We start from the raw sequence: 57,671 nt of genomic DNA, 5'->3' as shown, positions 1-57,671 counted from the left end.
CGGCTGCGGGTGAAGGCGTCCAGCCAGCCCAGCCGGATCTTCGCTTCGGCTTCGGCGTCCGGACCCCACAGACTGGAGTCCTTGCCGACCAGCGAGGCCGGTACGCCGTCGGCGACCAGCGCGCCCCGGGTGGACGAGGCGGCCGAGGCGTCGACCGCTCCGGCGCCGTAGACGCTCAGCCCGGCGGCGGCCTCCACGCCGCCGTCGAAGAAGTCGCTCATGCGTTGCCTCCGGCCTGCCTCGCGGCGGCGGCGTTGTCCTTCGCCGCCGCGTTGGGCTCTCCGGCCCCGGCCGCCGCCGCGTCCAGCGACGAGCGCACTCCGTCGAGCAGTTCCTGCCAGCTCGCCTCGAACTTCTGCACGCCCTCGGACTCCAGGGTCTTGACCACGTCGTCGAGGTCGATGCCGACCTCGACCAGGTCGGCGAGGACCTGCCGGGCGGCCGGGTAGGCGCCGGTGACCGTGTCGCCGCGGGTCTCGCCGTGGTCGGCGTAGGCGTGCACCACCGATTCCGGCATCGTGTTGACCGTGCCGGGGGCGATCAGCTCCTCGACGTAGAGAACGTCCCGGTAGGCCGGGTTCTTCGTCGAGGTGGAGGCCCACAACGGGCGCTGCGGGTGGGCGCCGGCGTCGGCCAGGGCCTGCCAGCGGGCCGAGGAGAAGATCTCGGCGTACCGCTCGTACGCCAGCTGGGCGTTGGCCACGGCGGCCCTGCCCTTGAGTGCCTTGGCCTGCTCGCTGCCGATCTTGTCGAGCCGCTTGTCGACCTCGGAGTCCACCCGGGAAATGAAGAACGACGCGACCGACCCGATGCTGGTCAGGTCGTGCCCGTTGGCCCTGGCCTGCTCCAGCCCGTCGAGGAACGCCTCCATCACCGCGACGTAGCGGTCCAGCGAGAAGATCAGCGTGACGTTGACGCTGATCCCCTCGGCCAGGGTGGCGGTGATCGCCGGCAGCCCGGCCTCGGTCGCCGGGATCTTGATGTACAGGTTGGGGCGGTCGACCAGCCACCACAGGGCCTTGGCCTCGGCGACGGTCTCCGCGGTGCGGTACGCCAGCCGGGGGTCGACCTCGATCGACACCCGGCCGTCGATGCCGGCGCTGGTCTCGTACGCCGGGCGCATCACGTCGCAGCCCCACCGCACGTCGTACGTGGTGAGCATGCGGACCGCCTCGTCGACGCTGACGCCCCGGGCGGCCAGGTCACGTAGCTGCCAGTTGTACTCGTCGGCGTCGGCCAGCGCGGCGGCGAAGATGGTCGGGTTGGTGGTGACGCCGGCGACGTGCTTCTCACGACGCAGCTGGTCCAGGTTGCCGGTGCTCAGCCGTTGCCGGGACAGGTCGTCGAGCCAGACCGCCACGCCAGCGGCGGTGAGCTCACCCAATCGGTCCGTCATCTGGAGCCTCCTCAGTTTCCGGTGGTGGTGCCGGTGATGGCGCCGACCCGGGTCAGCGACGCGTGTGCGGCCGCCACCACGGCGTCGGCGGTGAAGCCGAACTGCTCGAACAGCACCTGGTACGGAGCACTGGCCCCGTAGTGTTCAATGCTGACCGATTCGCCACAGTCGCCGACCAGCCCGCGCCAGGACATGCCGATTCCGGCCTCGACGCTGACCCGCGCCTTGACCCCGCGCGGCAGCACCGACTCGCGGTACGCCTCGTCCTGCTCGGTGAACCACTCCTGACAGGGCATCGACACGACCCGGGTGGGGGTCCCCTCGGCTTCGAGTCGTTCCCGGGCGGTGAGCAGCAGCTGCACCTCCGAACCGCTGCCCATCAGGATCACCGCCGGTTGGGCGTTGCCGGCCTCGGCCAGCACGTAGCCGCCCTTGCGGACCCCTTCGGCGGACGCGTACGTGTCGCGGTCGATCACCGGCACCGCCTGGCGGGTCAGCGCGAGCGCGGTCGGCCGGTCGGTGTGCTCCAGGGCGACCCGCCACGCCCAGGCGGTCTCGTTGGCGTCGGCCGGGCGGACGACGTCCAGCCCGGGGATGGCGCGTAGCGCGGACAGGTGCTCGATCGGCTGGTGGGTGGGGCCGTCCTCGCCGAGACCGATCGAGTCGTGGGTCCAGACGTAGACGACCGGCAGCTTCATCAACGCGGCCAGCCGCACCGCCGGGCGCATGTAGTCGCTGAACACCAGGAAGGTGCCGCCGTACGGACGGGTGCCGCCGTGCAGCGCGATGCCGTTGAGGATCGCCCCCATGGCGTGCTCGCGGATGCCGAAGTGCAGGGTGCGGCCGAACTCTTGCCCGGGGAACGCCTCGGTGGCGTACTCGGCCGGGACGAACGACGGCTCGCCCTTCATCGTGGTGTTGTTGCTCTCGGCCAGGTCGGCCGAGCCGCCCCACAGCTCCGGCAGTTCGGCGGCGAGCGCGTTGAGGACGTTGCCGGAGGCGGCCCGGGTGGCGACCCCCTTCGGGTCCGCCGGCCAGCTCGGCAACGCCTCGGTCCAGCCGTCCGGCAGGGTACGGGTGGCGAGCCGGTCGTGCAGGGCCTTGCGCTCGGGGTTGGCCTGCGCCCAGGCGTCGTACTTCTCGGCCCACGCCGTGTGTGCCTGCCGGCCCCGGTCCAGTACCTCCCGGATGTGGGTGAGCACCTTGTCGTCGACGGCGAAGTGCTGGCCGGGGTCGAAGCCGAGGATCTCCTTGGTGGCGGCGACCTCGTCGGCACCGAGCGCCGAACCGTGGATCTTGCCGGTGTTCTGCTTCTTCGGTGCCGGCCAGCCGATGATGGTGCGCAGCGCGATGAACGACGGGCGGTCGGTCTCGGCCCGGGCGGCGGTCAGCGCCGCGTACAGCGCCTCGACGTCCTCGTGGTACTCGCCGTCACCGGCGGCGCCGGCCCGCCAGTCGACGGTCTGCACGTGCCAGCCGTACGCGGCGTACCGGGCGGCGACATCCTCGCTGAGCGCGATCCGGGTGTCGTCCTCGATGGAGATCTGGTTGTCGTCGTAGACGACGGTCAGGTTGCCGAGCTTCTGGTGACCGGCCAGCGCGCTCGCCTCGTGGGTGATGCCCTCCTCGATGTCGCCGTCGGAGGCGATCACCCACACGTTGTGATCGAAGATCGACTCACCGGCGGGGGCGTCCGGGTCGAGCAGACCGCGTTCGCGGCGGGCGGCCATCGCCATGCCGACGCCGTTGGCCAGTCCCTGGCCGAGTGGGCCGGTGGTGGTCTCGACGCCACGGGTGTGGCCGTGCTCCGGGTGTCCGGGGGTCAGTGAACCCCACTGCCGCAACGACTTGAGGTCCTCCAGGCCCAGCCCGTATCCGGAGAAGTAGAGCTGGACGTACAGCGTCAGGCTGGAGTGACCGGCGGAGAGCACGAAACGGTCCCGGCCGGCCCAGTCCGGGTCGCTCGGGTCGTGCCGCATGACCCGGTTGAACAGCAGGTACGCCGCAGGGGCGAGGCTCATCGCGGTGCCGGGGTGGCCGTTGCCGGATTTTTCCACGGCGTCGGCGGCCAGCACACGTGCGGTGTCGACCGCGCGGCGGTCGAGGTCGGACCAGTTCAGGGGGGCATCGGTTGGTGTCGCAGCCACGGTGGGTGTTCTCCTCGTCCAAGCGGGCAGGTAGCGGAACCCTCGTCACGACCCTATCGAGCAGGGTTGAACATCCGCCCGCCGATCTCGACAACCGGATGGTCACCGTCGGTCGTCGGTCGCCGTCGTCGTCGGCCACCGACTGTCGGGGGATACGTATAGTGCCCGGTGGAACGGCTGCCCGATGTGATGACCGGCACCGGGTCAAGGGGTGGCCGGGCAGGCGAAATACCTGCGCGTACGCTGTCGGAGGCGCGCCGGCCGGTTGGTCGCCGTCAGTTGGAAAGCCACCCCCGCCGACGCCGGAAGGTGCAATCCGTGAGCATGGTCACCGAGCGCCCCAGCTACGACCGGGCGCGGGTCACGTCCACCACCGCCGAGCCGGACGCGACGTCCGGGCAGCCGGTGGCCGGAACGGCCGCGGTGACCGCACCCGACCTGCTGGCGGTGGTCCGGGCGTACGTGTCGCTGACCAAGCCGCGCATCGTCGAGTTGCTGCTGATCACGACCGTGCCGACGATGATGATCGCCGCCGGTGGTCTGCCGCCGCTCGGGCTGGTCGCGGTGGTGCTGATCGGCGGGTCCCTGGCCGCTGGCGCGGCGAACGCGTTGAACTGCTACATCGACCGCGACATCGACCAGTTGATGCGTCGCACGAAGCGTCGTCCGTTGCCGGCGCACGTGGTGACTCCCCGGCACGCGCTGGTCTTCGGCCTGGTGCTCGCCGTGGCCTCGGTGACGTTGATGGCGGTCTTCACCAACTGGCTCGCGGCGGGTCTGACGTTGGCGGCCATCGTCTACTACGACCTGGTGTACACGTTGTGGCTCAAGCGCACGACTCCGCAGAACACCTTCTGGGGTGGCGCGTGCGGGGCGGCGCCGGTGCTGATCGGCTGGGCCGCGGTCACCGGGGGGCTGTCACCGGTGGCCTGGGGCCTGTTCGCGGTGGTGTTCTTCTGGCAGCTGCCGCACTTCTACGCGCTGGCCATCAAGTACAAGCAGGACTACGCGCGGGCCGGCATCCCGATGTTGCCGGTGGTCGCCTCGGCCCGCCGGGTCAACGTCGAGATCGTTCTGTTCACCTGGTTGACGGTGGCGTCGTCGGTGGTGGTCTGGCCGCTGGGCATGTCGTTGATCTACGCGGTGCCCGTGCTGGTCGTCGGTGCGGTCTTCCTACTGGAGGCGCATCGCCTGCAGCGGCGCTCCGCCCGTGGCGAGGCGGTACGGCCGATGCGGCTGTTCCACTGGTCCAACACCTACCTCACGGTCGTGTTCGTCGCCGTGGCGCTGGACGCGCTGGTCTGAGCCTGGTTCACCTGGTGGGGAACCAGGTCGGCGCCCGTATTGAACTTTGGATGGCCGTTTGTCGCTTTTAGTAGCGATTGCCGGAGCAACTTTGTCCATCTTTGATGGCTCAAATCACCATCAAGGGTCGGTGGGCGTTCTTAAACCTGCGGGTAATTGGAGTCACAAAAAGCCGACATCCGATCGGCGAAAGGTCTTCGCTCTGCTTACGCTTCGGCCATGGCAGATGGTTCCGATACGACGCTGGCGACCGAATCCGTTCCCACGGAGGCACCCTCCGGGCTGGTCGCTGGCATCCGGTCCTTCGCCGCTGACCACGGCGGCGCGAAGGCGGTCATCGAGTACGTCGGCAAGCGTGGCGCGCGGATCGTCCTGTTGGGTGAGGACGGGGAGTGGGGCGACCAGTTCGCCGACGGCACCGATGTGGCGCGTAGCGCCTGCGACAAGGCGGGAGTCGAGGTAGAGAACGAATGGGAGCGGGAGTTGATGGATCAGATGCGGCCCAGCAACGACCTGTGGCGGTCGATGTCGCGCCGTAGCCTCTCCCGCTGACCCGTCGCGGCCGGCAGGGGCCGTGCACCCGTACAACGAACGACGATCAGTTGCGTGACTGGAGCACAGGTCCGGGACTGGAGAAACCGAGCTGCGCGACCCGGGCGATGATCGCCCGGGTCGCGCTCGTGAGCCCGGTGGCCGGCTCGCGGCGTCCCGGTCGCGGGTCGAGATGCCGTCGACCGGTTCAGACCCGGCTGGGTTGCCGGGCGGTCGGTGGCGTGGGTGGTGCTACCGCGGTGGCGCTGTCCGCTCCCCAGCCGATCGTCTGGAAGGACTGCGGTCGGTTGGTCCGTAGCCACAGCGCCCAACCGACCCCGGCCAAGGCCGCCAGCGCGTACCCGGACGGGAACCACCAGTGCAGTTCGGAGTTGTCCGGCAGCCCCAGCAGGTCCCCGAAGCTGGTCACCGTACCGACCAGGATCATGCAGAGCGCCCAGGCGGCCGTGCCGGGGGCGACCCAGCGACGCCAGGCGGACTCCCCGTGCGACAGCTGGATGAAGTAGCCGATCACCGCCAATGAGGTCGCGGTCATCAGGATCAGCACGCCGAGCCCGCCGGTGACGGTCAGCCAGAAGAACAGGTGGGTGATCGGATCGAGGCCGGCCAACGAGTAGGCCACGATGACCGTCAGGGCCAGGGCACTCTGGGTGAGCGAGCCCAGTTTGGGTGCGCCCGTGCGCCGGTTCGTCCGCCCGAGCGCGGCCGGCAGCACCCGTTCACGTCCGAGCGCGAAGAGGTAGCGCGCCACGGTGTTGTGAAACGCGAGGAGCGCGGCGAACAGGCTGGTCAGGAAGAGTAGCCGGCCAGCGTCGACGAACGTCTGCCCGATGTGTGGACTGACCAGCACGAACATCAATTCGGTCCCGTGTCGCTGGGCCTGGGCCACCACCGAGTCGGCGCCGGCGGCCACCGACATGGCCCAGGCGGAGCCCGCGTAGCAGGCACCGGTGATCGCCACCGCCAGGTACGTCGCACGGGCCACCGTGCGCCGCGGGTCGCGGGTCTCCTCGGCGAACACGGTGCCGGCCTCGATCCCGACGAACCCGGCGATCCCGCCGACCAGCATCGCGGTGACGCCGGGAGTGAGTAGTTGCCGGGGGTCCAGCGTCTCGGTGGCGACCGTGCCGCCGGCCGGATGGGTGACCATCACCAGGTCGTACCCGATGATGACGGCGAGTTCGGCCAGCAGTAGCCCGGCGAGCACCCGGCCGTTGAGATCGACCCGGGCCAGCCCGAGCGCGGCCACCAGCGCCCATCCGGCCAGGGCGCAGACCCACCACGGCACGGGGGTGCCGGCGACGGCGAGGACCTCGGCGGCGACGACGCCGAAGGCGCCGTACAGACCGATCTGCATCGCGTTGTAGGCCACCAGCGCGACGAACGCCGCCGCGATCCCCGGGATCGGGCCAAGGCCGTGCGCGACGTAGCTGTACATCGCACCGGCGTTGACGACGTGACGGCTCATCGCCACGTAGCCGACCGCGAAGATCGCCATGACGGCGGCGATCAGCAGATACGCCATCGGCACGGCGGTGGTGCCGGTGACCGCGAAGCCGGTGCTGGCGCCGCCGGCGACCACGGTGAGCGGCGCGGCGGCGGCGAGAACGAAGAAGAGCACCTGTGGTACGCCGAGTCGGGAGCGGGCCAGGGTCGCCGCGACGGCGCCCGATCGCTGAGAACGGAAGTTGGACACGCGGAAACTCCGGAAGTGGTTCGGTGTCGGGGAGGGAGAGTGCACGGCCACGGAGGGTCGTCCAGCAGGCCGGGGGCGCGGCAGCCATGGCACGGGGGGACCGCGGCTGCCGCGCCCGGATCGTCGTGCCACCGGTTGTGCCCTGGCACAGCCGTAGCCTCACCGGTACGTTGCGTGATGGCGAGAGGTAGGCGGTATTCAGCCGTCTTCAACGGGTCTGACGGTGTCTAGACAGCTGCGGTGAGCGCCTGAGCCTTCTCGCTGTCGTCCCGGTCCATGGCCGCCGCCGAGGTCGGGGCGGGACCGTGGCCCCGGGTGGACCACAGCGCGGCGAGGGTGGCCAACCAGACCAGGCAGGCCCCGAACATGTGCGCGCCGACCAGCGCCACCGGCAGGTCGGTGAGGTACTGGACCACGCCGATCAGGCCCTGGGCCAGTTCCACCGCGATCAGCACCGCCGCCGCCCGGACCGCCTGCCGTGGGGCATCGACCGCGCGCAGGGCGAACCACCAGGCGACCGAGAGCCCGATCAGCAGCGCCACTGAGTCGGCGTGCAGCTGGGACATGGTCTGCGGGTCCAGGCCGGTGCGGCCGGCGTCCGGGTCGCCGGCGTGTGGGCCGCTGCCGGTGACAGCGGTGCCGAGCACCAGCACCGCGAAGCTGACCGCAACGATCACGAACACGAGCTGTCGCAGCGCCCCGGGTACCGTGTCGTGGCTGGTGAGCCCGCCGGTGCGGGTGCGTCGCCACAGCGCGTACGCCACCGCGATGGCCACCATCGACAGCATGAAGTGCAGCGCGACCACCCAGGGATCCAGCTGCACCCGGACGCTGATTCCGCCGATGATTCCCTGCAGGATCACCAGGCCCAGGACGCCCAGCGTCAGGCCGCGCAGGTCCGGCCGCCGTGGCTGGGCCCGTAGCACCGCCAACAGGGTGGCCAGGGCTACCAGGCCGACCAGAATGCCGAGCACCCGGTTGCCGAATTCGATCACCCCGAGGATGCCCATCTCCGGCGTGGTGACGTAGGAGTCCTCGGTGCAGCGGGGCCAGGTGGGGCAGCCGAGACCGGAGCCGGTGAGTCGGACGCCGCCGCCGGTCACCACGATCGCGACGTTGGCGATCAGTGAGGCGAGGGTGAGCCGCCGCAGCAGTGCGGGTGTGGCGGACAGTCGGCCGGAACTGGTCACGGCGGCAATCGTACGAGACGGCGCGATGTCCCAGCTGCCGCGGTTCGCCCGGGTGCGGCGTGTCTCACCGGGGCCGCATCGGCCGATCAGTCGGATCCGGGGTCGGTGCGGTGGATCACGTGGGGTGCGTTTGCGGCCGACCGCTGAATTACGTAACGTTGGCGTAGTGAAAAACAGGGCAGGCCTTCCGCTGAGCGGGCCGGCGACCGGTGCGGTCGCCGCCGGCTCCGACGGGCGTACCCGTGACCGGCTGGTCGCCCTGTTGCTGGAGCGGGGCGCGGCGACCGCCGCGCAGCTCGGCGCCGAGCTCGGGCTCAGCCCGGCAGCCATCCGCCGGCACCTGGACGCGATGTCCGCCGACGGCGACGTGCTTGCCCGGGACGCGCCGCCCCGGGACAACCGCCGGCGGGGCCGGCCCGCCAAGGTCTTCCGGCTCACCGACACCGCCCGTTCCCGGCACGGACGCTACCGCTACGACGGCATGGCCGCCGCCGCGTTGCGCTGGATCGCCGGCAACGGCGGCGAGGCCGCCGTGGAGGCGTTCGCCGCCGCGCAGGTCGAAGGGCTGGAGGCCCGGTGCCGCGCGGCGATCGAGGGCGCCGGCGACGAACCGATCGCGCGCGCGGAGGCTCTTGCCTCGGCGCTCAGCGCCGAGGGCTACGCTGCCAACGCGTCCACGATCGCGTCCGGGGGGCAGTTGTGTCAGCACCACTGTCCCGTGGCGCATGTGGCAGCCGAGTTTCCGCAGCTGTGCGAGGCTGAGACTGCGGTGATCTCGCGCCTGATCGGCACCCACGTACAGCGTCTCGCCACCATCGCGCACGGCGACGGGGTGTGCACCACGCACATTCCGGACCCGCGGCGGGTGGAGCCAGCCCCGTCCGGTGCCGCCGCGACCAGCAGCGCAGCAGACCTGTCAACCGACCACGTCACCAGCACTGTGAGGACAGATAAATGACCGAGCAGACCGTCGCGCCCATCTCCCAGGAGGAGCACCTCGCGGCCCTCGGCCGGTACGAGTACGGCTGGGCCGACCGCGACGTGGCCGGTGCCGCCGCCCAGCGGGGAGTCAACGAGGCTGTGGTGCGGGACATCTCCGCCAAGAAGAACGAGCCCCAGTGGATGCTCGACCTGCGGCTCAAGGGCCTGCGGCTGTTCGGCCGCAAGCCGATGCCCGCCTGGGGCGCCGACCTGACCGGGATCGACTTCGACAACATCAAGTACTTCGTGCGCTCCACCGAGAAGCAGGCGACCAGCTGGGAAGACCTGCCGGAGGAGATCAAGGACACCTACGACCGGCTGGGTATCCCGGAGGCCGAGAAGCAGCGGCTGGTCGCCGGGGTCGCCGCCCAGTACGAGTCCGAGGTGGTCTACCACAAGATCCGTGAGGACCTCGAGGAGCAGGGTGTGCTGTTCCTCGACACCGACACCGCCCTGCGGGAGCACGAGGACATCTTCAAGGAGTACTTCGGCACCGTCATCCCGGTCGGCGACAACAAGTTCGCGGCGCTGAACACCTCGGTCTGGTCCGGCGGTTCGTTCATCTACGTGCCCAAGGGCGTGAACGTGGAGATCCCGCTGCAGGCCTACTTCCGGATCAACACCGAGAACATGGGCCAGTTCGAGCGGACGCTGATCATCGTCGACGAGGGTGCCTACGTGCACTACGTCGAGGGCTGCACCGCGCCGATCTACTCCTCCGACTCGCTGCACTCCGCGGTGGTCGAGATCGTGGTGAAGAAGAACGCCCGGTGCCGCTACACCACCATCCAGAACTGGTCGAACAACGTCTACAACCTGGTCACCAAGCGGGCGGTCTGCCACGCCGGCGCCACCATGGAGTGGGTCGACGGCAACATCGGCTCCAAGGTCACCATGAAGTACCCGGCCGTGTTCATGACCGGTGAGCACGCCAAGGGTGAGGTGCTCTCGGTGGCGATGGCCGGCGAGGGCCAGCACCAGGACGCCGGCGCGAAGATGGTGCACGCGGCACCGCACACCTCCTCGACGATCGTCTCCAAGTCGATCGCCCGGGGCGGCGGCCGCACCTCCTACCGGGGCCTGGTCCAGGTGCTGGAGGGCTCGCACCACAGCCGTTCCACGGTCAAGTGTGACGCGCTGCTGGTCGACGCGATCTCCCGGTCGGACACCTACCCGTACGTCGACATCCGCGAGGACGACGTGTCGATGGGCCACGAGGCGACCGTCTCCAAGGTCAGCGAGGACCAGCTCTTCTACCTGATGAGCCGCGGTCTCAGCGAGGACGAGGCGATGGCCATGATCGTGCGTGGCTTCATCGAGCCGATCGCCAAGGAACTCCCGATGGAGTACGCCCTGGAGCTGAACCGCCTCATCGAGCTGCAGATGGAGGGCGCGGTCGGCTGACCGCCGGACGCCGCACCCACCGCCGGAACCACATCGGCCCGCCGAGAACAGGAAGAGATGACTATTCAGGCCTCCGCGCCGCCGAAGACCAAGTCGCAGGCGTTGCGCTCGTACGATGTTGCCGACTTCCCGGCCCTGACCGGGCTGGAGGAAGAGTGGCGCTTCACCCCGCTCAAGCGGCTGCGCGGACTCGCCACCGGTGTCCCGGTGGCCACCGCGTCGGTCAGCTACCAGCACCCCGACCTGCCGGCCGGGGTGACCGCGCGGCGCATCGACCGCGGTGATCCGCGGGTCGGTAGTGTGCTGACCCCGTTCGACCGGATCAGCGCGCTGGCCTACGGTCAGGCGTCCGACGTCCTGCTGGTCGAGGTCGCCCCGGAGGCCACCCCGGCCGACGCGGCGGTGATCCGGGTGGTCGGCGGTGGCGCCGACGGGGTCGCATACGGTCACACCCTGGTCGAGGTGGGTCGGTTCGCCGAGGCGACGCTGGTGTTCGAACAGGTCGGTTCGACGACCCTCGCCGACAACGTCGAGGTGATCGTCGCCGACGGTGCCTCGCTGACCCTGGTGACCGTGGCGGACTGGGCCGTCGACGCGGTGCAGGCCGAGCACCTGAAGTTCCGGCTCGGCCGCGACGCCCGGGTGACGCACGTCCAGGTGACCCTCGGCGGTGACCTGGTCCGGCAGTTCACCAGCGTCGACTACGCCGGCCGGGGTGGCGACGCCGAGCTGTACGGCCTGTACTTCGCCGACACCGGCCAGCACCTGGAGCACCGGCAACTGGTGGACCACACCGTGCCGGACTGCCGCAGCAATGTCGGCTACCGGGGCGCGCTGCAGGGCGACGGGGCGCACACCGTCTGGGTCGGCGACGTGCTGATCCGCGCCGAGGCCACCGGCACCGACACGTACGAGATCAACCGCAACCTGGTGCTGACCGACGGCGCCCGCGCCGACTCGGTGCCCAACCTGGAGATCGAGACCGGTGAGGTCGCCGGTGCCGGACACGCCAGCACCACCGGCCGGTTCGACGACGAACAGCTGTTCTACCTGATGGCCCGGGGAATCCCGGAGGCCGAGGCGCGCAAGCTGGTGGTTCGGGGCTTCTTCGCCGAAATGATCAACAAGATCCCGGTGGCGGCCCTGCGGGAGCGGCTCGGCGACGCGATCGAGCAGCGGCTGCGCCGCACCGAGGAGCAGACCGCCGTCGTGGCGTCGCCCACCGTCCCCGGCCAGGTTGGCTCGGTCCCGCAGGGGGCCCGCTGACCATGTCCGACCTGATCCGGGTCTGCGCCACCACCGAGCTCCCGAAAGGGACGGTGGTCAGCGCCGACATCGACGGTGTGCAGGTCGCCGTGGTGCACACCGACGAAGGCTCGTTCCACGCGGTGCACGACGAGTGCTCGCACGCCGCAGTCGCCCTCTCCGAGGGTGAGGTCGACGGCTGCACCCTGGAGTGCTGGCTGCACGGCTCCCGGTTCGACCTGCGGACCGGGCAGCCGACCGGGCTGCCCGCCACCGAGCCAGTCCCTGTCTTTCCCGTCGAGATCCGCGACGGCGACATCTACGTCAGTCTGACGCCGAGCAATGGAGTAGTGGCACCATGAGCGTTCTGGATATCCGCGACCTGCAGGTGTCGGTCAAGCTGCCGGAAGGTGAGCTCAAGCCGATCCTGGCCGGGGTGACCCTGACCGTCCGGTCGGGTCAGACGCACGCCATCATGGGCCCGAACGGCTCCGGCAAGTCGACCCTGGCGTACTCGATCGCCGGTCACCCCAAGTACGAGATCACCGGCGGCCAGGTGCTGCTCGACGGCGAAGACGTGCTGGCCATGTCGGTCGACGAGCGGGCCCGAGCCGGGGTGTTCCTCGCCATGCAGTACCCGGTCGAGGTGCCCGGGGTGTCGGTGGCGAACTTCCTGCGTACCGCCAAGACGGCGGTCGACGGCACCGCGCCGAAGCTGCGTACCTGGGCAGGTGAGCTGCGTGGCGCCATGGAGCGCCTGCAGATGGACCCGGCGTTCGCCCAGCGCAACGTCAACGAGGGCTTCTCCGGTGGTGAGAAGAAGCGGCACGAGATCGTGCAGCTGGAGCTGCTCAAGCCGAAGGTCGCCATTCTCGACGAGACCGACTCCGGTCTCGACATCGACGCCCTGCGGGTGGTCAGCGAGGGCGTCAACCGGGTCCGCGCCACCGGGGAGACCGGTCTGCTGCTGATCACCCACTACACCCGGATCCTGCGGTACATCAAGCCGGACTTCGTGCACGTCTTCGTCGGTGGGCGCATCGTCGAGGAAGGCGGCCCGGAGCTGGCCGACAAGCTGGAAGCCGAGGGCTACGAGCGGTACGCGGCGGGCGCGGGCGCGGCCTGAACGCCACCATCACCCTGCGTGCAGAAGGGCGGCGTCAAGCCGATGAGCATCACTGCCATCCCCCGGGACACGTCGGCCCAGGGCGGTCCACCTGCCCTGGACGTCGACGCCGTCCGGGCGGACTTCCCGATTCTCAGCCGGGAGATCAACGGGCATCCGCTGGTCTACCTGGACAGCGCCAACACCTCGCACAAGCCGCGTCAGGTGCTCGACGCGTTGACCGAGTACTACCAGCGGCACAACGCCAACGTCGCCCGCTCGGTGCACACCCTGGGCACCGAGTCCACCGAGGCGTACGAGGGTGCCCGGGCCAAGCTGGCCGCGTTCGTCAACGCGGCCAGCCCTGACGAGGTGGTGTTCACCAAGAACTCCACCGAGGCGATCAACCTGGTCGCGTACGCCTTTTCGAACGCTTCGCTCGGCGTCGGCCTCGGGGCCGACCCCCGGTTGCGGCTCGGTCCCGGCGACGAAGTGGTGATCTCCGAGATGGAGCACCACTCCAACATCGTGCCGTGGCAGCTGCTCTGTGAACGCACCGGCGCGACGTTGCGCTGGTTCGGGCTGACCGAGGAGGGCCGGCTCGACGAGTCGGATCTGGACGGGCTGATCACCGAGCGGACCAAGCTGGTCTCGCTGGTGCACATGTCGAACATCCTCGGCACGGTCAACGACCTGACCGCGATCACCCGGCGGGTCCGGGCGGTCGGCGCGCTGCTGCTGCTGGACTGCTCGCAGTCGGTGCCGCACCGACCGGTCGACGTGGCCGTGCTGGACGCCGACTTCATCGCCTTCACCGGGCACAAGATGTGCGGCCCGACCGGGATCGGCGTGCTGTGGGGGCGGTCCGAACTGCTGGCCGTGATGCCGCCGGTGCTCGGCGGTGGCTCGATGATCGAGACCGTGACGATGACCGGATCGACCTTCGCCGCGCCGCCGGCCCGGTTCGAGGCCGGCACACCGCCGATCGCGCAGGCTGTCGGTCTCGGCGCCGCGGTCGACTACCTGACCGGGCTGGGCATGCCGGCGGTCGCCGCGCACGAGCAGCGGATCACCGAGTACGCCCTGGAAGCCCTCGCGACCGTGCCGGGCCTGCGGATCGTCGGCCCGCCGGGGCCGCACGGCCGGGGCGGTACGGTGTCGTTCGCGCTCGACGGAATCCATCCGCACGACGTTGGACAGATCCTCGACGCGCAGGGAGTGCAGGTCCGGGTGGGTCACCACTGCGCCCGGCCCGTCTGCGTCCGCTATGGCGTCCCGTCCACCACCCGCGCCTCGTTCTACCTCTACACCACGACCGGCGAGGTGGACGCGCTGGTACGCGGTCTCGACCAGGTACGGAAGGTCTTCGGCTGATGGAGCTCGACCAGCTGTACCAGGAGATCATCCTGGATCACTACAAGCACCCGCAGGGTCGTGGCCTGCGGGAGCCGTACGCCGGCGAGGCACACCACGTCAACCCGACCTGTGGTGACGAGATCACCGTCCGGGTGGCGCTGGGCGACGAGGCCCGGATCGGGGTGTCCCACGACGGCCAGGGCTGTTCGATCAGTCAGGCGTCGGCGAGCGTGCTGTACGAACTGGTCGACGGCCGTCCGGCGGACGAGGCGTTCACGGTGCACGGCGCCTTCGTCGAGTTGGTTTCTGGTCGTGGTCGGGTCGAGCCGGATGAGGACGTGCTGGGTGACGGGGTGGCGTTCGCCGGTGTGGCGCGCTACCCGGCCCGGGTCAAGTGTGCGTTGCTGCCGTGGATGGCGTTCAAGGACGCCGCGGCGCGCGCCGGTGTGGGCGCGAGCCCGGAGGTGAAGCAGTGAGTGCCGAAGAGACGATGACCGAGGCGACACCGCAGGCCGAACCCGCCGCTGGCGGGGGAGCCGGCAAGCCGGCCCTGGCTGACATCGAAGAGGCGATGAGGGACGTCGTCGACCCGGAGCTTGGCATCAACGTGGTCGACCTCGGCCTGGTGTACGGCGTACACGTCGACGACGACAACGTCGCCACCCTGGACATGACGTTGACCAGCGCGGCCTGCCCGTTGACCGACGTGATCGAGGAGCAGGCCCGCACGGCGCTGACCACCGGCCCCGGTGGCGGTCTGGTCTCCGACATGCGGATCAACTGGGTGTGGTTGCCGCCGTGGGGGCCGGACAAGATCACCGACGAGGGTCGGGACCAACTGCGGGCGCTGGGCTTCAACGTCTGACAGGTCGAGCAACGTCTGATACGTCCCTGCACGACGAAGGGGGTGTCCGCCGGTACCGGCGGACACCCCCTTCGTCGGTCCTCGGATATTCGGGACAGGCCGGTGCCAAGCCACGGCGGCACCGAAGTGGACTGAGCTACCCGCCAGCGCCCTGACCAGTCACTGGACGAGGCTGACGAGGGCCCGCTTCAGGTAACCGTCATGCCGGTTGTCGACCCAGCCGACCGCGCTGATCGGTCGGCCCTGGCGGCGGGCCTCGTCGCAGTAGTCCAGCACGTCGTTCGCGGGTTGATAGTCGGTCACCGCGAGCGCCGCGTTCGCCCGCAGCCGGTACGCGGCGTTCTCCGCGTCGCGGACCGCCACCCGCCCGTCGTCGTCGCGTCTGGCGGCCACGGTGATCTGCCAGCCGAACAGTTGGACCAGCACGATCCCGGGTGGAGCGTCGGCGGGGATGCTCACGTCGGCGTTGGCCCGGGCGAGCGCCTCGGCCACCTCCCGTTGATAGGTGCCGGCCCAGGCCGCCTGGGCCTGCTGCGGGCGCATCACCGACAGCATCTCCGTCTGAATCTCGGCGGGCAGCGAGGTGAGCAGCGCGGCGAGGGTGGGTTGCGGCAACCGGTCGGCGACCGCCCGAACCTGATCGAGCGGCAGACTGCTGAGCATGCTCACCGCCTCGGCGGTGGGCAGGGCTCGGACTAGGTCGGCGAGCTGCTCGGTGCTCAGCAAGCCCATCAGCCGAGCCCGTAGATCGTTGCCGGCGGCGGGCAGCAGCCGGATCAGGTCGGCGGTCGTCAGCTCGGCGACCACCACCGGTATGCGGTCGGCAGGCATCGCGGCCAGCAATCCCACGGCCTGCCGCGGCTGGGTGCTGCGAACCATGGCGATCAGCTGGGTTATGGGCATCATCCCACCGGGCAGCATGAGTTCATTCTCCAGGAGTCAAGTGATCGTTACGCGCGCCTGATGTGCCTAACATCTCAGGTCGCGATGGTGCATCGACCCGTTGGCGGAGTCGTACGGCGTTCGGTCAGGTTCGTTGATCATGCCGCAGGCAACCTAAGCACCGCTCGGTTACCCTCACGGCCATGACCCCCCGTCTGTCGCCCCTGAGCGGCCAACCCACGCGGCACCTGGCCATGACCAGCGGGGTGCTCGCCCTGTCCGGGTGCACCATGGCGACGGTGGCCTGGTTGTTCCTGGGCGCCGTCCAGCCGCCGGAGGCCGCCGCCAGCACGGCGGTGGCCACCTTCGCCAGTCGGTTGGCTGACGGTACTCCGGATTCGGCGTACGACCTGCTCTGCGCCGCCACCCGGACGGAGCTGGACCGGTCGGACTTCGCCGGCTGGGCGCGGCGGCAGGCCCTCGCGGACCACTGGGTCGGTGCGGCGGTGGTTGGCGCCGACCGCACTTCGGTGACGGTCGGCGCGCGGCTGACTGGGGCGGACGGAACCGCACAGGCGGTGTCGTTCGAGGTGATCGCCGAACAGGGCACCTGGCGGGTCTGTACCGGCCCGTGGCCGCGCTGAGGCCGGTAACCGACTGGGTGCTGGTTGCCGACGGCGGTAGTATGGGCCACGTGCTGCTCTGCGAAGGCTGAAACGCCCCGCGCCAGCGGAGGACCATCCGCTGGCGCTTCGTCGTGTCCGCGAGCCATGTCCGCGAGTCAGCCTTCGACATCAGGAGCGAGCTACCAATGATCACCGCCACCGGCCTGGAACTGCGCGCGGGTTCGCGAATCCTGCTCTCCGACACCACGCTGCGGGTGCAGCCCGGCGACCGGATCGGCCTGGTCGGCCGCAACGGCGCGGGCAAGACCACCACCCTCAAGGTGCTGGCCGGCGAAGGACAGCCGTACGCCGGGCAGATCGACCAACGCAGCGCGGTCGGCTACCTGCCGCAGGATCCCCGCACCGGCGACCTGTTCGTGACCGCCCGCGACCGGGTCCTGTCGGCCCGGGGCCTGGACGCGCTGATGTCGCAGATGAGCGAGATCGAGGGCAAGCTCGCCGAGGGCGGAACGGACGAGCGACTGGTCCGCCGCTACGGCACGCTGGAGGATCAGTTCGCCTCGCTCGGCGGGTACGCGGCGGAAGCCGAGGCGGCCCGCATCTGTGCCAATCTCGGCCTGCCGGACCGGGTCCTGGCGCAGACGATCGGCACGCTCTCCGGTGGCCAGCGGCGCCGGATCGAGTTGGCCCGGATCCTGTTCCGCGACGCGGCCGAGAACGGCGGCGGCACCTTGCTGCTCGACGAGCCGACCAACCACCTCGACGCGGACTCGATCACCTGGCTGCGGGGCTTCCTCGCGGGCCACAAGGGTGGGCTGGTCGTGATCAGCCACGACGTGGACCTGCTGGCCGCCGTCGTGAACAAGGTGTGGTTCCTCGACGCCACCCGATCGGTGATCGACATCTACAACGTGGGCTGGGCGGCGTACCAGCAGCAGCGGGAGACCGACGAGCGCCGCCGCCGCCGGGAGCGGGCGAACGCGGAGAAGAAGGCTGGCGCGCTGCTCGCCCAGGCGGACAAGATGCGGGCCAAGGCGACCAAGACGGTTGCCGCGCAGAACATGGCCCGGCGGGCGGAGAAACTGCTCTCTGGTCTGGAGGACCAGCGGGTCGCCGACAAGGTGGCCAAGGTGCGGTTCCCGAGCCCGGCCCCGTGTGGCAAGACCCCGTTGACCGCCGCCGGACTGACGAAGTCCTACGGGTCGTTGGAAATCTTCTCCGGCGTGGACGTCGCGGTGGATCGGGGCTCGCGAGTGGCGATTCTCGGGCTGAACGGAGCCGGCAAGACGACGCTGCTGCGCATCCTCGGCGGCCTGCTGGAACCGGATTCAGGTGAGGTCCGCCCCGGGCATGGGCTGCGAATCGGCTACTACGCGCAGGAACACGAGACACTCGACGTCGAACGCTCGGTGCTGGACCACATGCGCAGCGCCGCCGTCGACCAGGCCGATACCGACCTGCGAAAAATTCTCGGTGCCTTCCTGTTCAGCGGGGAGGACGTCAACAAGCCAGCCGGCGTGCTGTCGGGTGGCGAGAAGACCAGGCTCGCGTTGGCGACCCTGGTCTGTTCCGGTGCGAACGTATTGCTGCTCGACGAGCCGACCAACAACCTGGATCCGGTCAGCCGTGAACAGGTTCTCGATGCCATCGCCCGGTATCCCGGAGCGATCGTGTTGGTCACCCACGACTCGGGTGCGGTGCTGGCGCTCAAACCGGACCGGGCGATTCTCCTGCCCGATGGCGACGAGGATGCCTGGAGCGACGACCTGCTCGAACTCGTGGAACTTGCATGAACGTACCCTGGGTTCACATCGGTGAACGTCATTATCAGTTAACGTGAATTGCATGAACGTCGGTGACCTGGTGGAACATGGGCGAACGTGCTGGAGACTTCGGTGGGATTTCACCGGCGGGGCCGTATCGGGTAACTGACACGGGTGTGCGTGTCGGTTGGCGAACAGTTGATATCTGGCGCATGATCGTTGGAGGCGGTCTAATAGGTGGGACCGCATCGAACCACCCAGTCTGGGACGTGAGGAATCAACATGGCAGCCACCGGCACAGCCGCCACCACCGAGAAGGGTCGCCGGATCGTCGGAGCCGAGCGTCAGACCCTGGCCAAAGACCTCGTCAAGCGCTACTCCTCCGGGGAGAGCATCCGCGCCCTGGCGGCCTCCACCGGCCGTTCCTACGGCTTCGTCCACCGGGTGCTCACCGAGTCGGGCGTGCAATTGCGTCAGCGTGGTGGCGCTCGGCGCCGCAAGAAGGGATGACCATCCTGCCTTCTCGTATCGTGCTTCGTCAGTGCGGTCAGGGCCCCCGTTGACCGCGGCTGGCGGCGTACGACTCGACTACGACGGGCCGGTCGCGACGGTGACGTTGGACCGGCCCGACGTGCTCAACTCACAGACGCCACAGATGTGGCAGGCGCTGCGCGACATCGGCCGGACGTTGCGCGGCGACGTACGCGTCGTCGTGGTGCGCGGCGCCGGTCGTGCGTTCTCCGCAGGCCTTGACCGTGGGTTCGCCAGCTCGCTGCTCGATTCGACGGCGTCCCCGCTGGCCGACCTCTCGTCCGACGAGTGCGCTGCCCTGATCGCCCAGTTCCAGGAGGCCTTCACCTGGCTGGCGCGTCCGGATCTGATCAGTGTCGCGGCGGTGCACGGTCCAGCGGTGGGCGCGGGCTTCCAACTCGCGCTCGCCTGCGACGTACGCGTCCTGGCCGACGACGCCCGGCTGCGGATGGCCGAGGTCACCTTGGGACTGGTGCCCGACCTCGGCGGCACCCGGCGCCTGGTGGAACTGGTCGGATACAGCCGCGCCCTGGAGATCTGCGTCACCGGCCGCTGGATCGACGCAGCCGAATCCGAACGGATCGGGCTGGCCAACCTGGTGGTGCCCGCAGCCGAGCTGGGTCCCGCCGTCACCGACCTGGCCGCCGCGGTGCTGGCCGGACCGCGCGACGCGGTGATCGAGATCAAAGCCCTGCTCACCGGGGCCATCGACCGCAGCCCGGCCGCGCAACTACGTGCCGAACGGGAGGCCCAGACCCGCCGAATCCGTGACCTGGCGGGCCTCGACGAGTGAGGCCGCAGGCTCGGCCCGCCCGGTCGCGATCCCGGTTGGTGGGTGCCACAGGAAGATGCCAGTTACCTGAATTGTTGTCGTAGGCGTCCGGGAGACTGTTCCCCGCGACAGGAGACAGCGCGACACGAGACAGGAGGTGGCGGGTGCCGGGTTCGATGGCTGGCGGTGGCGGGATGGGCGGCATGGGCGCCAGCTGGAGCATGCTCCGCTCGATGCGCGACGACGATCAGGTGCGAGCCCACCGGGTCAACCGCGGCACGACGCGGCGGATCGTGGCCTTCGCCGGACCCTACCGTCGCGACATCGTCGTCTTCCTGATCACCGTCGTCCTCGCGGCCGGGATCGGCGTCGCCACTCCGGTCCTCGCCGGCGACGTGATCAACGCGATCACCGGCGGTGGCACCGACGCCGGCGCGACCGTGGTGCGACTGGCGTTGTTCATCGCTGGTCTGGCCGTCGTCGACGCCCTGCTGTCCCTCGCTCAACGCTGGTACGCCGCCCGCATCGGCGAGGGCATCATTCTCGACCTGCGGACCCGGGTCTACGACCACGTGCAGCGCATGCCGCTGCAGTTCTTCACCCGCACCCAGACCGGGGCGCTGGTGAGCCGGCTGAACAACGACGTGCTCGGTGCCCAGCGGGCGTTCACCTCCACCTTGTCGGGCGTGGTGAGCAACGTCATTCAGCTGGTGCTCACCGCCGCGGTGATGTTCACCCTGTCCTGGCAGATCACCGCGCTGTCCCTGGCGCTGCTGCCGATCTTCATCGTGCCGGCCCGCCGGGTCGGTCGTCGACTCGCGGAGATCACCCGCGAGTCCTACGACCTCGACGCCAAGATGAACGCCACGATGACCGAGCGGTTCGGTGTCTCAGGTGCCCTGCTGGTCAAGCTGTTCGGCCAGCCGGAGGAGGAGTCCCGTCGGTTCACCGAGCGGGCGGACCGGGTCCGGGAGATCGGGATCCAGTCGGCGATGTATTCGCGGACCTTCTTCGTCGCGATGCTGCTCGTCGCCTCACTGGCCCAGGCGCTGACCTACGGCCTCGGCGGCTGGCTGGCGGTCACCGGCGCGGTCAGCGCCGGCACCGTGGTCACCCTCGCGCTGCTGCTGACCCGCCTGTACGGTCCGCTGACCGCACTGTCCAACGTGCGGGTCGACGTGATGAGCGCGTTGGTCTCCTTCGACCGGGTGTTCGAGGTGCTCGACCTCAAGCCGTCGATCGCGCAACGGCCGGACGCCGTGCCCGTACCGCCCGGCACCGGCCGGTTGGAGTTCCGGGATGTCCGCTTCCGCTATCCCAGCGCGGCCGAGATCTCGCTGGCCTCCCTGGAGGACGTCGCTACCCTGGACCGGACGGTCTCCGAGCCGGTGCTGCGCGGGGTGTCGTTCACCGCCGAGCCGGGACAGCTGGTCGCCCTGGTGGGCCCGTCCGGGGCGGGCAAGAGCACGACCGCCATGCTGGTCTCCCGGGTGTACGACGTCACCGACGGCGAGATCCTCATCGGCGGTGTGGACGTGCGCGACGCGACGCTCGATTCGCTGCGCGACACCATCGGGGTGGTCACCCAGGATTCGCACCTGTTCCACGAGACGATCGCGGAGAACCTGCGCTACGCCAAGCCCGGCGCGACCGACGACGAACTGTGGGCGGCGCTGCGTGGCGCGCAGGTCGCCGAGCTGGTCCGGGCGTTGCCGGCCGGGCTGGACACCGTGGTAGGGGAGCGGGGGTACCGCTTCTCCGGCGGGGAGAAGCAGCGCATCGCGATCGCCCGACTGCTGCTCAAGGCCCCGTCGATCGTCATCCTGGACGAAGCCACCGCCCACCTGGACTCGGAGTCCGAAGCTGCGGTGCAGCGCGCGTTGTCGGTCGCGTTGACCGGGCGTACAGCGTTGGTGATCGCACACCGGCTGTCGACGGTCCGCGACGCGGACCAGATCCTGGTGCTCGACGGCGGCCGGATCGTGGAACGTGGCCGGCACGCGGATCTGATCGGCGCCAGCGGCCTCTACGCCGAGCTGTACCGCACCCAGTTCGCGGTCGCCGATTCGCCGGCGCGGTTCCCGGACGACAGTGGCCCGGATCCGGTCGCGGTCGGCGGCACCCGGCAGTTCCCGATCGATCCCGAGCCGGGTGTCTGACTACGCTGTCCGGATGAATCAGGAGGCTCTCGCGGCGGCACTGCGTGACTTCGCCGATCGGATCGCACTGTTCGACCCGGCTCCGCCGACCGCCCCGCCGCCGGCAACCGGCCAGCCGGTAACCGGCCGGTCAGCGGAGTCGATTGAGATCCGCGTCGGCGGCGCTGATCTCGTCGAGTTGACCCCAACGGCGGCCGAGGCGTTCTGCGTCGCGCTGCGGTCCTACCACGATCCGCGCGACCGGGGACGCTGCGACCAGTGCGGCTGCCGGCGCCTCGGCGAAGGTCTGCAGTGCCTCGACTGCGGCCAGCCGGGCGGGCTCTTCGGCCAACTGGTCCGGGAGCGGATGACCCGCTCTCAGGAGTGACTGGCGAGTCGCAAGGCACCGAACTCGGCGGCCAGAGCATCGAGCCGATAGTGCGCGTTCAGACCGCTCGGGTTCGGCAGCACCCACACCCGTGTACCGGCGATCTTCTCGTCCTGCCGGCCGATCGCCGCCCGAGGGCGGCCGAACCCGGTCCGGTACGCGGTCACCCCGACCACCGCCACCCAACCCGGCCGCTGGGCCTCGACGAGCTCGGTGAGCCGTCGCGCGCCGGTGGTCAACTCGGCCGTGCTCAACTCGGCCGCTCGGGCGGTGGCCCGGGCCACCAGATTGGTCAGCCCGAGCCCGAGACCGAGCAGCAGCCGATCCTCGGTCGGGTGGAGTTGCCGACTGGTGAAGCCGGACCGGTGCAACGCCGGCCAGAAACGGTTGCCCGGTCGAGCGAAATGGTGACCGACCGCTGCGGAGTACAGGCTGGGGTTGATCCCGCAGAACAGCACCTCGAGGTTTGGGCCGACGACGTCAGGCAGCAGCCGCGCCGCCCCGCCCGCCGCGATCGTCACGGATACGGCAGCGCGCCGCCGTCGACCGGGATGGCCAGCCCGGTCAGGTAGCTCGCGGCCGGGGAGAGCACGAACGCCGCGACGCGGCCGAACTCGGTCGGCTCACCGAGCCGGCCGAGCGGAATCGCCGCCTCCGCGTCGGCACGCGCCCGCTGCGGGTCGGCCGCCGCGGTGAACAGCTCGACGTTACGGTCGGTCATGATCCGACCCGGCAGCAGACTGACCAGCCGGACGCCCCGCCGGGCGTAGCCGTCGGCGAACTCCTTGACGACGGCCGCCAGGCCCGGCCGGAATCCGTTGGAGACGCCCAGCCCGGGCAGCGGCATCCGGGCCGAGGTGGACAGCACCACCGCGACCGCGCCGCCAGCCGGGGCCGCGTCGGCGAAGGTGCGCACCGCGCGTACGGTGCCGAGAAAGACCGTTTCGAACGCGTCGCGCCACTGCTGGTCGTCGACCGCTGTCGCGGCGGCCGGTCGCGGTCCGCCCACCGACACCAGCGCGCCGTCGAAGCGGCCGAACCGGTCGGTCGCCGCGGCGACCAGCCGTTCGGCGGTGTCCGGCGCGGCGAGATCGGCGGGCACCGCGACTGCGTGGTCCGAGCCGCCGAGCCGCTCGACGGCTGCCGCGAGCCCGGCGGCGTCGCGGGCGGCGAGCACCACCCGGGCACCGTCGGCCACCAGACAGGCCGCGGTGGCGAAGCCGAGCCCCCGCGACGCGCCGGTCAACACGTACACCTGGTCGGTGAGGCCGAGATCCATGCTGGCGATCCTGCTACACCGGTCGTCTATCAGGTCTGCCGGGTGCCGATCAGCCGTACCCGGCCGGCGACCTGGACGATCAGACCCGCCGGGGTACGTCGCAGCGCCGGCCACCATCGTCGGCGTGGACCGGACCGTCCGTCGTAGCGCCAGCACGCCTCCCGTTCGGCCAACTCCCGCGCGGCGAGGGCCGGCAGCTCGGACGGTTCGCTCCACTCGCGGGCGAAGTCCCAGCCGTCGCGCAGGCCACCCGTCGACGGCCGGCCGGCCGCCCAGGCGACGAAGGCCACCGGCCAGCGGTCCGCCAACGAATGGGCCAGCATCGGCCAGTGTCTCGCCGTCTCGCCCGCGCGTTTGCGCAGCAGCGCGGTGCGGGCCGCCGCCAACCGCCGACGATCGAATCCGACGGGATCCGGGGCGTCGGTCACCAGCGCCGCGACCAGCGCGTGCTGGGCGGCCGCCAACCTGGCGAGTTCGGGCGGCGGGTCGCCGTCGGGCCGAGCCGGTCGGCCGGCCGCGCCGGGATCAGGCGCCGTCACGTGATCGGTGCCATGCCGGTCGCCAGCGCGATCGCGTCCAGCTCCGCGTGGAGCACCGCAGCCGGTGGGTACCGGCCGTCGCGTTCCAGTAGCACCGCCGGTGGTCGTCGCCGCGAGCACAGCTGTGTGAGCAGTTCCAGCACCGGCGGCGCGACGGCGTCGGTGTGGGTGTCGTGATAAAGCCCGTCGTGCTCGGCCCCGCCCGCGACGTGTACGTACGCGACCCGCTCCAGGGGCATCCGGTCCAGCACCGCGACCGGATCGTCGCCCCGATTACGGGCGTTGGCATACACGTTGGCGACGTCGAGCAGCAGCAGCGCGTCGCAGCGTTCGAGGATCTCGGTGACGAAGTCGGCTTCGTCGAACTCGTCGTCCGGCCAGTCGAACAACGCCGCGATCGGCTCCAGCGCGATTGGCGCCGGCAGCTCCGCCTGCGCGCGGACCACGTTGGCCACCACCGCGTCGACCGCGGCCCGGCTGCGCGGCACCGGCAACAGGTGCCCGGCCTCGACCCCGCCGGCTCGGACGAACGCGATGTGCTCGCTCACCAGCGGCGCGTCGAGCAGCCGCGCGGTCGCGGCCAGCCGGGTCACCCGGGCGGCGTCGACCGGCTCTGCACCGCCGAGGGAGAGCCGCACGCCGTGCGGGACGACGGTCACCGCACGCTCGCGCAGCGCACGCAGTTGTGGGTCGAGCGGGCGGTCCGGATCGACCGACTCGGCGATCACCTCGGTGAATCGCAGCCCGGGTAGGTCGGCGACGAGCCCGGCGATCTCCGGTCGCCAGCCGAGGCCGACCCCGTACCCGTCGGTCAACCGCCGCACCCGCCGCACCCGCCGCACCCGCCACCGCCGTCACCGCCGCCGGTCGTGGCGGTGCGCTCGATCGAGGCGGCTTCTGCGAAGCCCGGATCCATGGTCCACAGTGCAGCGGTGCCGAACAGCGCCACACCCATCGCCGCGCCGGTCATGCCGTACGTGGCGTATGCGGGCCGGTTGCTGGGCGACAGGTGTCGATGGTTGCGCCTTAGCTCGCTCACCGCCCGCCGTCCGGTGCGGGTCGTCGGGGGCACGGCAACGGTGAGCCATAGCCCGGCGAAGAATGTCAACGTCAGCAGCAGCACCAGGTAGCCCACTGGCCGGTTGCCGGCCAGGCCGGCGATCAACCGCAGTACGCCGATCCCCGCGAGCCCCAACAGCGGGGCACCCAGCCAGCGCGCGGCGACTCTTCGCTGCCTGGACATCGCGAGCCCGGCCTGCTCCAGCTGGTCCTGCACCCGGTCGAGGCTCTGCCTGACCCGGGGATCAGCGATCAGGTCACGCACCCGGTGCTGCTGGTAGGCGGCGTGGTGGACGGCGGCGGTGAGCTCGTCGCCGCCGGCCGGCAGCGGGCCCGACGCGCGTAGCGCCCGGCCGCCGCCGACGTCGATCACGCCAGCGCCGCGTAGCCCGCCGAGCGCCGCGTTGATCGCCAGCGGTGCGCCGCCGGTGAGATAGGCGACCTGGGTGCCGGTGAGTTCGCCCGATCGGGTGCCACGGCTACCGGCGAACATCGCTTGCCGGTAGCCGATCGCGAAGATCAGCAGCGCCAGCGCCGCGATCCCGTAGCTGGCGAGAAAGGTGGGGCCGGGGATGCCCCAGGTGTCGCCGGACGTCAACGCGCCTCCCAGATGGCGGTGCTACCGCGCGGGGTGTACGCGCGGTACCCATTGTGGGGTAGCCACGCCAGTGAATCCATCACGGCATCGCAGTCGGTCCGCCCATCCGGATGTCGTGTCAGGTCGGCGGGCGGCGTACCGCCTCTTCGACCAGGTCGAGGACGGCGCCGAGGTCCCCGGCGGGCCGGCCCATCGCCAGGTGTAGCACCAGTCCGTCGTAGGCCAACTCCAGGAATCGGGCGAGGACGTCGATCGGCACGTCGTCGCGGAGCACCCCGGCGTCGCGTTGCCGGCGCAGCCGGCCCCGGGTGGCCTCGGCGATCGCGGCGGAGCGGGCTGCCCAACGGCGGGCGAAGTCCGGGTCGGTGCGCAGCCGACGGGAGACTTCGAGTTGACTGCCGAGCCAGCCGGCGGTGTCCGGCGCGGCGGCCCGGGTGAGCAGATCGCGCATGACCTGGACCAGGCCGTTGCGGGCGACGGTCTCGACCATGGCGGCGGCATCGTCCTCGGCCACAGCCAGGAACAAAGAGTCCTTGTCCCGGAAGTGGTGGAAGATCGCGCCACGGGACAGCCCGGTGGCCTCCTCCAACCGTCGTACCGTGGCACCCTCGTATCCGTGCCGGGCGAAGCAGACCCGCGCCGCGGCGAGGATCTCTTGGCGGCGGGCGTCGAGCTGGACCTGACTGACCCGGGGCATGATGTGATCGTGTCAGGTGCCCCGATCCCGTGCAATCCGTACGTACGGCTTGTTAAGTCCATCGTTTAACACCGCGGGACTGTTCCCCGGCGTGCGCCGTCGCGTATGGTGCGGCCGTGCCACTCCTGCTCCTGGATCTGGACAACACCCTCCTCGACCGAGCGGGGGCGTTTCGTGTGTGGGGTCAGGCGTTCCTCGACTCGATCGGCGCCCCGTACGACGATATCGACTGGCTTGTTTCCATCGATGCCGACGGGCTGACCGACCGGTGGGATCTGGCCGACGCGATCCGGGACCGCTACCAGCTGCGGATGTCGTCGATCGACCTGGTGGAGGCACTGCACGACGGGGTGGTGGAGCACACCCGGCTCGACCCGCTCGTCGCCTGTTCGCTGCAGATCGCCCGGGACGTCGGTTGGGTGCCGGTGGTGGTCAGCAACGGCGCGGTCCGTCAGCAGGAGGCGAAGATCCGGCGTACCGGCCTGGACCGGTACATCGCGGACTGGGTGATCTCCGAGGCCGCCGGGGTCAGCAAACCGAACCCACGGATCTTCGCCCTGGCTGCGGAGTCCGTCCGGATGCGGCTGCGGGGTGCCTGGATGATCGGCGACAGCCCGGAGGCCGACATCGGTGGCGCGGCCGCGACCGGGTTGCCGAGCGTCTGGCTGCACCGTGGCCGACAGTGGCTCGATCAGCGATTCACGCCGACCCGGCAGGCGTCGGGCGTGATCCCGGCTGTCGCCGCCGTACTCGCCGGCTGACCCGGCCGACCGGTCACTGCAGGTAGCTTTCCACCTCACCGGTGGTGCGCGGTGCCACCGAGTCGGCGTCGCCGCCGGTTTCCCGGGCGGCCCGGCGCCGACGCAGCAGGTCCCAGCACTGGTCGAGGGCCTCCTCGACGGCGCCCAGCCGGGCGTGCTCCTCGTCGGCGGAGAGTTGACCCGTGGTGAACCTGGTGCGCAGCTCGTGTTCCTCGTCGACCAGCTCCCGGATCCGGGCCAGCAGCGTCCTGTCGTCCATCCCACGAGCTTGACACAACGCGGCGGTGGGTGGTGACCGGACGGGTCACCACCCACCGCCGTGACTCACCTCAGGTCAGCTCGCGAGCATCTTGCGCAGCACGAACTGCAGGATCCCGCCGTGCCGGTAGTAGTCGGCCTCACCGGGCGTGTCGATGCGGACCACCGCGTCGAACGCCACGCCGGTGTCGGTGCGTACGGTCACCGTCCGCGGCGTGACACTGTCGTTGAGGGCGCTCACCCCGATGATGTCGATCGTCTCGGTACCAGTGAGCCCCAGCGACGCGGAGTCCTGCCCGGCCGGGTACTGCAGCGGCAGCACACCCATCCCGATCAGGTTGGAGCGGTGGATCCGCTCGTACGACTCGGCGATCACCGCCCGTACGCCGAGCAGCATGGTGCCCTTGGCGGCCCAGTCGCGCGACGAGCCGGAGCCGTACTCCTTGCCGGCCAGCACCACCAGCGGCAGGCCTGCCTGCGCGTACGCCTCCGCGGCGTCGTAGATGGTGGTCTGCTCGCCGGTGAGGTGGTTCACGGTGAACCCGCCCTCGACGCCGGGTACCAACTGGTTGCGCAGCCGGATGTTGGCGAAGGTGCCGCGGATCATCACCTCGTGGTTGCCGCGCCGGGACCCGTACGAGTTGAACTCGTGCCGGGGCACGCCGTGGTCGGTGAGGTAGCGCCCGGCGGGGGAGTCCGGCTTGATCGATCCGGCCGGCGAGATGTGGTCGGTGGTCACCGAGTCACCCAGCTTGGCCAGCACCCGCGCCCCGGCGATGTCGGTCACCGGCTGGGGAGCCGGTGCCATGCCATCGAAGTACGGGGGCTTGCGCACGTAGGTCGACTCGTCGGCCCAGGTGAACGTGTCCCCGGTCGGGGTGGGTAGCGACTGCCAACGATCGTCGCCGGCGAAGACGTCGGCGTACGCGGCGCCGAAGCCGGCGGCCCCGATCGCGCCGGCCCGGACCTGCTCGATCTCGGCGTTGCTGGGCCAGATGTCGCGCAGGTACACCGGCTCGCCATCGGACCCGGTGCCCAGCGGCTCGTTGGCCAGGTCGATGTCCATCGTGCCGGCCAACGCGTAGGCGACCACCAGCGGCGGCGACGCCAGGTAGTTCATCTTGACGTCGGGGTTGATCCGGCCTTCGAAGTTGCGGTTGCCCGACAGCACCGACACCACTGTCAGGTCGTGTTCGTTGACCGCGGCGGAGATCTCCTCGGGCAGCGGGCCGGAGTTGCCGATGCAGGTGGTGCAGCCGTAGCCGACGAGGTGGAAGCCGAGCTTCTCCAGGTACGGGGTGAGCCCGGCCCGCTCGTAGTAGTCCATGACGACCTTCGAGCCCGGTGCCAGGGTGGTCTTGACCCAGGGTTTGCGGTTCAGGCCGCGGTCGACGGCGTTGCGGGCCAGCAGCGCTGCTCCGAGCATCACCTGTGGATTCGAGGTGTTGGTGCAGGAGGTGATCGCCGCGATCACCACCGCGCCGTGGTCGAGTTCGAACTCGGTGCCGTCGGCGCCGGTGACGCCGACCAGCTTGCTGGCCCGGCCGCCGGCGCCGAGCGCGGCGCCGATCAGCTCGCGTGGCTTGTCGGCGGCGTCGTCGGCGCCGTCGGCGGCCGGCGGGTCGCTGGCCGGGAAGGACTCGGCGCTGGCCTCGTCCGCCGGTCCGGCGACGCTGGGTGCCGGGTCGGCGGAGACGTAGTCGGTCAGCGCGGAGCGGAACATCGTCTTGGCGCTGCCCAGCGGCACCCGGTCCTGCGGGCGCTTCGGACCGGCCAGTGAGGGCTCGATCGTGGACAGATCGAGTTCCAGTCGTTCGGAGTAGTACGGCTCGGCGGCCGGGTCGTGCCAGAGGCCCTGCTCCTTGGCGTACGCCTCGACGAGGGCGACCTGTGCCTCGTCGCGGCCGGTGAGCCGCAGGTAGCTGATGGTCTCGGCGTCGATCGGGAAGATCGCGGCGGTGGAGCCGTACTCCGGCGACATGTTGCCGATGGTGGCCCGGTTGGCCAGCGGCACCGCGCCGACGCCGGGGCCGTAGAACTCGACGAACTTGCCGACCACGCCGTGCCGGCGCAGGATCTCGGTGATGGTCAGCACCAGATCGGTGGCGGTGGTGCCGGCCGGTGCCTCGCCGGAGAGCTTGAACCCGACGACCCGGGGGATCAACATACTGACCGGCTGGCCGAGCATGGCGGCCTCGGCCTCGATGCCGCCGACGCCCCAGCCGAGTACGCCGAGGCCGTTGACCATGGTGGTGTGCGAGTCGGTGCCGACGACGGTGTCCGGGTACGCCTGCCCGTTGCGTTCCATGATCGTCCGCGCCAGGTACTCGATGTTGACCTGGTGCACGATGCCGGTGCCGGGCGGCACCACCTTGAACTCGTTGAAGGCGGACTGTCCCCAGCGCAGGAACTGGTAGCGCTCCTTGTTGCGCCCGTACTCCAGTTCGACGTTGCGGGCGAAGGCGTCCTCGCGGCCGAACAGGTCGGCGATGACCGAGTGGTCGATGACCAGTTCGGCGGGGGCGAGCGGGTTGACCTTGCTGGGGTCGCCGCCGAGGTCACGGACGGCCTCTCGCATCGTGGCCAGGTCGACCACGCACGGTACGCCGGTGAAGTCCTGCATCAGCACCCGTGCCGGGGTGAACTGGATCTCGACGCTGGGCTCGGCGTTCGGGTCCCAACCGCCGATCGCGCGGATCTGTTCGGCGGTGACGTTGGCCCCGTCCTCGGTGCGGAGCAGATTCTCCAGCAGGATCTTCAGGCTGTAGGGCAGGCGTTCATGACCCGCCACGGTGTTGATCTTGAAAATCTCATAGCTCGCGTCGGCGACGCGCAACTGGCTCTTCGCACCGAAGGTGTCAAGGCTCGCCACGTCGGACTCCTTACCGCTGTGTCCCTGATCGTCCTGGCAGTCTTTCGTACGGATTGCCGTCAGGTTCGGGTGAGGTAACACTTACCCGCGCTGCGGCCCGCAACCAAACCGTACGTCCGTCTTGCTATCGCTGCAACCCTGGTGCCACGGTCTGGGACCGCGCCGTGGCCCGTCGCCGTGGGCGCGGCGGTTCGGCCTCCCGTCGGCAATTCCACTATCTGTGGCGACTCGGTTGCGATGCGGTATGTATCTGCACCGTTGCCCCACTGGGCTAACAAATCAGTACCTTGCCCTTTTGCGCTCCGGGTTGGAATCGCTACTCTTCCGCGGGATGCTGTCGCGCTAAGGGGGCCAATGTGGACGGCAGGCACGCCGCTCGGGCCGCGTGGACCCCATCGCACGTAGTCGCCATGGCACCCTGGGTGGTCGTCTTGAGTGGACTTGGTGTGATGGTGGTCATCTTCTTGGTGGCCGCCGGCTGTGTGCCCGTCCAGACCAGCGTGGTCGGCGAGCTGTCGCCGCCGCCGAGCACCCTCGCGCCGGAGCCGGAGCCGCGCGTCCCGGCCTCTCCGCCATCGGTGAACACCGGCGGGCAATTGGTTGCCGCCGCGCCGCCGCCCTCGGGCGAGGCGATTCTCGCCCCCGCTCCGCCGTCGCCGTCGCCGACACCGAGCCCGACTCCGGCACCGTCCATTGCGGAGATGCCGCCGCCATCCACCGGGTCGGCGCCGTCGACCGCCGCGTCGAGCGCCGGGGTGCCGCGTCCGCCGGCCGATCCCCACCTGTCCGGGCGGTACCGCGTACTCGACAAGTTCGGGGACGGATTCATCGCCGAGGTGCTGGTGGTGAACAGTTCGGGACAGGGGCGTGATTGGACTGTCACGCTGCGCTTCCCGGGCAATGTCGGTCGGCTGTACGCGGCCTGGGTCGAGGGTGCCCCGCAGGCGACGATGTCCCGTTCCGGGCAGGACTACGTCTTCACCAGTGGGGTTCCGGTGGCCGGCCACTCCTCCGTGCCACTGCGGTTCCACTTCGAGCGCCGTGGTGGCGGCACCGATCCGGATCGGTGCGCCGTCAACGGCGTGGCCTGTCGGGTTCGCTGACCGCTTCGCCGTCAGCTGGTCACGTCGACCGGGATCTACCTCCTCCTGCAAGGGCTGACGCTTTGCGGCCTAGCGCTGCAAGTTATTGCAGAATCTTGCAGCAAGGGCTAGCGTGCGGACATCGTCCACAGGAAGGTCGTCGATGCAAGCCGCACCCTCCCGTCCCCGTACCCCACGCCTGGCCGTGCCCACCCTGATCGCCGCGCTCGCCGCCACCCTGGTCGGCGTGCCGGCGGCCACCGCCGCGCCGGTGGCCCCGCCCGACACTGATGAACTTCAGTGGACAGACGAACCCTCGGCGACGACGCTCGCGGCGGCCGGTGCCAACCGGGCCGGCAGCGAACAGTTCTACTTCCTGCTGCCCGACCGATTCGCCAACGGCAACTCCCGCAACGATCGGGGCGGGCTGCGCGGCGACCGGCTCACCACCGGCCACGACCCCACCGACAAGGGCTTCTACCAGGGTGGCGACCTCCAAGGCGTGATCGACAACCTGGACTACATCCACGGCCTCGGCACCACCGCCATCTGGCTCGCCCCGGTCTTCGCCAACCAGCCGGTGCAAGGCGACGGAGATGACGTCTCTGCCGGCTACCACGGCTACTGGATCACCGACTTCACCCGGGTCGATCCGCACTTCGGCACCACCGCCGACCTCAAACGGCTGGTGAAACTCGCCCACCGGCGCGACATCAAGATCTATCTTGATGTCATCGTCAACCACACCGCTGACGTCCTCTCCTACGCCGAGGACGACTACGAGTACGTCGACAAAGCGACCGCCCCGTACCGGGATGCCGACGGTCGACCCTTCGACGACCGCAACCACGCCGACGGCACCAGGAGCTTCCCCGCCGTCGACCTCGACTCGTTCCCGTACACCCCGGTCGTCACCGACCCGGCCGACGCGCAGGTCAAAGTACCGGCGTGGCTCAACGACCCGACGATGTACCACAACCGGGGCGACAGCACCTTCATCGGCGAGAACAGCGAGTACGGCGACTTCTTCGGCCTGGACGACCTGTGGACCGAGCGGCCCGAAGTGGTCCGGGGAATGACGAAGATCTTCGGCGACTGGATTCGGGACACCGGCGTCGACGGCTACCGCCTCGACACCGTCAAACACGTCAACCTCGACTTCTGGCCGCAGTTCACCCAGGGCATCGACGATGCCGCCGCCCGCGCCGGAAAGCCCGACTTCGCCATGTTCGGCGAGGTCTACTCGGCCGACCCCGAGGTCGCCTCGACCTACGTACGTCAGGGCGGACTGCCGGCCACCCTCGACTTCGGCTTCCAGGAGGCCGCCCGTTCGTACGTCGCGGCCGGCGGCTCCGCGACCGACCTGGCCGACCTGTACGCCGATGACCCGCTCTACGCCGCCCGGGACACCGACGCCGGCCGACTGCCCACCTTCCTCGGCAACCACGACATGGGCCGGATCGGCACCTTCATCGCCGACGGCGGCACCGACCCCGCCAGCCACCTGCGTCGCGACCTGCTCGCCCACGAGCTGATGTTCCTCACCCGGGGTCAGCCGGTGATCTACTCCGGCGACGAGCAGGGCTTCACCGGTGCCGGCGGGGACAAGGACGCCCGACAGACCATGTTCGCCTCCCAGGTCGCCGACTACCTCGACGACGACCTGCTCGGCACCGACCGCACCCACGCCGACGACCAGTTCGACCGCGACCACCCGCTCTACCGGGGCATCGCCGCGCTCGGCAAGCTGCGCGCCGCCCACCCGGCGCTGCGCGACGGCATCCAGGTCACCCGGCACGCCGTCGACGGACCCGGGGTGTTCGCCTTCTCCCGCGTCGACCCGGGCGACCGCGTCGAGTACGTCGTCGCCGTCAACAACGCCACCACCGCCACGCAGGTCACCATCGACACCTGGTCACCCGGCACCACCTTCACCGGCGTCCACGGTCAGCACCGGCCGGTCCGGTCCGACGCGGACGGACGGATAACGATCACCGTGCCGGCGCTGTCTGCGATCGTGCACCGGGCCGGTGGCCCGATCCCGACGCCGGCCGGCAAGCCGTCGATCTCGATCAGCGCCCCGCCCGACGGCACCGCCGTCGCGACCCGGGCCGAGATCACCGCCGACGTGACCGGCGACCCGCTGGCCGAGGTCACCGTCGCCGCCCGGATCGGCGCCGGTCGGTGGACCCTGCTCGGCCGGGCCGGCCACGCCCCGTACCAGGTGCACCACGACCTCACCGGGTTGGCAGCCGGCACCCGAATCGAGTACAAGGCGGTGGTGCGCGACAGTAAACGCCGGACCGCCACCGCGAAATCCACCGCGCTGGTCGGCACCCCACCGCAGGGCGACGCCCGGGACTGGCTCGTCGTGCACCACCAGCGCTCCGACGGCGACTACGCCGACTGGGGCCTCTACACCTGGGGCGACATCGACCCCGACTGGCAGACCGGCTGGCCGGAAGGGCAGCCGTTCGCCGGCGAGGACAGCTACGGGCGGTTCGCCTGGGTGAAACTCGCCCCCGGCGCGACATCGGTCGGCTTCGTGGTCGTCGACGCCGACGGCACCAAGGACGTCGACGTCGACCGGACCGTCGACGTGAGCGCCACCGGTGAGGTCTGGGTCAAACAGGGCGACCCGGCGCTTTACCCGACCCGGCGCGCCGCCACCGGGGAGGCCGACCCACCGACCGACGACACGATCGCGTTGCTGCACTACCGCCGGGCCGACGGCGACTACACCGGCTGGGGGCTGCACGTCTGGGACGGTGCCGCCACCCCGACCGACTGGGCCGACCCGCTGCCGCCGGCCACCAGCGACGACTTCGGCGTCACCTTCCGGGTGCCGCTCGCCGACGGTGCCGCCGGGCTCAGCTACATCATCCACCGGGGCGACGAAAAGGACCTCCCCACCGACCAGCGGCTCGACTTCGCCGCCGCAGGTCGAGAGGTGTGGCTGCTCGCCGGCGACCCGCGACGCCTGCTGCCGCCGGTCGCCACCGTCGGCCGCGACCTGGACCTGACGAAGCAGCGGGCGCACTGGATCGACCGGTCCACCATCGCCTGGGACGCCGGGCCGACCGACGGCAAACGCCACGACCTGATCTGGGCTTCCGACGGCGGGTTGACGGTCGACGGCGACGACCTCGCCGGTGACTACCAGTCGATCCCGCTGACCGCGCAGCCCAACGGGCTCACCGACACCCAGCGGGCGGCCTTCCCGCACCTGTGGGCCTACCGCACCTTCGGCATCGACAGGCGGGACCGCGGCAAGGTCGCCGCCGCGCTGCGTGGCCAGCTCGCGGTCGCCGAACGCGACCATGAGGGCAACCTGTTGGCCGTCACCGGGGTGCAGATCCCCGGCGTCCTCGACGACCGGTACGCCGCAGCCACGAAGGCCCCGCTCGGCGTCACGTTCACCGGCGACCGGCCGACCTTGTCGGTGTGGGCACCCACCGCCCGTACCGTCGCACTGCAGTTGTTCGACACCCCGACCGCGCAGCATCGGACCGTCGCGATGCGCCGCGACGACCGCACCGGCGTCTGGTCGGTACGCGGCGAACCGGACTGGCGCGGCCGCTACTACCGCTACCAGGTCGACGCCTGGCAGCCGGCCGCCCAGCGGATGGTCACCGCCTCGGTCACCGACCCGTACGCGGTGGCGCTGGCCGCCGACTCCACGCACAGCCAGATCGTGGACCTGACCGACGCGGCACTCGCCCCGGCCGGCTGGGCGCGGCTGCGCAAACCGGCCGCTGTGCCGGCCGGCCGCACCCACATCCAGGAAGTCTCGGTACGCGACTTCTCCATCGCCGACGCCAGCGTCCCCGTCGACCGGCGCGGCACCTACCTGGCCTTCACCGACCCGCGTACCGCCGGGATGCGTCATCTGACGTCGCTGGCCGACGCCGGCGTCACCCACCTGCACCTGCTGCCGACGTTCGACTTCGCCACCATTCCCGAACGCCGCGCCGATCAGGTCGTGCCGGACTGTGACCTGGTCGCGCTACCGGCCGACTCGCCTCGCCAGCAGGCGTGCGTCGCCGCCGTCGCCGACCGCGACGGCTACAACTGGGGCTACGACCCGCTGCACTACACCGTGCCCGAAGGCGGCTACGCCACCGACCCAGACGGTGCCGCGCGTACCGCGGAGTTCCGGCGGATGGTCGCCGGGATCAACGACGCCGGGCTGCGGGTGGTGCTCGACGTCGTCTACAACCACACCTCGGCGGCCGGGGTAGACCGGCACTCGGTGCTGGACCAGATCGTGCCCGGGTACTACCACCGGCTGCTCGACGACGGCGCCGTCGCCACCTCCACCTGCTGCGCCAACACCGCCCCGGAGCACGCCATGATGGACAAGCTGGTCGTCGACTCGATCGTCACCTGGGCCAAGGTGTACAAGGTGGACGGTTTTCGGTTCGACCTGATGGGCCACCATCCGAAGGCCAACATCCTGGCGGTACGGGCGGCGCTGGACAAGCTGACCGTGGCCCGCGACGGGGTCGACGGGCGATCGATCCTGATCTACGGCGAAGGTTGGGACTTCGGGGAGGTGTCCGGCGACGCCCGGTTCACCCAGGCCACCCAGCTCAACCTGGCCGGCACCGGGATCGGCACGTTCACCGACCGGCTGCGCGACGCGGTACGCGGCGGCGGCCCGTTCGACGAAAATCCGCGGGTGCAGGGCTTCGCCAGCGGCCTGTTCACCGACCCCAACGGCGACCCGGTCAACGGCGGCAGCGCCGAGCAGCAGGCCCGGCTGCGCCAGCAGCAGGACGTCATCAAGGTCGGGCTGACCGGCAACCTGGCCGACTACGAGTTCACCGCCACCTCCGGCGACCGGGTGACCGGCGCCGAGGTCGACTACAACGGTTCGCCGGCCGGCTACACAGCAGCGCCAGGGGAGGCGGTCAGCTACGTCGACGCCCACGACAACGAGATCCTGTACGACGCGTTGGCGTACAAGCTGCCGGCCGGCACCACCGCGGCCGACCGGTCCCGAGCCCAGGTGCTCGCGCTGTCCACGGTGATCTTTGCCCAGGGCACCGGGTTCGTGACCGCCGGCAGTGAACGGTTGCGCTCCAAGTCGCTGGACCGCAACTCGTACAACTCGGGTGACTGGTTCAACCAGGTTCGCTGGGACTGTGCCGACGGCAACGGCTTCGGCATCGGTCTGCCGCCGGCGGCAGACAACGCCGACAAGTGGCCGTACGCCGGTCCGTTGCTGGCCGACCCGGCGCTGGTGCCGGACTGTGCGACGGTCGACCTGACGGCCGCCCGGTACGCGGAGCTGCTGCGAATCCGTGCCTCGTCCCCGGTGTTCGCCCTGTCCACCGCCCGTGAGGTGCAGCAGCGGGTCAGCTTCCCGTTGGCCGGGCCGGCCGAGACGCCGGGTGTTATCACCATGCGGCTGCGTTCGGCCGGGCTGGACGAGCGGTGGCGGTCGGTGACGGTGATCTTCAACGCGACGCCGCAGCCGGTCCGGCAACGGCTGCCCGAGTTGCGTCGGGCCGGCGTCGAGTTGCATCCGGTGTTGGTCGACTCGGCCGACCCGGTCAGCCGTCAGGCCGCCTTCGACTCCTCGACCGGCGCGTTCACCGTGCCACCGCGTACCGTCGCCGTCTTCGTCCAGCCCCGCTGACCCCGCGCCGCCGCCCCGCCTCTCTCCGCGATCTTGCACTTATCGATGGACAAATCCGACGAATCCTCTCGATAACTGCAAGATCGCCGGGCCGGGCCGGGCCGGGCCGGGCCGGGGCGGGGCGGCGGCCCGGTCAGGGTAGGCGGGGGCCGGCGTCGCGTTGGGCTGCCAACCAGGACTCCGCCTCGTCGGCCCGGCGGGGCAGCCCGGCTGACAGGTTCACCGCCCCGGCGGCCGTGACCAGCACGTCGTCCTCGATCCGGATACCGATGCCGCGCAACTCCTCGGGCACCAGCTCGTCCTCCGGCTGGAAGTACAGGCCCGGCTCGACGGTCAACACGTACCCCTCGTCGAGCTCACCGTCACGGTAACGCTCCTTGCGGGCCCGGGAGCAGTCGTGCACGTCGATGCCGAGCATGTGACCGAAGCCGTGCAGGGTCCACCGCCGGTAGACGGTCGACTCCTTGTCCATGGCCTCGTCCACGCTCACCGGCAGCACGCCCAGCTCGGCCAGGCCCTCGGCCAGCACCCGCATGCACGTCCGGTGCACGTCGCTGAACTTCACCCCCGGCTTGATGAGGTCCATGCCGGCCTGCTGGGAGGCGTACACGATGTCGTAGACCTGCCGCTGCAGCGCGGTGAACCGGCCCGACACCGGCAGCGTGCGGGTCACGTCGGCGGTGTAGAGGTGCTCGCCTTCCACGCCCATGTCCATCAGCAGCAACTCACCTGGCCGGGTGACCCCGTCGTTGCGCACCCAGTGCAGGATCGTCGCGTGCGCGCCCGAGCCGACGATCGATCCGTAGCCGACGTCGTTGCCGTCGTGCCGCGCCCGTAGCGCGAACACCCCCTCCAGTAGCCGCTCGGAGACCGGTCGGTCGGCCGGCAGCACCCGGGCGACGTCCTCGAAGCCCCGCACCGTGGCGTCGATCGCCGCCTGCAGCTGGGCGATCTCCCACTCGTCCTTGACCAGCTTTTGTTCCGAGATCGCGATAGCCAGCTCGCGGTCGCGGGCACCGGCGTCGTCCCCACTGTCGAACGGCAGCACCGCCGCGTCCACCCGCGTGTCGAAGCCGCGCAGTACCCGGGTCCGTCCCGGCGCGCAGCCGGCCAACGCCTGCGGCAGGTCACTCAGCGGTGCCGTCTCCAGTCCCAGCTCGGTCGACTTCTCCGCCAGGGTGCGTCGTCGGCCCACCCACAGCTCGCCGTCGCGGCTGCGGAAGAACTCGTCGGTCTCCCGCGACGACCGCTGCCGGGTGAAGAGCACCGCGTCATGCCGGTCGCCGCTGGGGCGCAGCACCAGCACACTGTCCGGGTCGTGGTCGCCGGTCAGGTACGCGAAGTCGCTGCCCGGCCGGAACGGGTAGTCGGTGTCGTTGGCCCGGGTCTTCTCGACGCCGGTGGGGACGACCAGGGTCTCACCGGGGAACGCCGCGGACAGCGCCGATCGGCGGCGGGCGTAGTTCGGCACCTCGGGGCGCGGCCCGAGCGGCAACGTGTCGTCGCGCCAGCCGGTACGCATGAACTCCAGCAACTTCTCCGGAAAGTCCGGATCGTGCGACTCGGTGCGCGGCTGTTCGGTCACCGCCTCGGCGGCCATCTCGGTCGACGTACCCTCGGTCTGGTCCTGTGTCACTGCGTCCTCCCCATGGTTGGGCGTACTCGACGGTACCGCGTGACCGCCGCGTGGAAAGATGTCTGCCATGTGCGGACTCCTGGCCTTTTTCAGCGCTCGCGGTGACGCTGGCGCGCACCGCGACGCGATCGCCCACGCGTTGGAATGCCTGCACCACCGCGGCCCGGACGAGACAGGTGTGGAGGTGATCGGCGACCCGACTGGGCGGTGGGCGGACGCGGTCTTCGCACACAAACGGCTGGCGATCATCGACGTGGCGTCCAGCCAGGAGCCGCTGGCCTACGCCGATGGTCGCTACCTGCTCACCTTCAACGGCGAGATCTACAACTACATCGAGCTGCGCGAGCAGCTGATCCGCGAGTTCGGTGCCCAGTTCGCCACCGCTGGCGACGGCGAGGTGATCGTCGCCGGGTTCCACTACTGGGGCGAGAAGGTGCTGCACAAGCTGCGCGGCATGTTCGCCTTCGTGATCTGGGACCGGGAGCAGCGGCGTGCCTTCGGCGCCCGGGACTACTTTGGTATCAAGCCGCTGCACTACCTGCAGACCCCGGACGGCATCTACCTGGCGTCGGAGAAGAAGGCGCTGCTGCCGTTCTCGGCCGCGGCCAACGCCGGCGACGCCGGGGTGGACACCGCGAACCTGTCGCACTACCTGACCCTGCAGTACGTTCCCGAGCCGCGCACCCTGCACCAGGGGATCAGCCGGATCGGCTCCGGGGAGTCGTTGACCTGGTCGGCCCCGGCGCTGGAGCCGACGGGGGCGCCGCCCGGCCCGGCCGGGGGGGTGCAGATCCGCCGCTGGTACCAGCCGATCTTCCGGCCCGCTCCGGTGTCGGAGCCGCAGCGGCTCTACGACGAGATCCGCGAGACGCTGCGGGAGAGCGTCCGCATGCACATGCGGTCCGACGTGCCGGTCGGCGCGTTCCTGTCCAGCGGCATCGACTCGACCGCTGTGGTGGCCCTGGCCCGCGAGTTCAACCCGAACATCCTGACCTTCACCGTCGGCTACGACGTGCCGGGCTACTCGGAGATCGACGTGGCCCAGGATTCGGCGGAGCACCTCGGCGTGACCATCATGCCGACGAAGATCGGGCCGCAGGACATGATGGAGGCGTTGCCACGCATCGTCTGGCACTTGGACGATCCGGTCGCCGATCCGGCGCTGGTGCCGCTCTACTTCGTCGCGAAGAAGGCCGCCGAGCACGTCACCGTGGTGCTGTCCGGCGAGGGGGCCGACGAGTTCTTCGGCGGCTACACCATCTACCGCGAGCCGCTGTCGCTCGGCGCGGTGCACGGCCTGCCGGACCCGATGCAGAAGGGCCTGCGGGCGGTGTCCAAGGTGATCCCGCAGGGCGTGAAAGGTAAGAGTTTCCTGGAGCGCGGCACCACCCCGATCGAGGAGCGCTACTACGGCAACGCCCGGATGTTCACCGAGGAGGAGAAGCAGCACCTGATGCGCCGCTACGACCCGTCGGTGCGTTACACCGACGTGACCGCACCGGTCTACGCTGAGTGCGCCGACCTGGACGACGTCACCAAGATGCAGTACGTCGACCTGTACACCTGGCTGCGCGGTGACATCCTGGTCAAGGCGGACCGGATCTCGATGTCCCACTCGCTGGAGGTCCGGGTGCCCTTCCTGGACAAGGAGGTCTTCGACGTCGCGGCGAAGATCCCGGTGGAGCTGCGGCTGCCGCCACGGTCGGACGCCACCAAGTACGCGATGCGTCAGGCGCTGGCGGGCGTGGTGCCGCCGGCCATCGTCAACCGGCGCAAGCTGGGCTTTCCGACTCCGACCCGGGTGTGGCTGCGCGGCGAGATGTACGAGTGGGTACGGCACATCTTCGCCACCTCCGGCGCCGGTGACCTGCTCGATCTGTCGTACGCGATGCGGCTGCTCGACGAGCACAAGCGGGAGGAGGCGGACCACTCCCGCAAGGTGTGGACGGTGCTGATCTTCTGCATCTGGCACGCGATCTTCGTGGAGCGTTCGCTGGATCCGGGTATCCAGCGCAACCAGTCGGCGTTGCTGACCAAGCCGGTCGTCGGCTCGATGGTCGCCTGAGAGGTTCGGTCGCCTCGAACACGTGCCGGGGCCCGGCAGCGCGAGCGCTGCCGGGCCCCGGGTGTTCCGTGGTGGCTGGTTGCTCGGGATGGATCAGGAGGCCGAGCAGCTCACCGACGGTGTGCCGGAGCTTCCGTTGGCGGTGAAACCGAACGTCGTCGAGGCGTTCGGGCCGAGGTTGCCGTTCCACGCTACGTTACGGACGGTGATGTTGGACCCACTCGTGGTGTGAGTTCCGCTCCAGACGCTGTTGATCGTGACACCGCTTCCGAGGTTCCAGTTGGTGCTCCAGCCGCCGATGCTGGCGGTGCCGGTGTTTGTGACCGTCACCTCACCCTGGAAGCCGCCGCTCCACGAGCTGACCGTCCGGTACGTCGCCGAGCAGCCGCCGGACGGCGCCGGGGTGGTGGGGTTCGGGCCCGGAGTCGTCGGCTGCGGGCCGGGGGTGGTCGGCGCCGGGGTCGGGGTCGGGTTCGGGTTGATCGGAGTGCCCCGGATACCGGTCACCTGGCCGTTGCCGCCGTCGAAGACCACGTCGGAGCAACCGTAGAAGTTCTCCTGGCTGTCCGAACGCACCCAGTGCGAGTAGATGATGTGCCGACCGCTCTTGTTGCTCGGCAGGCGACCGCTGAAGTAGTAGTGCCCGTCGTTGGTGCCGACCGCGCCGCGCTGCGGTGGGTTGGTGACCGTCAGGAACGGAGTGGCTTCGAGGTCGCTCCAGGCCAGCGGCCGGTTCGGGCTCCAGCTGTCCTTGGTCACCCAGAAGTAGAACGTGCCCGGGTGGTGCGCCCAGTTCGAGTACTTGAACTCCATGCCGGCACCGGCGGTCAGGTGGGTCAGCGGCCAGTCGTTGCGGGCCAGGTTGTAGCCGGAGAAGCCGGAGTTGCCGCCGCTGCACAGCTGACCGTCCGGGATGAACCCGCTTCTGCGGCCGGCGCCGTCGGAACGCAGCACGCTGAACCAGTTGTACAGCGAGTTGGCGCCGCTCTGGTTGACGGCGGCGGAACAGGCCTGGTTGGTCGGTCTGATCTGACCGGTCTGGTCGAGGCCGTCCACCCAGCACAGGTAGGTGCGGCTGCCCGGCATCATCGCGGCGCCGTGCGCCGAGGCCGCGTTGGGGGTCACCACCGTGAGTAGACCAGCGGCGAGTGCGGAGGCGGCGGCTATGACCGCCAATCTACGAAAGGTTTTCACCAAGAACTCCTTCTTGACCAGCCCACGGGGACGGGGGTGCACATCCACGCGGACAAGGTGATGGGCCGACATTGCGAAACGCCCGAACATGAGGAGGAACGGCTGCCAGTCGTCGTGCCGTGGTCACGGCCGGACGACGTGCCGTCCGATGGACGTGTGCGCGCTCGCGTAGCTCCCGGCGAGTCCGAATGACGGTGCGTCAGCCCCCGCACCGCCTCGGTAATCGATATCCCATCACACATCGACCGGAAGCACAATAGCCATCTCTCAATATCCGCCCATCCGGTGGGCGACCCTGGATGAACTGGGAGAATTCAAGACGGCAACCGGCAACAGGAGGAAACTCATGCGGTACGCGGTGGTGCTCGGCGAGGCACTGATCGATCTGCTCGACGGCGAGTGCGACGGCGCCCCGGTCTACCGTCAGGTCATCGGCGGTGCGCCGCTGAACGTGGCGGTCGGTGTCGCCCGGCTCGGCGGATCGGTCGAGTTCGCCGGGTCGCTCGGTGACGACGCGCTCGCCGAACGGATCCGGGCCTTCCTGCGTACCGCCGGGGTCGGTGACCGCGCCCTGACCACGGTGGCCGCGCCGACCACCCTGGCGGTGGCCACCTTCACCGCCGCGGAGCCCGACTTCCGCTTCTACGGCGACCCGCCCTCGTACGGGCAGTTCGACGCCGCCGGACTCGACGACGGACTGATCAGCGACGCGGCGGTGCTGTACTGCGGCTCCATCGCCCTGCTGTGCGAGCCGACACTCGCCGCCGCCCGACAGGCCTGGGCGGGTGCCACCGGGCTACGGGTGTTCGACCCCAACGTACGGCCGAGGCTGCTGCCCGACCGTGCCGCGGTCACGGCGTACCGCGAGGTGGTGGCGGGCTTCGCCGCGACCGCCGACCTGGTCAAGCTGAGCGCGGCCGACGCCGAGGTGCTCTACGACGGTGCCGATCCGGGGGTCGCCGCCGCCCTGCTGCACGATCTCGGCGCCGGCGCGGTGGTGGTCACCCGGGGGGCGGCCGGCGCGTTGGTCAGCGCCGGTGGCGAGGCGTTGCTGATCGACGCCCCGAAGGTGGCGGCCGTCGACGCCACCGGGGCCGGGGACTCGGTGATGGGTGCCCTGATCGCCGAGTTGCTCGACACCGGGCTGCCGACCGACGCGGTCGGCTGGGCGCAGCAGGTCGGTTTCGCGTTGCGGGTGGCCGGGCTGGTCTGCGAGTCCCCCGGTGGGGCGGTGTCCATGCCGACCCGGGCCGCCGTCGCCGAACGCTTCGCTTGACCTCTTCGGGACCAAAGTCCCTGGCCGCAGCCGAGGGAAGCGGCGAGCCTGTAAACAGGCAGAGCAAGTTTCCTGTTTTGGCCGTCCGGCCGCTGACCGAGTGTTCGACCAGCAGCCGGACGGCCCCCCGGAGGTATCCCATGTCGCCGTCCGCACTGTCGCAACTGACCGAGGAGCAACTCGTGCTGGCTCATGCCGCAGACAGCGGGCGGAGCGCTCGGACCGTGCACGGCGGCTCCACCACGTCGCTGCGGCAAACCCTGATCGCGTTGGTTGCGGGACAGGGCCTCGCCGAGCACGCCAGCCCTGGCGAGGCGACGCTGCAGGTGCTGCGTGGCCGGATCCGGTTGGTCGCCGGGGACCAATCCTGGCCCGGGCAGGCCGGCGACCTGCTGGTCGTTCCGGCCAGCCGGCATGCGCTGTACGCCGACGAGGACTCGGCGGTGCTGTTGACGGTCGCCCGCGGCTGAGTACCGCGCCCTGCGCCGGTCGGCGCACGGTGCGACGCCGTAGGTACTCAGTCACGCAGCATTCCCGGCCCGAACACCTCGTACGCGATCCGCTCGGCCGGCAGGCCCCGGCGCATCAGTCCGGTGCGGACCTGTGCCATGAAAGGCACCGGTCCGCAGAGATGGGCCCACGCTCTGGGGGCGAGGGGGATACCGGCTGGGTCCAGCCGTCCCGGGTACACCGCTGCCTTCAAGCCGGCGAGTTCACCATCGGTGGCATCCTCGTACCACAGGTGAACGGACAGATTTGGTAGCCGCTGCTGCAGACCAGGCAGTTCGTGACGCAACGCGTGCGCGGTGCCGGACCGGTCGGCGTGCACCAGCACCACCTCGCGGAACGGTGTGGCGGTGGCCAGATGAGCCAGGGCAGCCATTGCCGGTGTGACGCCGATCCCGGCACTGACCAGCAACAGCGGCGTCCTGGTCGGGTCCGGGTCGTCTGAGTTGGCGCCTGCCACGCCGATTGCGCTGACCTCGCCGAACGCCGGGCTGAGCCGCAGGACGTCACCGACGGAGACCCGGTCGTGCAGGTGATTGGAGACGGCCCCGTCCGGTGTGCGGACCCCGTCCGTCACCCGGTCGACGCCCCTGATCCGCTTGACGGTGATCCGCCATTGCCCGGTCCCGGGCTGCCCGGAAAGGCTGTACTGACGGATCTGCTGGCCTTGGCCGCCAGCCAGCTCGACCAGGACGGAGACGTACTGGCCAGGGAGGAACGTGGGCGGGGTGTCGCCGCTGGCCGGTACCAGGGCGAACGACACCACGCTCGGCGTCTCCTGGACCTTGTCAACGACCCGCCATGGTCGCCAGCCTGCGCCGGCCCGCAGCGCGACCCCGGCAACGGTGTACAGGTGCGCCTCACGGGCGATCAGTTCGCAGGCCAGCAGCCAGTAGACCTCGTCCCAGGCCGCCGCGACCTCAGGCGTGACGGCGTCGCCCAGCACCTCGCCGACCGCGGCGAGCAGGTGTCGACCGACGATCGGGTACTGCGTGGCGGTGATTCCGAGAGAGGCGTGCTTGTGCGCTATCCGGTCCAGCACCGGCCCCCAGGGTAGCCGGCTTGCTCCGGTGAGGTGCTCGGCGTACGCGACGACAGCGGCGGCCAGCGCCGCCCGCTGCTGCCCGGTCGCCTGGTTGCCCCGGTTGAACAGGTCGAGCAACTCTGGATGGGCGGCGAACATCCGCGAGTAGAAGCGGCCGGTGATCGCCTCGCCGTGTGCCTGAACGGCAGGCAGGGTCGTGGTCACCACCGTAGCCGAGGATTCCGAGAGCATGTCCGCTCCTTTGAGGATCGGAAGGGTCGATGCCCACCTAACAGGATCTCTGGATTCCTCTTCAGGGCCGAAGGTCCCGGCTCTGGGGCGACCCAGGTCACTGCGGCGGGGCCGGCTCGTCCATGTTGCTCCGCTCCATAGCTGGTTAGGGTCGGGCCGTGAAGTGCAACCGGGCGACGGACATCGCGTTGCGGGTCGCCATGCTCGTCGCGGCGTCCGGGACACGCACCACGGTGGACGAGTTGGCAACCCGGCTCGTAGTGCCGTCGTCTCCTGTCTTTCGGCAATCGACGGCTCAGGTGCGGTTGGCCAGCTCGGCGTAGCCCCGGGCCACCGCCACGGCCGCGCCCGGCAGGCCGTACGGGGCACGCGCCGCCGCCCGCTCGACCGGTGCGCCGTCGGCGTGGCCATCCCGGATCAACCACTCCAGCGCCACCAGATCGGTGTGCTGGGCGCGGACGAAGTCCACGCCGACGCACGCCCCGTGCCCGGGTACCACGACACTCGACGGCCCGAGCCGGCGCAGCAGAGCAGCCAGCGTGTCCGGCCACTCCAGCGGGTAGGCGTCGTCGAACGACGGTGCAGCGCCCTCCTCGACCAGATCCCCGGCGACCAGCACGTCGGCGTCCGGCACCTGCACGACCAGATCCCCGGCGGTGTGGCCGCGCCCGGGATGCCACACCTGCACGATCCGGTCACCCAGATCGAGCGGCGCGGTCCGGGCCACCGTACGGTCCGGCGGATGGACCTGCGCGTCGCGCAGCCGCGCGGCCAGCTGCAGGTCGTGGTCGACCATCTCCCGGTACGCCTCGTCGCGGATCACCTCGACCGGCCGGTGCAGCAACCGGGCGGCCTCCGGGTGTGCCCAGACCTCGGCGGGCGGGTCACCGGCGACGATCCCGTTGCCGAAGCAGTGGTCGAAGTGGTGGTGGGTGTTCACCACCGACCACGGCAGATCGGTGATCCGCCGGGCCGCCTCGACCAACGCGGCCGCCTCGGCCGGCGTACCGCCGGTGTCGACGACGACGGCGCGGACCGCACCGACGATCAAGGTCGAGTTGACGTCCAGCGACCGCCGGCGCAGCACGTACACCCGGTCGGCTACCTCGGCGAAGTCGCCGTCGGGCATCACAGGGCCCGGTTGCCGGACGGCGAGTCACCGGCGCGCGGTGCCGGCAGGCGGTCGAAGGCCCGCTCGACGAACCGGTGCCGGTCCACCAGGAGCCGCTCGATCCGGCCCTGCGCGACGGTCAGGTCTCCCTCCGACACCACCACGTCGAAGGTCAGCCGCCGGCCGTCGACGTCGGTGAGCCTGGCCACCGCCGCGACCGTCCGGCCCACCGGGGTCGCCGCCAGATGGTCCAACTCGACGCGGGTGCCGACCGTCGTCATCCCGGTCGGCAGTGCGGTGGCGGTCGCGGCGACCGTCGCAGCCTCGGCCAACGCGAGCACCCTCGGGGTGCCGAGGACCGGTACGTCGCCCGAGCCGACCGCCTGGGCGGTGTCGGCGTCGGTCACGGTCAGCTCCACCCGGGCGGTGGTGCCCGGACTGAAGACGTTCTCCGGCGGCTGTCCCATGAGCAATCAGCCTAGGTCCTCGGCCGCGGCCCGACCACGAAAGCCGGTAGGCGCGTCCGGCCCGTTTTCCGGCTGGCTCGCCGTGGGCTGGCTCGCCGTGGGCGGGCTGGCCCTGCTGTCCTTCGGCGGCGCTGATCGGCGGCCTGTTCGGGGCGTCCGCCGTGCTGTGGATCGGCACGGCGGGCATGACTGCCGCCTTCCTGCCAGCCCTGCTGGTCGCCGTCGCGGGCGACGTACCGGCTACCGTCGACACATGTCCGACCGTGCGAGCGCGGCGCCTGTCGACGAGGTGGCAGGGTGGCTGACGGCAGCCCAGGACGTCCTGGCCCTGACCGGGGCCGGGATCTCCACCGACTCCGGGATTCCCGACTTCCGGGGGCCCAACGGCGTCTGGACCCGGGACCCGGAGGCGGCCAAGCTGTTCACCCTCGACGCGTACGTCGCCGACCCGGCGATCCGGCGTCGGTCCTGGCTCGGTCGCCGGGATCATCCGGCCTGGTCCGCGCAGCCGAACGCCGGCCACGCGAGCCTGGTGGAGCTGGAACGGTCCGGCCGGCTCGCCGCGATCGTCACCCAGAACATCGACGGTCTGCACCAACGCGCCGGCAACAGCCCGGACAAGGTGATCGAGATCCACGGCACGATGTCCGAGGTCGAGTGCCTGAGCTGCGACGACCGGACCGGCATGGACGAGGCGCTGGCCCGGGTGGCGGCGGGCGAGGACGACCCGGACTGCCGCCGGTGTGGCGGCATCCTGAAGGCGGCCACGATCTCGTTCGGTCAGTCGCTGCACGGACCCACCCTGCGTCGGGCGGTGCGCACCGCCGAACACTGCGACCTGCTGATCGCCGTCGGGACGTCACTGACCGTGCAACCAGCCGCCGGGCTGGTGGAGATCGCGGCCGGAGCCGGCGCCCGGGTGGTGATCGTCAACGCGGCGGCGACGCCGTACGACGCGATCGCCGACGCGGTGCTGCGCGAGCCGATCGGTACGGTGCTGCCCGCACTGGTGCGGTCGTCGGGCGTGCCAAGATCAATGTGAGCGCTGGATACCCTACAACCGCCGGGTAGCGTATCGGACGCTCACATTGATCCCGGCACGCTGCTGTCGGGGCCGGCCGGATGGTCTGCCTCCGGAGACCCGCCGTCCGGCGTCGGTGCGGCGGCCGGGGTTACCGCTGTGGTGCGGGCGGTGCGGGCGCGGTCGCTGAGCTGCGCCGCCAGCCACCACGCTTCAGCCAGATCCCGGTCCTTGGCGTAGGCGCTCGGCCCGCCGGCGGTGTCGGCGTAGACCGTGGCCAGGCCGAGTAGCCGCTGCAGCGGCCCCTGCAGCACCCGTACGCTCTGCATCCGCGCGTACGGCACGACCAGCAGGTGGCGGGTCAGTAGTCCGCTGCGGACACTGAACACCTCGTCGGCGAGCCCGGCGCCGAGCCTCGGCAGTACCAGCGGGTTGAGCCAGCGGGCGCGGCGCGGTGGCGGCGTCATCGGCAGCGCGTCGATGACGATGCCGGGCAGGACGTCGTCGAGGATGCGGTTCGCGGTGGGCAGGTCGCCGACCGGCAGCAACTGGTCGGACTGGGAGCCGTTCTGCGTCTCCGCCGCGGAGTAGCCGGCGACGTGCAGTCGCATCCGCAGCCACCTCTTGCCCCGCCACAGCAGCGGCCAGGTCACCCCGACCGCCTGTACCCGGTGCAGCGGCACGGTCTGCGACCGGGTTTCGGTCAGCCCGTGCCGCACCCGTAGGCCGACCTCGTCGTGGGCCAGCCGGAAGTTCCAGTCGCTGAGCACCCGCCGGATCGGCTGCAGCAGCACCCCGGCGGTGGCGGTGAGGGTGCTGGCGACCGCGATGAACGACCAGGTGATGTCCATCGCGAACTGGGTGACCACGAAGGCGAGGGCGAACGGCAGGAACATCGTCTGCGGGGTCAGCAACTGACTGATCAGCAGATCCCGGTTGACCACGGTGTGCAGCAGCTTGCCGGGCGGCGGAGCCGACGGGTCGGGCAGGCCGGCCGGCGTACCGTCGGGAAAGGGTTGTGGTGCGACGGAGCCGGCGGTGCCGGCGCGGTCGGCCAGCGCGAGCAGCCGGGCCCGCAACGCGGCGGCGTCGGCGACGGTGAGGTACGCCAGGGGGGCCTCGGTCTGGCTGCCGCCGACCACCTCCAGCCGCAGCTCGGCCAGACCGGTGGCTTGGGCGAGCAACGGCCGGACCACCTCGACGGCCTGCAGCCGCTCCAACGGGATGGCCCGGGTCCGCCGCCACAGCAGCCCTTCGTGGATGCGCAACTCCCGGCCGACCACGTGGTAACCGGTGTTGTACCAGCTCACCACCGCTATCACCAGGTAGCCGAGCATGCACAGCACGACCAGCAGGGCGAAGCGGCCGAAACCCACCCGGCCGAGCGTCTGCCAGGACAGCCCGGCGATGATCACCACGAGCGCCCGGCTGCCCTTGAGCATCGGGCTCAGCGGGTGCAGCCGCTGCCGTGGTTCCTCTGATGGCACCGGCGGCGGGTAGGGCTGCCCGGGCATCGGATACGGCGCCGCGTGGTAGGGGTTGGGCGTCGCGTCGTAAGGCTGCGGGAACGGCGGCTGCTGCTGTGCGTGCGGCGGGGGATAGGCCTGCGGCGGGTAGTACGGCTGTGGTGCCGGGTGCGGGGGAGGAACCTGTGGCGGCTGTTGCGGCGGCTGGGTCACAGCCCCTCCGCCCGGACCTCGCCGAGGGCGGTGAGCCGGTCCCGTAGCCGCGACGCCTCCGCCGGCCGCAGGCCCGGAACGCGGGCGTCGCTGGCCGCGGCGGCGGTGTGCAACTGCACCGTGGCCAGATCGAAGGCCCGCTCCAACGGGCCGGCCGAGACGTCGACGAACTGCATTCGGGCGTACGGCACGATCGACAGCCGGCGGACCAGCAGCCCATGACGGACCAGCAGATCGTCGTCGCGTTCGGCGTATCCCCAGGCGTACACCGCCCGGACGGTCGCCACCACCCGCAGCACGGTGAGCAGCACCGCTGCGGCGAAGCCGACGCCGACGAACCAGAACCCGGTGATCGCCCAGCCGACGCCGAGCCCGATCAACAGGAAACTCATTCCAATGGCCAGCCGGATCAACTCCACCCAGACCAGGTCACTGGAAACTGGCTGCCACTGCACCGTGTCCGGCCATGGCTCCAACGGGTTGGTCGGGGCTACCGGTGCGGTGGACTGTTCGCTCACCCTTACGAGCGTAGGCGATCAGCCGAGCGGTGCCACCTCGCGTAGGAATCCGCGCGCCGTCAGGAAGTCGCCGAGCCGATCCCGGTGCTCGCCGCACGCCAGCCAGATCTTGCGCCGTTCGGCGTCGTGCAGCCTGGGATTGTTCCAGCGCAACGACCAGACGGCCGAGGCTCGGCAACCTTTCGCGGAGCAGACGAGACCCGGATCGGGGACCGACGCCGCGCCGGAAGGCTGGGGGGCGGCAATCATCCGCTGAGTCTAGATTGCCGGTCGGGCGGCGTACTCGCGGCAGCCGACACATCTGAGGTTTGAACGCCGGGCGACCACGGGGGAAGCCGCCCGGCGACGGCTGAATCGTACACACGCCGATCCCCCCTGTGTCTACCCACCCGACGGGCTTTCTCGGCCGCTGCCCGCACCTTCGGAGCGGCGTGCGACGCTTAGTGCGGCACGACCCTTTCGACCGACGACGTCTGAACCACGCTGTGGAGGACCGGTGGCCCAGCCGATCACGCCCGAATCTTCGACACCGACCGACCTCCCGCCGCAGGCGGACACGTCGCCCTCCCCGGCAGCGGCCCCGGCCGTGTCCACCGCCAGCTCCCCGGCTGCGGACGCGACGCTGCTCGAACGGGCGATGTTCGAGGTGAAGCGGGTCATCGTCGGTCAGGACCGGATGGTCGAGCGGATGTTCGTCGCTCTGCTCGCGCGCGGGCACTGCCTGCTCGAAGGCGTCCCCGGGGTGGCGAAGACCCTGGCCGTGGAGACCCTCGCGACCGTGGTCGGCGGCTCCTTCGCCCGGGTCCAGTTCACCCCGGACCTGGTCCCCGCCGACCTGGTCGGCACCCGGATCTACCGGCAGTCCAGCGAGAAGTTCGACATCGAACTCGGGCCGGTCTTCGTGAACTTCCTGCTCACCGACGAGATCAACCGGGCGCCCGCCAAGGTCCAGTCGGCGCTGCTCGAGGTGATGAGCGAACGGCAGGTGTCCCTCGGCGGGCAGACCCACCGGGTGCCGGAGCCGTTCCTGGTGATGGCCACCCAGAATCCGATCGAGCAGGAAGGCGTCTATCCGCTGCCGGAGGCACAACGCGACCGTTTCCTGATGAAGATCGTCGTAGGCTATCCGACGGACGCCGAGGAACGCGAGATCGTCTACCGGATGGGCGTCGACGCGCCGCAGCCGAACGTCATCTTCGAGCCGAGCGACCTGATCGACCTGCAACGCAAGGCGGACAAGGTCTTCGTGCACAACGCGCTCGTCGACTACACGGTGCGGCTGGTGCTGGCCACCCGGGCACCCGCCGAGCACGGCATGCCGGACGTGGCCCAGCTCATCCAGTACGGTGCCAGCCCCCGAGCCTCGCTGGGGATCGTGCGGGCCACCCGCGCGTTGGCGACGCTGCGTGGCCGCGACTACGCGCTGCCGCAGGACGTGCAGGACATCGCCCCGGACATTCTGCGGCACCGGCTGGTGCTCAGCTACGACGCGCTGGCCGACGACGTACCGGCCGATCACGTCGTCGGTCGGATCATGTCGACGGTGCCGTTGCCGACCGTCGCGCCCCGGCAGAACGCAACTCCGCCGCCCGGCCAACCGGCCGCCGGTCAGTTCGGCGCCGCCCCGGGCGCACCGGGTGCTGCCGCCGCCGGTCAGTGGCCCGGGCAGTTGCCGTGACCGCACCGCCCCCGGCGCCCAGCGCCGGCCGGGCGGAGGCTGTCCTCTCCCGGCTGTACCTGACCGTCACCCGCAAGCTCGACGGTCTGCTGCAAGGCGACTACGTCGGGCTGCTGCCCGGGCCGGGCAGCGAGGCCGGCGAGTCCATCGAGTACCGCCCGGGTGACGACGTACGCCGGATGGACTGGCCGGTGACCGCCCGGACCACCGTGCCGCACGTCCGCCGCACGGTCGCCGACCGGGAGTTGGAGACCTGGCTCGCGGTCGACCTGTCCGCGAGCCTCGACTTCGGTACCGCCCGCTGTCTGAAGCGGGAGCTGGCGGTCTGCGCGGCGGCGGCGATGATCCACCTGACCGCCCGGGGCGGCAACCGGGTCGGCGCGGTGATCGGCACCGGCGACCCGACGTCGGGCGGGTCGACACTGCGACTGCCGGCCCGCACCGGCCGCAAGGAGGCCCACGGCCTGCTTCGCGCGATCGCCCGTACCCCGTCGAAGCCGGGCCACAGCGATCTCGGCGCCCTGGTCGACATGCTGAACCGTCCGCCGCGCCGCCGAGGGGTGGCGGTGGTGGTCTCCGACTTCCTCGCACCGCCGCAGCAGTGGGGTCGGCCGATCCGTAAACTGGCGGTGCGCCACGACGTGCTCGCCGTGGAGGTGCTCGACCCGGTCGAGCTGGCTCTGCCCGACGCCGGTGTGCTCGCCCTGACCGATCCCGAGACCGGCACGCTGCACGAGGTCCAGACCGCCGATCCGCGACTGCGTCGCCGGTACGCCGAGGCCGCCGCCGCCCAACGCTCCGTGATCGCGCAGACCCTGCGCGGCGCCGGTGCGGCCCATCTGCGGCTGCGTACCGATTCGGACTGGCTGTTGGACATCGTCCGGTTCGTCGCCGGCCAGCGGCACGCCCGTACCCGTGGCAGCGCCCGCCCGGCCCCCGCCCCGCGCCCGGAAAGCGAAGTTCGATGATCCGTTTCCTGCAGCCCTGGTGGCTGCTCGCTCTGCTGCCGGTGCTCGTCGTCGCCGGGCTGTACGTGTGGCGCCAGTTCCGCCGCAAGGCGTATGCGGTGCGGTTCACCAACGTGGACCTGCTGCGTACGCTCGCACCTCGTGGTCTCGGCTGGCGGCGGCACCTCGCGGCCGGCGCGTTCCTGCTGAGCCTGTTGGTGCTGGCGTCGGCGTTGGCCCGGCCGTCGATCGACGCCGAGGAGTCGCTGGAGCGGGCCACCGTGATGCTCGCCATCGACGTGTCGTTGTCGATGGAAGCCAACGACGTGGCCCCGAGCCGGATCGAGGCCGCCCAGCAGGCGGCGAAGGAGTTCGTGGCGGAGCTGCCGGAGGGCTACAACATCGGGCTGGTCGCGTTCGCCAAGTCGGCCAACGTGCTGGTCGCCCCGACCAAGGACCGGCCGGCGGTGACCCAGGCGATCGACGGGCTGGCGCTGGCCGAGGCGACCGCCACCGGCGAGGCGGTCTTCACCTCGTTGGAGGCGATCCGGATGGTGCCCACCGACGGTGCGCAGGGGCCGCCGCCGGCCCGGATCGTGCTGCTCTCCGATGGCTACCGCACCTCGGGCCGGTCGGTCGAGGAGGCCGCCGCCGCGGCGGCGGCGGCGAACGTGCCGGTGTCGACGATCGCCTTCGGCACCGACGATGGCCAGGTGCAGATCGGCGGCCAGGTGCAGCGGGTGCCGGTGGACCGGTTCGCCCTCGCGGAGCTCGCCGAGGCGACCAACGGCTACTACTACGAGGCGGCCACGGTCAGCGAACTCAACCAGGTGTACGAGGACATGGGCTCGTCCATCGGCCAGCGCACCGTGCCACGGGAGATCACCCAGTGGTACGCGGCGGTGGCGCTGCTGCTGGCGCTGGGTGCCGCCGTACTGAGTCTGCTGTGGACCTCACGCCTGCCGTGACCGGCCGGTCGGCGGCGTCCGCGTCTCAGCGGGCGCCGCTGGCCAGTACGAAGATGACGGCGATCCAGACTGCGGCGAGGGTGAATCCCAGCGGCGCGACGTAACGGTTCATGGGACTGGCTCCGGCGACGGGCGGGCACCCTTGGCGGGGCGACCGGCAGGCGGGCTGACGGGCGACACGGGTGAGTCGCGCGGGCGCACCGGAGCCACACCGGATCAGTGTGGTCGGCCGGCGGCCCGGCGGCGACTGGGAGGATCGCTATCTCGCACAGCGATCACCTCCGTAGGTCGTCCGGCCGTTGAACCGGGCAAGAGCGTACACCCGGGCCGCCGGGTCGGCACAAGCGGCCACCTGATCACCAGCGCGACGGCACCGATCTGCGCCGCCTCGGGGACCACTGTGCCGCTCACCAGTGCGAGGCCACGACCGGATCGTGCCGGTGACATGACACCGCGGGCTGGTACCCCCGGGTTACTGCTTACCCGGGGGTAGCACCTAGTCTCCAAGCCGGATCAATCGAGACGAGGGGGAAACGTGGCCCGCACCGTACTGGTCACCGGGGGTAACCGGGGTATCGGTCTGGCGATCGCGCAGGCGTTCGCGAAGCAGGGCGACCGGGTCGCGATCACCTACCGATCCAGCTTCGCCGAGCAGGACGGCCTGTTCGGCGTACGGTGCGACGTCACCGACGCCGCCTCCGTCGACGAGGCGTTCGGCACGGTCGAAGCCGAACTCGGACCGGTCGAGGCGCTGGTGGCCAACGCCGGCATCACCGACGACACGCTGCTGCTGCGGATGTCCGAGGAGCAGTTCACCTCGGTGCTCGACACGAACCTGACCGGTGCGTACCGCTGTGCCAAGCGGGCCTCGACGAAGATGCTGCGGGCCCGCTGGGGCCGGTTGATCTTCATCTCGTCGGTGGTCGGCCTGCTCGGCTCACCCGGTCAGGTCAACTACGCGGCGAGCAAGGCCGGCCTGGTCGGCATGGCCCGCTCGATCACCCGCGAGCTCGGCGGCCGCAACATCACCGCCAACGTGGTCGCCCCGGGGTACGTGGAGACCGAGATGACCGCCGCCTTGCCCGAGGAGCGCAAGGTCGAATACCGCAAGGCCATTCCGGCGGGCCGCTTCGCCGCCGCCGACGAGGTCGCGGCGGCGGTGACGTGGCTTGCCGGCGACTCGGCCAGTTACATCTCCGGGGCGGTCATCCCCGTCGACGGTGGCCTCGGCATGGGCCACTGACAGTCCGCCCGACACCACGTCCAGGCCAGCCCAGATCAGCCACGACCCCGGCTGTCGAACATCGAACGGAGAAACCTGTGTCCGCACTGCTGGCCGGTAAGCGGCTGCTCGTGACCGGTGTCATCACCGACCAGTCGATCGCCTTCTCGGTGGCCAAGCTCGCCCAGGAGAACGGCGCCACCGTCGTGCTGACCGGTTTCGGCCGGATGTCACTGGTGGAGCGGATCGCCAAGCGGCTGCCGGAACCGGCGCCGGTGATCGAGCTCGACGTGACCAGCCCGGAGCATCTGGACGGCCTCGCCGACAAGGTACGCGAGCACGTCGACGGCCTCGACGGCCTGGTGCACTCGATCGGCTTCGCCCCGCAGAGCTGCCTCGGTGGCGGTTTCCTCGACGCGCCGTGGGAGGACGTGGCGACCGCCCTGCACGTCTCGACCTTCTCGTACAAGTCGTTGGCGATGGCGGCGCTGCCGCTGATGCGCCCGGGCGGCGCGGTGGTCGGGCTCACCTTCGACGCCAGTTTCGCCTGGCCGGTGTACGACTGGATGGGCGTGGCCAAGGCCGGTCTGGAGTCCGCCTCCCGCTACCTGGCGCTGCACCTGGGGCCGAAGGGGATCCGCAGCAACCTGGTCGCCGCCGGACCGCTGCGCACCATGGCGGCGAAGTCGATCCCCGGCTTCGAGGCCTTCGAGCACGCCTGGACGGAGCGGGCACCGCTGGGCTGGCAGCTCTCCGACCAGGAGCCGGCCGCGCGTGCCTGCCTGGCGTTGCTGTCCGACTGGTTCCCGGCCACCACCGGGGAGATCGTCCACGTCGACGGCGGCTACCACGCCGTCGGTGCCTGATCCGGGGCGGTCCTGATCCGGGTGCGCCGCCGCCGGTCCGGGCGCGACCAGGAAGAATGACGACCATGGTGTACGACGCACTGGTCCTGCTCTCGTTCGGCGGCCCGGAGGGGCCCGACGACGTACTGCCCTTCCTGGCCAACGTCACCCGGGGGCGCAACGTGCCGCCGGAGCGGCTCGCCGAGGTCGCCGAGCACTACCAGCACTTCGGCGGCGTGTCGCCGATCAATCAGCAGTGCCGGGAACTGCTCGCCGCGATCCAGGCCGACTTCGCCGCCAACGGGATCGACCTGCCGGTCTACTGGGGCAACCGGAACTGGCATCCGATGCTGACCGACACGGTCGCGCGGATGCGTGACGACGGGGTGCGCCACGCGCTCGGCTTCGCCACCAGCGCCTACGGCGGGTATTCGTCGTGCCGGCAGTACCAGGAGGACATCGCGGCGGCCCGGGCGGCGGTCGGCCCGGACGCCCCGGTGATCGACAAGCTGCGGCAGTTCCACGACCATCCCGGTTTCGTCGGCCCGCACGCCGAGGCGGTGCGGGCCGCCGTGGGCACGCTGGATCCGGCCGTACGCGGGCACACCCGGCTGGTGTTCACCGCCCACTCGATCCCGGACACCATGGCGGCCGCCGCCGGCCCCGACGGCGGGCGCTACCAGGCCCAGCTGGCCGAGACTGCCCGGCTGGTCGCCGCCGACGCCGCGCCGGATCTGCCGTACGACCTGGTCTGGCAGAGCCGGTCCGGGCCGCCGCAGGTGCCGTGGCTGGAGCCGGACATCAACGACCACCTGCGGGACCTGGCCGGGCAGGGCGTGGCCGCCGTGGTGGTCAGCCCGATCGGGTTCGTCTCCGACCACCTCGAGGTGGTGTGGGATCTGGACACCGAGGCGGCCACGACCGCCAAGGAGCTCGGGCTGGCGTATGTCCGGGCCGGCACGCCGGGGACCCACCCGGGGTTCGTCACCATGGTCCGCGAGTTGGTGTCGGAGCGAATTGACCCGCGGGTCACCGGGCCGCGACGTCGCCTCGGTACGCTTCCGATCTGGGACACCTGCCCGGTGAACTGCTGCACCACCCCCGCCACCACCCCCCGGAGACCGTCGTGATCGACCGTAAGCCCGTCGAGAGTTGGCTGACCGACATGGACGGCGTGCTGGTGCACGAAGGCCAGCCGGTCCCCGGCGCACCGGAGTTCATCAACCGGCTGCGTACCTCGGGCAAGCCGTTCCTGGTGTTGACGAACAACTCGATCTACACGCCCCGGGACCTGCAGGCGCGGCTCACCCGGATGGGTTTCGACGTGCCGGAGCAGGCGATCTGGACGGCGGCCCTGGCCACCGCCCAGTTCCTCGCCGATCAGCGTCCGGGCGGCACGGCGTACGTGATCGGCGAGGCCGGGCTGACCACGGCGATGCACGCGGTCGGCTACATCCTGAGTGACTACGCCCCGGACTACGTGGTGTTGGGGGAGACCCGTACCTACAGCTTCGAGGCGATCACCAAGGCGGTCCGGCTGATCAACGATGGTGCCCGGTTCATCTGCACCAACCCGGATCCGACCGGACCGTCGACCGAGGGCGCGTTGCCGGCGGCCGGGTCGGTGGCGGCGATGATCTCGAAGGCGACCGGGGTGGAGCCGTACTTCGTCGGCAAGCCGAATCCGATGATGATGCGGTCGGCGTTGAACACGATCGACGCGCACTCGGAGAGCACCGCGATGATCGGCGACCGGATGGACACCGATGTCTTGTGCGGGCTGGAGGCGGGTCTGCAGACGATCCTGGTGCTCACCGGGATCAGTAGCCGGGCCGACATCGACCGTTATCCGTACCGGCCGTCCCGGATCGTCCCGTCGGTGGCCGACCTGATCGACGAGATCTGACCGCTCCCGCCACCCACCACCCACCAAGATCGCGACGATCTTGCACTTATCGATGGACAAATCCGGCAAATGTTCTCGATAAGTGCAAGATCGTCGCGGGGGGGGTGTCCCTATGGGTTGTGTCAAGCGGCGAGGCGGGGTTCGGCCGCCGTTTTGGGCTGGTATGGCCGTTGGGTGCGGAGCATGGCGTGGAGGACGTCGACGCGGCGGCGGGCGAGGCAGAT

Annotated in this window: 52 protein-coding genes (1 of these 52 running past the window's edge); 30 read left to right on the top strand and 22 right to left on the bottom strand. The window is 70.5% G+C overall.

Annotated elements, in window-relative coordinates:
* The 3 genes in view from ACFHVL_RS20970 to tkt are tightly spaced (at most 11 nt apart) and all read right to left on the bottom strand, a layout consistent with a single transcriptional unit that may run on beyond the window.
* Positions 1-221 carry the start of a glucose-6-phosphate isomerase gene (locus ACFHVL_RS20970; protein ID WP_416630009.1) on the bottom strand. The gene continues 1,429 nt to the left of window position 1, outside the view, so only the first 221 of its 1,650 coding nucleotides appear in the window; its start codon is at positions 219-221; its stop codon lies beyond the left edge, outside the window.
* The gene (gene tal / locus ACFHVL_RS20965) at positions 218-1,396 is read right to left on the bottom strand and encodes a transaldolase (RefSeq protein ID WP_416630008.1); all 1,179 of its coding nucleotides are present in this window, start codon (positions 1,394-1,396) and stop codon (positions 218-220) included. Before tal ends, ACFHVL_RS20970 begins: the two co-directional genes overlap by 4 nt.
* A gap of 11 nt (positions 1,397-1,407) precedes the next feature.
* Positions 1,408-3,543, bottom strand: a complete 2,136-nt coding sequence (gene tkt / locus ACFHVL_RS20960; RefSeq protein ID WP_416630007.1) for a transketolase — start codon at positions 3,541-3,543, stop codon at positions 1,408-1,410.
* 318 nt (positions 3,544-3,861) lie between these two features.
* Here tkt and ACFHVL_RS20955 point away from each other — a divergent pair, with 318 nt between their 5' ends.
* Together ACFHVL_RS20955 and ACFHVL_RS20950 are read left to right on the top strand one after the other, a co-directional pair.
* Entirely contained in the window at positions 3,862-4,848 is a 987-nt protein-coding gene (locus tag ACFHVL_RS20955) for a heme o synthase (protein WP_416630006.1), read from the top strand.
* 219 nt (positions 4,849-5,067) lie between these two features.
* The gene (locus tag ACFHVL_RS20950) at positions 5,068-5,400 is read left to right on the top strand and encodes a hypothetical protein (RefSeq protein ID WP_326553012.1); all 333 of its coding nucleotides are present in this window, start codon (positions 5,068-5,070) and stop codon (positions 5,398-5,400) included.
* A 187-nt stretch (positions 5,401-5,587) separates the two neighbouring features.
* Here the strand turns inward: ACFHVL_RS20950 and ACFHVL_RS20945 are convergent, their stop codons facing one another.
* Positions 5,588-7,096 (bottom strand): APC family permease, encoded by a 1,509-nt coding sequence (locus ACFHVL_RS20945; protein WP_416630003.1) that lies wholly within the window; start codon positions 7,094-7,096, stop codon positions 5,588-5,590.
* Between the two features lie 227 nt (positions 7,097-7,323).
* Positions 7,324-8,286 (bottom strand): COX15/CtaA family protein, encoded by a 963-nt coding sequence (locus tag ACFHVL_RS20940; RefSeq protein ID WP_416630001.1) that lies wholly within the window; start codon positions 8,284-8,286, stop codon positions 7,324-7,326.
* 166 nt (positions 8,287-8,452) lie between these two features.
* On the opposite strand from ACFHVL_RS20940, the gene ACFHVL_RS20935 reads away from it, so the two are divergent.
* The 8 genes from ACFHVL_RS20935 to ACFHVL_RS20900 are packed head-to-tail and all read left to right on the top strand — an operon-like array spanning position 8,453 to position 15,242.
* Positions 8,453-9,244, top strand: a complete 792-nt coding sequence (locus tag ACFHVL_RS20935) for a helix-turn-helix transcriptional regulator (RefSeq protein WP_416629999.1) — start codon at positions 8,453-8,455, stop codon at positions 9,242-9,244.
* A complete protein-coding gene (gene sufB / locus ACFHVL_RS20930) occupies positions 9,241-10,671 on the top strand; it encodes a Fe-S cluster assembly protein SufB (RefSeq protein ID WP_416629998.1) in 1,431 nt (476 codons plus the stop codon). Before ACFHVL_RS20935 ends, sufB begins: the two co-directional genes overlap by 4 nt.
* 57 nt (positions 10,672-10,728) lie before the next feature.
* On the top strand, positions 10,729-11,937 hold the full coding sequence (sufD, locus tag ACFHVL_RS20925; protein WP_416629996.1) for a Fe-S cluster assembly protein SufD: 1,209 nt from the start codon (positions 10,729-10,731) through the stop codon (positions 11,935-11,937).
* An 11-nt stretch (positions 11,938-11,948) separates the two neighbouring features.
* Positions 11,949-12,278 carry a non-heme iron oxygenase ferredoxin subunit gene (locus ACFHVL_RS20920; protein ID WP_416630033.1) on the top strand — a complete coding sequence of 110 codons (330 nt, stop codon included), beginning with the start codon at positions 11,949-11,951 and terminating at the stop codon, positions 12,276-12,278.
* The gene (sufC, locus tag ACFHVL_RS20915; RefSeq protein ID WP_416629994.1) at positions 12,275-13,042 is read left to right on the top strand and encodes a Fe-S cluster assembly ATPase SufC; all 768 of its coding nucleotides are present in this window, start codon (positions 12,275-12,277) and stop codon (positions 13,040-13,042) included. Before ACFHVL_RS20920 ends, sufC begins: the two co-directional genes overlap by 4 nt.
* Before the next feature lie 42 nt (positions 13,043-13,084).
* A complete protein-coding gene (locus ACFHVL_RS20910; RefSeq protein WP_416629993.1) occupies positions 13,085-14,395 on the top strand; it encodes a cysteine desulfurase in 1,311 nt (436 codons plus the stop codon).
* Entirely contained in the window at positions 14,395-14,853 is a 459-nt protein-coding gene (sufU, locus tag ACFHVL_RS20905; protein WP_416629991.1) for a Fe-S cluster assembly sulfur transfer protein SufU, read from the top strand. Before ACFHVL_RS20910 ends, sufU begins: the two co-directional genes overlap by 1 nt.
* A gap of 14 nt (positions 14,854-14,867) precedes the next feature.
* A complete protein-coding gene (locus ACFHVL_RS20900; RefSeq protein ID WP_326555594.1) occupies positions 14,868-15,242 on the top strand; it encodes a metal-sulfur cluster assembly factor in 375 nt (124 codons plus the stop codon).
* Positions 15,243-15,401: 159 nt separating this feature from the next.
* Here the strand turns inward: ACFHVL_RS20900 and ACFHVL_RS20895 are convergent, their stop codons facing one another.
* Positions 15,402-16,145 (bottom strand): magnesium transporter MgtE N-terminal domain-containing protein, encoded by a 744-nt coding sequence (locus ACFHVL_RS20895; RefSeq protein ID WP_416629990.1) that lies wholly within the window; start codon positions 16,143-16,145, stop codon positions 15,402-15,404.
* A 182-nt stretch (positions 16,146-16,327) separates the two neighbouring features.
* Between ACFHVL_RS20895 and ACFHVL_RS20890 the strand changes: the two genes are divergently transcribed.
* The 6 genes from ACFHVL_RS20890 to ACFHVL_RS20865 all read left to right on the top strand — a co-directional run bounded on the left by ACFHVL_RS20890 (position 16,328) and on the right by ACFHVL_RS20865 (position 22,342).
* Positions 16,328-16,768 carry a hypothetical protein gene (locus ACFHVL_RS20890; protein WP_416629988.1) on the top strand — a complete coding sequence of 147 codons (441 nt, stop codon included), beginning with the start codon at positions 16,328-16,330 and terminating at the stop codon, positions 16,766-16,768.
* Positions 16,769-16,935: 167 nt separating this feature from the next.
* Entirely contained in the window at positions 16,936-18,543 is a 1,608-nt protein-coding gene (locus ACFHVL_RS20885) for an ABC-F family ATP-binding cassette domain-containing protein (RefSeq protein ID WP_416629987.1), read from the top strand.
* A 252-nt stretch (positions 18,544-18,795) separates the two neighbouring features.
* On the top strand, positions 18,796-19,023 hold the full coding sequence (locus ACFHVL_RS20880; RefSeq protein WP_326553024.1) for a helix-turn-helix domain-containing protein: 228 nt from the start codon (positions 18,796-18,798) through the stop codon (positions 19,021-19,023).
* Between the two features lie 49 nt (positions 19,024-19,072).
* A complete protein-coding gene (locus ACFHVL_RS20875) occupies positions 19,073-19,837 on the top strand; it encodes an enoyl-CoA hydratase/isomerase family protein (protein WP_416630031.1) in 765 nt (254 codons plus the stop codon).
* 155 nt (positions 19,838-19,992) lie between these two features.
* A complete protein-coding gene (locus ACFHVL_RS20870; protein WP_416630030.1) occupies positions 19,993-21,975 on the top strand; it encodes an ABC transporter ATP-binding protein in 1,983 nt (660 codons plus the stop codon).
* A 13-nt stretch (positions 21,976-21,988) separates the two neighbouring features.
* Positions 21,989-22,342 carry a hypothetical protein gene (locus ACFHVL_RS20865; RefSeq protein WP_416629985.1) on the top strand — a complete coding sequence of 118 codons (354 nt, stop codon included), beginning with the start codon at positions 21,989-21,991 and terminating at the stop codon, positions 22,340-22,342.
* Here ACFHVL_RS20865 and mug read toward each other — a convergent pair.
* The 6 genes from mug to ACFHVL_RS20835 all read right to left on the bottom strand — a co-directional run bounded on the left by mug (position 22,333) and on the right by ACFHVL_RS20835 (position 26,514).
* Positions 22,333-22,863, bottom strand: coding sequence for a G/U mismatch-specific DNA glycosylase (gene mug, locus ACFHVL_RS20860; protein WP_416629983.1), 531 nt, complete (start codon positions 22,861-22,863; stop codon positions 22,333-22,335). The two genes, ACFHVL_RS20865 and mug, sit on opposite strands and share 10 nt — an antisense overlap.
* Entirely contained in the window at positions 22,860-23,621 is a 762-nt protein-coding gene (locus ACFHVL_RS20855) for an SDR family oxidoreductase (protein WP_416629982.1), read from the bottom strand. Before ACFHVL_RS20855 ends, mug begins: the two co-directional genes overlap by 4 nt.
* A gap of 29 nt (positions 23,622-23,650) precedes the next feature.
* Positions 23,651-24,160, bottom strand: coding sequence for a hypothetical protein (locus ACFHVL_RS20850; protein ID WP_416629980.1), 510 nt, complete (start codon positions 24,158-24,160; stop codon positions 23,651-23,653).
* Positions 24,157-24,975, bottom strand: coding sequence for a DUF692 domain-containing protein (locus tag ACFHVL_RS20845; protein WP_416630029.1), 819 nt, complete (start codon positions 24,973-24,975; stop codon positions 24,157-24,159). The genes ACFHVL_RS20850 and ACFHVL_RS20845 overlap by 4 nt, the downstream gene beginning before the upstream one ends.
* On the bottom strand, positions 24,972-25,817 hold the full coding sequence (locus ACFHVL_RS20840; RefSeq protein WP_416629978.1) for a TIGR04222 domain-containing membrane protein: 846 nt from the start codon (positions 25,815-25,817) through the stop codon (positions 24,972-24,974). The genes ACFHVL_RS20845 and ACFHVL_RS20840 overlap by 4 nt, the downstream gene beginning before the upstream one ends.
* Before the next feature lie 118 nt (positions 25,818-25,935).
* The gene (locus ACFHVL_RS20835; RefSeq protein WP_416629976.1) at positions 25,936-26,514 is read right to left on the bottom strand and encodes a TetR/AcrR family transcriptional regulator; all 579 of its coding nucleotides are present in this window, start codon (positions 26,512-26,514) and stop codon (positions 25,936-25,938) included.
* 116 nt (positions 26,515-26,630) lie between these two features.
* Between ACFHVL_RS20835 and ACFHVL_RS20830 the strand changes: the two genes are divergently transcribed.
* Positions 26,631-27,275: an HAD family hydrolase gene (locus tag ACFHVL_RS20830; protein ID WP_416629974.1), complete on the top strand. Its 645-nt coding sequence runs from the start codon at positions 26,631-26,633 to the stop codon at positions 27,273-27,275.
* A 13-nt stretch (positions 27,276-27,288) separates the two neighbouring features.
* Here ACFHVL_RS20830 and ACFHVL_RS20825 read toward each other — a convergent pair whose 3' ends face one another.
* The gene (locus ACFHVL_RS20825) at positions 27,289-27,534 is read right to left on the bottom strand and encodes a DUF2630 family protein (protein WP_416629973.1); all 246 of its coding nucleotides are present in this window, start codon (positions 27,532-27,534) and stop codon (positions 27,289-27,291) included.
* 75 nt (positions 27,535-27,609) lie between these two features.
* Positions 27,610-30,405: an aconitate hydratase gene (locus tag ACFHVL_RS20820; RefSeq protein ID WP_416629971.1), complete on the bottom strand. Its 2,796-nt coding sequence runs from the start codon at positions 30,403-30,405 to the stop codon at positions 27,610-27,612.
* Between the two features lie 449 nt (positions 30,406-30,854).
* On the opposite strand from ACFHVL_RS20820, the gene ACFHVL_RS20815 reads away from it, so the two are divergent.
* Positions 30,855-31,508, top strand: coding sequence for a cellulose binding domain-containing protein (locus tag ACFHVL_RS20815; RefSeq protein ID WP_416629969.1), 654 nt, complete (start codon positions 30,855-30,857; stop codon positions 31,506-31,508).
* 142 nt (positions 31,509-31,650) lie between these two features.
* Entirely contained in the window at positions 31,651-37,131 is a 5,481-nt protein-coding gene (gene pulA / locus ACFHVL_RS20810; protein ID WP_416629967.1) for a pullulanase-type alpha-1,6-glucosidase, read from the top strand.
* Positions 37,132-37,264: 133 nt separating this feature from the next.
* Here pulA and ACFHVL_RS20805 read toward each other — a convergent pair whose 3' ends face one another.
* Positions 37,265-38,731 (bottom strand): aminopeptidase P family protein, encoded by a 1,467-nt coding sequence (locus tag ACFHVL_RS20805; protein WP_416630028.1) that lies wholly within the window; start codon positions 38,729-38,731, stop codon positions 37,265-37,267.
* Between the two features lie 103 nt (positions 38,732-38,834).
* Here ACFHVL_RS20805 and asnB point away from each other — a divergent pair, with 103 nt between their 5' ends.
* Entirely contained in the window at positions 38,835-40,832 is a 1,998-nt protein-coding gene (gene asnB, locus ACFHVL_RS20800) for an asparagine synthase (glutamine-hydrolyzing) (RefSeq protein WP_416629966.1), read from the top strand.
* Between the two features lie 93 nt (positions 40,833-40,925).
* Here asnB and ACFHVL_RS20795 read toward each other — a convergent pair whose 3' ends face one another.
* On the bottom strand, positions 40,926-42,026 hold the full coding sequence (locus tag ACFHVL_RS20795) for a lytic polysaccharide monooxygenase auxiliary activity family 9 protein (RefSeq protein WP_416629965.1): 1,101 nt from the start codon (positions 42,024-42,026) through the stop codon (positions 40,926-40,928).
* Positions 42,027-42,372: 346 nt separating this feature from the next.
* Between ACFHVL_RS20795 and ACFHVL_RS20790 the strand changes: the two genes are divergently transcribed.
* A complete protein-coding gene (locus ACFHVL_RS20790; RefSeq protein WP_416629964.1) occupies positions 42,373-43,302 on the top strand; it encodes a carbohydrate kinase family protein in 930 nt (309 codons plus the stop codon).
* A gap of 140 nt (positions 43,303-43,442) precedes the next feature.
* Positions 43,443-43,772 carry a cupin domain-containing protein gene (locus tag ACFHVL_RS20785; RefSeq protein WP_416629963.1) on the top strand — a complete coding sequence of 110 codons (330 nt, stop codon included), beginning with the start codon at positions 43,443-43,445 and terminating at the stop codon, positions 43,770-43,772.
* A 47-nt stretch (positions 43,773-43,819) separates the two neighbouring features.
* On the opposite strand, the gene ACFHVL_RS20780 is transcribed toward ACFHVL_RS20785, so the two are convergent.
* From ACFHVL_RS20780 to ACFHVL_RS20770, 3 genes are all read right to left on the bottom strand, one after another.
* Complete coding sequence (locus ACFHVL_RS20780; protein WP_416629961.1) at positions 43,820-45,085, bottom strand: globin domain-containing protein; 1,266 nt, start codon at positions 45,083-45,085, stop codon at positions 43,820-43,822.
* Positions 45,086-45,380: 295 nt separating this feature from the next.
* Entirely contained in the window at positions 45,381-46,214 is an 834-nt protein-coding gene (locus tag ACFHVL_RS20775) for an MBL fold metallo-hydrolase (protein WP_416629959.1), read from the bottom strand.
* A complete protein-coding gene (locus ACFHVL_RS20770) occupies positions 46,214-46,663 on the bottom strand; it encodes a thioesterase family protein (protein ID WP_416629957.1) in 450 nt (149 codons plus the stop codon). The genes ACFHVL_RS20775 and ACFHVL_RS20770 overlap by 1 nt, the downstream gene beginning before the upstream one ends.
* A gap of 253 nt (positions 46,664-46,916) precedes the next feature.
* Here ACFHVL_RS20770 and ACFHVL_RS20765 point away from each other — a divergent pair, with 253 nt between their 5' ends.
* A complete protein-coding gene (locus ACFHVL_RS20765; protein ID WP_416629956.1) occupies positions 46,917-47,705 on the top strand; it encodes an SIR2 family NAD-dependent protein deacylase in 789 nt (262 codons plus the stop codon).
* Positions 47,706-47,746: 41 nt separating this feature from the next.
* Here the strand turns inward: ACFHVL_RS20765 and ACFHVL_RS20760 are convergent, their stop codons facing one another.
* The 3 genes from ACFHVL_RS20760 to ACFHVL_RS20750 form a co-directional block, all read right to left on the bottom strand.
* Positions 47,747-49,198 (bottom strand): PH domain-containing protein, encoded by a 1,452-nt coding sequence (locus tag ACFHVL_RS20760; protein WP_416630026.1) that lies wholly within the window; start codon positions 49,196-49,198, stop codon positions 47,747-47,749.
* A gap of 161 nt (positions 49,199-49,359) precedes the next feature.
* Entirely contained in the window at positions 49,360-49,881 is a 522-nt protein-coding gene (locus ACFHVL_RS20755) for a PH domain-containing protein (RefSeq protein WP_416629954.1), read from the bottom strand.
* 18 nt (positions 49,882-49,899) lie between these two features.
* On the bottom strand, positions 49,900-50,130 hold the full coding sequence (locus ACFHVL_RS20750) for a hypothetical protein (protein ID WP_416629953.1): 231 nt from the start codon (positions 50,128-50,130) through the stop codon (positions 49,900-49,902).
* 247 nt (positions 50,131-50,377) lie between these two features.
* Between ACFHVL_RS20750 and ACFHVL_RS20745 the strand changes: the two genes are divergently transcribed.
* From ACFHVL_RS20745 to ACFHVL_RS20715, 7 genes are all read left to right on the top strand, one after another.
* Positions 50,378-51,559 (top strand): AAA family ATPase, encoded by a 1,182-nt coding sequence (locus ACFHVL_RS20745; RefSeq protein WP_416629952.1) that lies wholly within the window; start codon positions 50,378-50,380, stop codon positions 51,557-51,559.
* Entirely contained in the window at positions 51,538-52,527 is a 990-nt protein-coding gene (locus ACFHVL_RS20740) for a DUF58 domain-containing protein (protein ID WP_416629951.1), read from the top strand. Before ACFHVL_RS20745 ends, ACFHVL_RS20740 begins: the two co-directional genes overlap by 22 nt.
* On the top strand, positions 52,524-53,474 hold the full coding sequence (locus ACFHVL_RS20735) for a VWA domain-containing protein (RefSeq protein ID WP_416629950.1): 951 nt from the start codon (positions 52,524-52,526) through the stop codon (positions 53,472-53,474). The genes ACFHVL_RS20740 and ACFHVL_RS20735 overlap by 4 nt, the downstream gene beginning before the upstream one ends.
* A gap of 535 nt (positions 53,475-54,009) precedes the next feature.
* The gene (fabG, locus tag ACFHVL_RS20730) at positions 54,010-54,717 is read left to right on the top strand and encodes a 3-oxoacyl-ACP reductase FabG (RefSeq protein ID WP_416629949.1); all 708 of its coding nucleotides are present in this window, start codon (positions 54,010-54,012) and stop codon (positions 54,715-54,717) included.
* Positions 54,718-54,794: 77 nt separating this feature from the next.
* Positions 54,795-55,562 carry an enoyl-ACP reductase FabI gene (fabI, locus tag ACFHVL_RS20725; protein WP_416629948.1) on the top strand — a complete coding sequence of 256 codons (768 nt, stop codon included), beginning with the start codon at positions 54,795-54,797 and terminating at the stop codon, positions 55,560-55,562.
* A gap of 65 nt (positions 55,563-55,627) precedes the next feature.
* Positions 55,628-56,671: a ferrochelatase gene (locus tag ACFHVL_RS20720; protein ID WP_416629947.1), complete on the top strand. Its 1,044-nt coding sequence runs from the start codon at positions 55,628-55,630 to the stop codon at positions 56,669-56,671.
* Complete coding sequence (locus tag ACFHVL_RS20715) at positions 56,608-57,447, top strand: HAD-IIA family hydrolase (protein ID WP_416630024.1); 840 nt, start codon at positions 56,608-56,610, stop codon at positions 57,445-57,447. The genes ACFHVL_RS20720 and ACFHVL_RS20715 overlap by 64 nt, the downstream gene beginning before the upstream one ends.
* The last annotated feature ends 224 nt before the right edge of the window (positions 57,448-57,671 follow it).

Source organism: Micromonospora sp. LOL_023, assembly GCF_048060115.1.
In the GTDB taxonomy this organism is placed as follows: Bacteria; Actinomycetota; Actinomycetes; order Mycobacteriales; family Micromonosporaceae; genus Micromonospora_E.
The sequence above is the reverse complement of the archived record's forward strand: the minus strand, read 5'-3'. Positions and strand labels throughout refer to the sequence as shown.

Coding starts and splice junctions, on each gene's coding strand:
- tal (WP_416630008.1), bottom strand. CDS start 1,396: ATGACGGACCGATTGGGTGAGCTCACCGCCGCTGGCGTGGCGGTCTGG.
- ACFHVL_RS20870 (WP_416630030.1), top strand. CDS start 19,993: ATGGCTGGCGGTGGCGGGATGGGCGGCATGGGCGCCAGCTGGAGCATG.
- sufU (WP_416629991.1), top strand. CDS start 14,395: ATGGAGCTCGACCAGCTGTACCAGGAGATCATCCTGGATCACTACAAG.
- ACFHVL_RS20950 (WP_326553012.1), top strand. CDS start 5,068: ATGGCAGATGGTTCCGATACGACGCTGGCGACCGAATCCGTTCCCACG.
- ACFHVL_RS20735 (WP_416629950.1), top strand. CDS start 52,524: ATGATCCGTTTCCTGCAGCCCTGGTGGCTGCTCGCTCTGCTGCCGGTG.
- pulA (WP_416629967.1), top strand. CDS start 31,651: ATGCAAGCCGCACCCTCCCGTCCCCGTACCCCACGCCTGGCCGTGCCC.
- ACFHVL_RS20765 (WP_416629956.1), top strand. CDS start 46,917: ATGTCCGACCGTGCGAGCGCGGCGCCTGTCGACGAGGTGGCAGGGTGG.
- ACFHVL_RS20775 (WP_416629959.1), bottom strand. CDS start 46,214: ATGCCCGACGGCGACTTCGCCGAGGTAGCCGACCGGGTGTACGTGCTG.
- ACFHVL_RS20720 (WP_416629947.1), top strand. CDS start 55,628: ATGGTGTACGACGCACTGGTCCTGCTCTCGTTCGGCGGCCCGGAGGGG.
- ACFHVL_RS20770 (WP_416629957.1), bottom strand. CDS start 46,663: ATGGGACAGCCGCCGGAGAACGTCTTCAGTCCGGGCACCACCGCCCGG.
- ACFHVL_RS20750 (WP_416629953.1), bottom strand. CDS start 50,130: ATGATTGCCGCCCCCCAGCCTTCCGGCGCGGCGTCGGTCCCCGATCCG.
- sufB (WP_416629998.1), top strand. CDS start 9,241: ATGACCGAGCAGACCGTCGCGCCCATCTCCCAGGAGGAGCACCTCGCG.
- ACFHVL_RS20885 (WP_416629987.1), top strand. CDS start 16,936: ATGATCACCGCCACCGGCCTGGAACTGCGCGCGGGTTCGCGAATCCTG.
- ACFHVL_RS20900 (WP_326555594.1), top strand. CDS start 14,868: ATGACCGAGGCGACACCGCAGGCCGAACCCGCCGCTGGCGGGGGAGCC.
- ACFHVL_RS20835 (WP_416629976.1), bottom strand. CDS start 26,514: ATGCCCCGGGTCAGTCAGGTCCAGCTCGACGCCCGCCGCCAAGAGATC.
- sufC (WP_416629994.1), top strand. CDS start 12,275: ATGAGCGTTCTGGATATCCGCGACCTGCAGGTGTCGGTCAAGCTGCCG.
- ACFHVL_RS20805 (WP_416630028.1), bottom strand. CDS start 38,731: ATGGCCGCCGAGGCGGTGACCGAACAGCCGCGCACCGAGTCGCACGAT.
- ACFHVL_RS20855 (WP_416629982.1), bottom strand. CDS start 23,621: ATGGATCTCGGCCTCACCGACCAGGTGTACGTGTTGACCGGCGCGTCG.
- ACFHVL_RS20890 (WP_416629988.1), top strand. CDS start 16,328: ATGACCCCCCGTCTGTCGCCCCTGAGCGGCCAACCCACGCGGCACCTG.
- ACFHVL_RS20760 (WP_416630026.1), bottom strand. CDS start 49,198: ATGCCCGGGCAGCCCTACCCGCCGCCGGTGCCATCAGAGGAACCACGG.
- ACFHVL_RS20825 (WP_416629973.1), bottom strand. CDS start 27,534: ATGGACGACAGGACGCTGCTGGCCCGGATCCGGGAGCTGGTCGACGAG.
- ACFHVL_RS20785 (WP_416629963.1), top strand. CDS start 43,443: ATGTCGCCGTCCGCACTGTCGCAACTGACCGAGGAGCAACTCGTGCTG.
- ACFHVL_RS20815 (WP_416629969.1), top strand. CDS start 30,855: ATGGTGGTCATCTTCTTGGTGGCCGCCGGCTGTGTGCCCGTCCAGACC.
- sufD (WP_416629996.1), top strand. CDS start 10,729: ATGACTATTCAGGCCTCCGCGCCGCCGAAGACCAAGTCGCAGGCGTTG.
- ACFHVL_RS20790 (WP_416629964.1), top strand. CDS start 42,373: ATGCGGTACGCGGTGGTGCTCGGCGAGGCACTGATCGATCTGCTCGAC.
- ACFHVL_RS20865 (WP_416629985.1), top strand. CDS start 21,989: ATGAATCAGGAGGCTCTCGCGGCGGCACTGCGTGACTTCGCCGATCGG.
- asnB (WP_416629966.1), top strand. CDS start 38,835: ATGTGCGGACTCCTGGCCTTTTTCAGCGCTCGCGGTGACGCTGGCGCG.
- ACFHVL_RS20880 (WP_326553024.1), top strand. CDS start 18,796: ATGGCAGCCACCGGCACAGCCGCCACCACCGAGAAGGGTCGCCGGATC.
- ACFHVL_RS20780 (WP_416629961.1), bottom strand. CDS start 45,085: ATGCTCTCGGAATCCTCGGCTACGGTGGTGACCACGACCCTGCCTGCC.
- ACFHVL_RS20895 (WP_416629990.1), bottom strand. CDS start 16,145: ATGCCCATAACCCAGCTGATCGCCATGGTTCGCAGCACCCAGCCGCGG.
- ACFHVL_RS20910 (WP_416629993.1), top strand. CDS start 13,085: ATGAGCATCACTGCCATCCCCCGGGACACGTCGGCCCAGGGCGGTCCA.